We start from the raw sequence: 56,873 nt of genomic DNA, 5'->3' as shown, positions 1-56,873 counted from the left end.
AGACGTTGATGACCACGACGGTCGTCGGCAAGAAGGACACACCCAAGGCCGGCGATCCGGATGCCGACAAGGCGGGCACCTTCTCGAAGCAGGCCTTCTGGCCGGTCTCGATCGCCTACTATAACGACACGAGCGAAGGCGATGCGCTGCCGGTGTACCGCATGTCCTTCAAGCTTTACGAGAACGGCATCACCCGTGACCTGACCATGGACTATGGCGAGTTCGTGCTGACCGGCAAGCTTGCCAAGCTCGAGATGTTCAAGCAGCAGGAGTGCAGGTAAGCACCCCCTCGACCGTCTTTTTTGCTCGCTGCCCTTGATCTTCCGGGAAACTAGGGGTAAGGGGCAGCCATTCCACACGTAAGGCATGGGATCGTCCGGGAGAAATCCGGACCGTTCCGCCCGGTGGCATCCCTTGATGGGATGCTGTTCGCCTTGCGGAGGTTCAACCGGAAAAGGATAACAAGGCATGGCATTGCCCGATTTCTCTATGCGCCAGCTTCTGGAAGCTGGTATTCACTTCGGCCACCAGACCCACCGCTGGAACCCGAAGATGAAGCCGTACATCTTCGGCGATCGTAACAACGTTCACATCATCGACCTGGCACAGACCGTTCCGCTGCTCTCGCGCGCCCTTCAGGTCGTGTCCGACACGGTTGCCGGTGGCGGCCGCGTTCTGTTCGTCGGCACGAAGCGCCAGGCGTCCGACATCATTGCCGACGCTGCCAAGCGTTCCGCCCAGTACTACGTCAACGCCCGCTGGCTCGGCGGCATGCTGACGAACTGGAAGACCATCTCCAACTCGATCCAGCGTCTGCGCAAGCTCGACGAGATCCTCGCTTCGGAAGGCTCCGGCTATTCGAAGAAGGAGCGCCTGACCCTCGAGCGCGAACGCGAAAAGCTTGAAAAGGCTCTCGGCGGTATCCGCGACATGGGCGGCACGCCGGACCTGATGTTCATCATCGACACCAACAAGGAATCGATCGCCATCCAGGAAGCCAAGCGTCTCGGCATCCCGGTCGTCGCCATCATCGACTCCAACTGCGATCCGGACCCGATCGATTTCCCGATCCCCGGCAACGACGACGCCTCGCGCGCCATCGCTCTGTACTGCGACCTGATCGCACGCGCTGCCATCGACGGCATCGCACGCCAGCAGGGCGCATCGGGCCGCGATCTCGGCGCCTCCGCTGAAGTTCCGGTCGAGCCGGCGCTCGAAGCTGAAGCCGAAGCATAAGGCCAGGGCCGGAGCGAAGCACTCGCTCCTGCTTTTAAGATTCAACCGAGGCCAGAGAGACGATCCCTGGCCTCGGCTTGTTTGAAGACCTTGTCTGCCCACGGTCCGAAGGGCCGCAGTTGAGGCGACAGGTCGCGGTGATCTTCATCACCCTGTCATATTTCCGGGTACATTCGTTCCCAAAACCTTGAGTTCGCCGAGGTTTTCCGGCGGCACGCAACAACCGACAAGAGGCTCACAATGGCTGAAATCACCGCTGCACTGGTGAAGGAACTGCGCGAAAAGTCCGGCGCAGGCATGATGGACTGCAAGAGGGCGCTGACCGAAAACAACGGCGACATCGAAGCAGCGATCGACTGGCTGCGCGCCAAGGGCATCGCCAAGGCCGACAAGAAGTCCGGCCGCACAGCGGCTGAAGGCCTCATCGGCATTGCCAGCGCCGGCACCAAGGCCGTCGTCATCGAAATCAACTCCGAAACCGACTTCGTTGCCCGTAACGATGCCTTCCAGGACCTCGTTCGCGGCGTCGCTGGCGTGGCACTTGGCACCGACGGTTCCGTCGAGGCGATCTCGGCTGCCAACTACCCGGCAACCGGCAAGTCGGTTCATGAGACCATCACCGACGCGATCGCAACGATCGGCGAGAACATGAACCTGCGCCGCGCAACGCTGCTGTCGGTCGAAGACGGTGTCGTCGCGACCTACATCCACAATGCGGTTGCTGACGGCCTCGGCAAGCTCGGCGTTCTCGTCGCGCTGAAGTCGACCGGCGACAAGGAAGCGCTCAACACCATCGGCCGCCAGGTTGCCATGCACATTGCTGCCACCAACCCGCTCGCCATCCGTTCCGAAGAAGTCGATGCTGCCGTCGCCGAGCGCGAACGCAACGTCTTCATCGAGCAGTCGCGCGCTTCCGGCAAGCCGGACAACATCATCGAGAAGATGGTTGAAGGCCGCATGCGCAAGTTCTTCGAAGAAGTCGCCCTGCTGTCGCAGGCCTTCGTCATGAACCCCGAAGTGACCGTCGGCGCTGCTGTCAAGGAAGCTGAAAAGACCGTCGGCGCGCCGATCGAAGTCGTCGGCATGGCCCGTCTCCTGCTCGGCGAAGGCGTCGAAAAGGAAGTAACGGACTTCGCCGCCGAAGTCGCAGCCGTCGCCAAGGGCTGATTTCCACTTTCCCGCCTGGGAAAAGAATGGCCCGATTGGGAAAAGACTGTCCTGATTGGGAAAAGAACAGGGCGCCGCGTGACAACGCGGCGCCCTTCGTGTATCCGGCTTGCCGAAATGCCTGCCCCGAAATTTCTATGCGGCGAGGGCTGCCCTTTGCAGGACCGCCCACGGTTCTGCCCGGCTGCCGGATCGGGAGAGCAGGCCCACGAGTTCAGGAGCGACCATGACGGCCAAGCCAATCTACAAACGTGTTCTGCTGAAAGCCTCCGGCGAGGCGCTGATGGGATCGCAGGGCTTCGGCATCGATGTCGCGGTCGCTGATCGCATCGCCTCCGATATCGCGGAAGCCCGCGCGCTCGGCGTCGAGGTCGGTGTCGTCGTCGGTGGCGGCAACATCTTCCGCGGCGTCGCGGTTGCATCCAAGGGTGGCGATCGGGTGACCGGCGACCACATGGGCATGCTGGCGACCGTCATCAATGCGCTGGCGCTCGCAACCTCGCTGCGCAAGCTCGACATCGACACCGTTGTCCTCTCGGCGATCGCGATGCCGGAAATCTGTGAAAGCTTTTCGCAGCGCGCGACGCTCTACCACCTGTCGCTCGGCCGCGTGGTGATTTTTGCCGGCGGGACCGGCAACCCGTTCTTCACGACCGATTCGGCCGCAGCACTGCGCGCTGCCGAAATGGGCGCCGAGGCGATCTTCAAGGGCACGCAGGTCGATGGCATCTACTCCGCCGACCCCAAGAAGGACCCGCACGCCACCCGCTTCGACCGCCTGACGCACAGCGAAGTGCTGGAAAAGGGCCTCGCCGTGATGGACGTCGCCGCCGTTGCGCTGGCGCGCGAAAACCACATTCCGATCATCGTCTTCTCCATCCATGAAAAGAGCGGCTTTGCCGAAATATTGACCGGTGGCGGACGCGGTACCATCGTAACCGACAACTGATTCTCAGTCGGCGCACGCTGGATGCGTGCGGCCGCTTTATGAAAACGGGAGTATTCCGATGAGTGAAGGTATTGACCTTAAGGAACTGAAGCGTCGCATGGACGGCGCGATTTCCGCTTACAAGAACGACATCGCCTCGCTGCGCACCGGCCGCGCCTCGGCCAACGTGCTCGATCCGGTGCAGGTCGAAGCCTATGGTTCGCGCGTGCCGCTGAACCAGGTCGCCAATATCTCCGTTCCGGAGCCGCGCATGCTGTCGGTCTCCGTCTGGGACAAGGGCATGGTCGGCGCCGTCGAGCGCGGCATTCGCGAATCGAATCTCGGTCTCAACCCGATCATCGATGGCCAGAACCTGCGCATTCCGCTGCCGGAGCTCAACGAAGAGCGCCGCAAGTCGCTCGTCAAGGTCGCTCATGATTATGCCGAGAAGGCGAAGGTCGCGATCCGCCATGTGCGTCGCGACGGCATGGACGACCTTAAGAAAGCCGAAAAGGACGGCAGTATCGGCCAGGACCTGAGCCGCGCCCAATCCGAAAAGGTGCAGAAGATGACGGACGAGACGATTTCCGACGTCGATCGCTTGCTTGCCGAGAAGGAAAGGGAAATCATGCAGGTTTAGGCCGTTCGCCACCTGCATTCATTTCTCTTTTTCGGATTGCTCATGAACCAGCTTTCGCCCAGCACCGTACCTGCCCACGTCGCTATCATCATGGATGGCAACGGGCGCTGGGCGAATGCGCGGGGCCTGCCGCGCGCTATGGGTCATCGCAAGGGCGTCGAGGCCGTGCGCGAAGCCGTGCGGACGGCCACTGAGTGTGGTGTTTCCTACCTGACGCTCTTTGCCTTCTCGTCGGAAAACTGGAGCCGGCCGCAAAGCGAGATCTCCGACCTGATGGGTCTTCTGAAGACCTTCATCCGGCGTGACCTCGCGGTGCTGCACCGGCAGAACGTGCGCATCCGCATCATCGGCGACCGGACGAATCTCGCCAGCGACATTCTGCCGCTCCTGCTGGAGGCGGAAGACACGACCCGGGCGAATACCGGCACGACGCTGGTGATCGCCTTCAACTACGGTTCGCGTGACGAGATCGCCCGCGCCATGCAGGCACTCGCGGCAGACGTCGCCGCCGGGCGCCTCGATCCAAATGAGATCACGCCGGAACGCATTGGCGCATCGCTCGATACTGCCGGCATTCCCGACCCAGACCTCATCATCCGCACCAGCGGGGAGGAGCGGCTGTCAAACTTCCTGCTCTGGCAGGGCGCCTATGCCGAACTGATGTTCATTCCCGATTTCTGGCCGGATTTTTCGCGCGAGACCTTTCTGGATGCCCTGTCGCGCTATTCCGCGCGTGAGCGCCGATTTGGTGGCTTGCAGGCGACGAAGACCCTTGCGGTGGGTTCCTGATGCAGAGTGAACTGCGCCTGCGCATCCTTTCCGGCATCGTGCTGGCCATCATCGTGCTTGCCGCTACCTGGTTTGGCGGCTTTGCCTTCCGGCTGCTCGCTTCAGCCATCGGGCTTCTCGTCTATTATGAGTGGTCGACGATCACCCGCATGCCGGAGACGGATTTCCGCGCCAATGCCTTCGGCTGGTTTTCGGTCGGCATCATTGCACTGCTCGTCGTCTTCGGCATCGATGAATTTGCCTTGCCCGTGCTGATCGGCGCGACCTTGATCGGCATCGTCTATGCCTTGGCCCTCAAGGGCAGCGGCTGGCTTGCCGGCGGCATCGTTTACTCCGGCCTGACGGTCATCTCGCTTGCCGCGATTCGTGGCGATACGGCGAATGGCTTCGCGGCGATGATCTTCATCTTCGCGGTCGTCTGGGCGACGGACATTCTTGCCTATTTCGTCGGCCGCGCCATTGGCGGACCGAAACTCGCGCCACCGATTTCGCCGGGCAAGACCTGGTCCGGTGCCATCGGCGGGGCCATTTCGGCCGTTATCGCCGGCACGTTGGTCCATATGATCTTCTTCCCGCTGAACGGCCTGTGGATACCGATGATCGCGCTCGTGCTCTCGGTGTTCAGCCAGGTCGGCGACCTTTTCGAGTCGTTCATCAAGCGCCGATTCGGTGTGAAGGATTCGAGCCGCCTCATTCCGGGACATGGCGGCGTGATGGACCGGGTCGACGGCCTTGTTTTTGCCTGCTTCGCCGCGTTCCTCATTGCGCTAGGCGATGCGCTCGTGTCAGGTGCCGCAAACGCGCCAGCCGGCGTGTTTCTTTTCGGCCCGTAATCACGAAGACTTAAGGATTGGGATCATGGAAATGCTGGCTGGCTCCGTTGGCTTTGTGACGGGCTATATCATTCCCTTCCTGGTCGTGTTGACGCTCATCGTCTTCGTGCACGAGATGGGTCACTACCTGGCCGGCCGCTGGTCGGGAATCGGCATTACGGCCTTCTCGGTGGGCTTCGGTCCGGAGATCTTCGGCTTTAACGACCGGCATGGTACGCGCTGGAAGCTTTCCGCCATCCCGCTCGGCGGCTATGTGAAGTTCCTCGGCGACGACGATCCGGCCTCTATTCCGGATTATGATTCCCTTGCGGCGCTGCCTGAATCCGTACGCAAGCGCACGTTCCTCGGAGCCGCCCTGTGGAAAAGGGCGATAACCGTGGCCGCCGGCCCGATTGCCAATTTTGTGCTCGCCATCGCCATTTTTGCCGTGATGTTCTCGATCTATGGCCGACAGATCGCAGATCCGATCGTGGCGGAAGTCCGTCCCGGCAGTGCCGCCGAAGAAGCCGGCGTGCTCCCGGGTGACCTGCTCGTGGCACTCGACGGCCACCCAGTGGCAACGTTCGATGACGTACGCCGCTATGTCAGTGTTCGTCCCGAACTGAAGATCACGGTTACCGTCCGCCGCGATGGCGCAGACCTTGATCTCCCGGTGGTGCCGAAGCGTGCGGAAATCACCGATCAGTTCGGCAACAAGATCGAACTCGGCCAGATCGGTATTGTGACCAGCCAGGAGACCGGCAATTTCCGCGTCGTCGAATACGGTCCGATCGAGGCCGTGGGGCAGGGCGTGCTGCAAAGCTGGCATATCGTGACGGGCACGTTCGACTATCTATCGAATCTCGTGACGGGTCGCATGAAGGCCGATCAGCTCGGTGGTCCCATCCGTGTTGCGCAGGCTTCCGGCCAGATGGCGACGCTTGGTGTTGCCGCATTGCTGCAACTGGCCGCCGTCCTCTCTGTTTCCATTGGACTTTTGAACCTTATGCCGGTTCCGGTACTTGATGGCGGCCATCTGATGTTCTATGCGGTGGAGGCTATCCGGGGCAGGCCTGTCGGGCCCGGGGCGCAGGAGATAGCATTTCGCATCGGCATGGCGCTGGTGCTTATGCTGATGGTCTTCGCGACCTGGAACGACATATCCATGCTTCTTGGCTGAAAGTTTGCCGGCACGTCCGGCGGAGATTAAAGGGGAGCCGCAGTCCGACGGGCAGTCTTGCTAAGGCTCTGTTTACCGTAATGAAACGCATTTAGTGACCTTAGGGCCACTGTTTGAATTGAAGTAAACAGAAATTAACGCGTGACCTTGCTTGTATGGCAAAAGCGGTTAAAACGGCAAACGTGACCGGAGTCGGGTGTATGCCCGCCGGGACGTTGAAACGAAGGTAAGTAGTGAAGATGAAAGCTGGTTCAAACTTTTTGAACGCCGTGTCGGCCGTTGCATTGTCGGCCAGTATGGTTGTCACGGGCGGCTCTTTTGCCACGCTTGTCTCCGCGACTGCCGCTGAAGCGGCTGTCATCCGCAGCATTCAGGTGCGCGGCGCCGAACGTGTCAGCGCTGATACCGTAAAAGCCAACGTCACGATTACCCCCGGCAAGAATTTTTCGAATACGGACATCGACGCCTCCGTGCGCCGGCTGTTTGCGACCGGCTACTTCTCCGACGTGAAGATCACCGTTTCCGGCAGCACGCTCGTTGTCACCGTCAACGAGAACCAGCTGATCAACCAGGTCGTCGTCAACGGCAACCGCAAGATCAAGGACGACAAGCTTCTGCCGCAGCTCCGCTCGCAGTCGCTGGGTCCGTTCAGTCAATCCGCCATCGAGGCCGACATTCAGACGATCCGGGAGGCCTATGCTTCCATCGGCCGTAGCGACGCGACCGTCACCACGGAGACCTATCCGCTCGGCAATGGCCGTGTGAACCTTGCCTTCGTCGTCGACGAAGGGGATCGCACGAAGATTTCGCAGATCAACTTTGTTGGCAATCAGGCCTATAGCAACAGCCGCCTGCAGTCCGTCATCATCACCAAGAAGTCGAACTTCCTGTCGTTCCTGACCCGCAAGGATGTCTATAACGAAGACAAGCTACGCGCGGATGAAGAAACGCTGCGCCAGTTCTATTTCAACAACGGTTATGCCGACTTCCGCATCGTTTCGTCCGAGGCTGTCCTGGATGAAACGAGCAATGAGTATGTCATCACCTTCACGGTCGATGAAGGCCAGCGTTACGACTTCGGCCAGATGAATGTCGAATCGACCGTCGAAGGCATTGATTCCCAAGAGCTGCAGGGCTTGGTCGAATCCCGCCCGGGCAAGACGTACCGCGCCAAGGACGTCCAGAGCACGATGTCCGAGATTTCCCAGCGGGTCGCTGCGAAGGGGTATCCGTTCGCCCGTGTTACGCCACGCGGCAACCGCGATCCGGGTTCCAGCACGATTGCCGTGGACTATCTGGTTGACCAGGGCGAGCGCGCGTATGTTGAGCGCATCGAGATCCGCGGCAACACCCGCACGCGTGACTACGTCATTCGTCGCGAGTTCGATATCGGCGAAGGCGACGCCTTTAACCAGGATGTGATTTCGCGCGCAAAGCGTCGTCTCGAGGCACTCGGTTACTTCTCGTCCGTGAACATCTCGACGGCGCCGGGCAGTGAAGCTGACCGTGTTGTTGTTGTTGTCGATGTTCAGGACCAGTCGACCGGTTCCTTCGGTATCGGTGCCGGTTATGAAACCGGCGACAAGGGCGGCGTGAAGCTTGAGGCTTCGATCGAAGAGAGAAACTTCCTTGGTCGCGGCCAATATATTCGCGTTTCTGCCGGTGCTGGCTCGAATTCTCGCGACTACAACCTTTCGTTCACGGAGCCTTATTTCCTAGGCTACCGTCTCGCAGCTGGTTTCGATATTTTCAGCAATGAAGACCGGAGCGAAGACTTCTACGATCTGAACACGCGCGGCTTCAATCTCCGCGTGACGGCTCCGATCACGGAAGACTTGTCGACAACGCTGCGCTACAGCTACGCGCGGCTCGACTACAAGACTTCGCTAGACTTCGATGATCCGGATGACAGGGAAGAACTGTCCAGCCCGTACTGGGATGTGGTCAATAATGGTCCTTGGGTTCGTTCCGCTATCGCACATAGCATGACGTTCGATACGATCGATGATCGCACGCTCCCACGTGACGGCATTTTTGCCCAGGTCACGCAAGAGTTCGCAGGGCTGGGTGGTGATTCCGAGTTCTACAAGATTTCGGGTAAGGCGCGTTACTATCATACACTTCTGGAAGACGCGGATGTCATCGGCTCCATCGCCGTCAGCGGCGGTCACATGTGGGGCTTTGGCGACACCAGGGTCTATGACCAGTTTAACCTGTCAGGAAGCGACTTGCGCGGCTTTGAATCCAGCGGGATCGGCCCGCGGGCAACGTCGACGGGTGATGCACTCGGTGGTACGACGTTCTTCACAGCCTCTGCCGAAGCATCCTTCCCGCTGCCGTTCGTGCCGCGTGACGCTGGTTTTCGTGGTGCGTTCTTTGCCGATGCCGGTACGGTCTACGGCAACGACGTCAAGGTCAACCAGTTTGGCATTGACGACAAGGTCAAGGGCACGGACATGACACTGCGCGCCTCGGTCGGTGCCTCCATCATCTGGGCGTCGCCGTTCGGTCCGTTGCGTTTCGACTATGCGATCCCGGTCAAGAAGGAAGACTTCGACGAGACGCAGCGCTTCAAGTTCGGCATTGCGACCCAGTTCTAAGACGGGCAGTCCAGAACTGCGCAAAACGGACGTTCTGGAGTCATCGCGTGATGGAACACAATTGGTTTTTTCCGCCCCATGACGGTATGCGTCTGGGCGACCTGGCGGTGGTGCTTGGGGCGGAACTCGTGGATGGAGCGCATGCTGACCGCATCGTGCGGACTGTTTCGCCAGTAAACCGGGCGAAAAGCGGCGATCTCTGTTACATTCTCTCCCGTAAATTCCGCAATGAGCTCGCGACGAGCGAGGCAAGCGCGATCCTGTGTGACCGCGCGTTCGTTTCCCTCATCCCGCCGCACATCGCCATTCTCGTTTCCGCGCGTCCCCACACGGCGTTCGCACGTGCCGGTGAACTGTTGCACCCTGCGGCCATGCGACCGGAGGCGATGACATCTGCTCCGGCCGGTATTGCCGCCTGTGCCTATGTCGATCCCGAAGCGCGCCTCGAACCCGACGTTTCCGTCGAGCCCATGGCCGTCATCGGCAAGGGCGCCGAGATCGGTGAGGGCACGCGCATCGGCCCCGGGGCGATCATCGGCGCTGGCGTCAGGATCGGCCGTAACTGCACCATCGCTGCAGGTGCGACAGTACAATACGCGCTGATCGGCAATGATGTCATCATCCATCCGGGCGCCCGCATCGGCCAGGACGGGTTCGGCTATGCGCCGGGTCTCAAGCCAGGCATGATCAAGATCGTCCAGATCGGCCGCGTCATCATCCAGGACAATGTGGAAATCGGCGCCAACACGACGATCGACCGCGGCACGATGGACGATACGGTGATCGGCGAGGGGACCAAGATCGATAACCAGGTCCAGGTCGGGCACAATGTGCGCATCGGCCGCCATTGTGGCATTGTCAGCAAGGTCGGAATCGCCGGCAGCACCCGCATCGGTGATGGCGTCATGATCGGCGGTGCGTCGGGCATCAATGGTCACATCACCATTGGCGATGGCGTGCAGATTGCCGCCATGAGCGGTGTCGTGGCCGATATCCCGGCCGGCGAGAAATATGGCGGCGTTCCGGCGCGGCCCATGCGCGACTTCCTGCGCGATATGGCGGAAATCGCCATGCGTTCCAGTACCCGAGTCCAGAAAAAGGGGGGCAATGATGAGTGAAGAGACCAAGGCAACGCTCGGCGTGGCTGACCTGCGGGAAATCTTGACGCTGCTTCCCCATCGTTATCCCTTCCTCCTCGTCGACAAGATCATCGAGATCGACGGCGACGAATCGGCGATCGGCATCAAGAACGTCACGGTCAACGAGCCGCATTTCATGGGGCATTTCCCGGATCATCCGATCATGCCCGGCGTCCTCCTGATCGAAGGCATGGCGCAGACGGCGGGCGCGATCTGCGCGCGCAAATCGCGTGTCGGCACGAACCTCGTCTACTTCATGACGATCGACAATGCCCGCTTCCGCAAGCCTGTCGTGCCCGGCGATCGTGTCGAGTACCACGTCACGAAGCAGAAGCAGCGCGGCAATATCTGGAAGTTTCACTGCGACGCAAAAGTTGATGGGCAACTCGTCGCGGAAGCTGATATCGGCGCGATGATCGTGAAAAAGGAAGACGCCTGAAAATGATTGCTGCCAGCGCGAAGATCCACCCGCTTTCCGTCATAGAGGACGGCGCTGTCATCGGTGAGAATGTCGTCGTCGGGCCCTTCTGCCATGTCGGTCCCAAGGTCGTTCTCGGCGAAGATGTGGAGCTTCTGACGCATGCAGTCGTGACCGGGCGGACCGTCATTGGCCGCGGCACGCGCATTTTCGCCAATGCCGTCATCGGCGGCGATCCGCAGAGCGTGCATCACGACGGGGCGGAAACCACGCTTTCCGTCGGCGCCATGTGCGTTATCCGCGAAGGCGTGACGATGAACACCGGCACGACCGAAGGCGGCGGCAAGACGGTGGTGGGTGACAACAACCTGTTCCTCGCCAATTCGCATGTCGCGCATGACTGCCAACTTGGCAATCATATCATTCTGTCGAACAATGTCATGCTTGCCGGCCATGTCACGATCGAAGACCGGGTCATTCTCGGCGGTGGTTCTGCCGTCCACCAGTTCACGCGCATCGGTCGCCAGGCGTTCATCGGCGGTCTTTCGGGGGTGTCCTACGATGTGATCCCTTACGGCATGCTGAACGGCAATCCCGGCATTCTGGGCGGCCTCAACGTCGTCGGCATGAGCCGTGGCGGCATGGAAAAGGCGACGATCCATCAGGTCCGTCGCGCCTTCAAGCAGATTTTTGAGGGCGAAGGCTCCATCCGTGTCAATGCCGCGGCGATCCGCGACGAGTATGCGGACAGCGAACCGGTCATGCACATCCTTGACTTCATCGCCGCCGACAGCGACCGTGCGCTGTCCTCCCCGAACCGGGGTAACAAGGGCTGAGTGGCATGGCGGACGGCCGGTCCGAGCAACGCGACCGGCTGGCGATCATCGCCGGCGGAGGGCTCCTGCCACGCTATGTCGCCGACGCGGCGCGCGCCCGTCGCGAAAATCCCTATATTCTCGCGCTCACCGATGAGTCCGGAGAGGACTGGTCTGACTTCGACCACCAGGTGATCTCGATCGGCAACTATGCCGGTATCGGCGCGGCATTCCGCGCCAAGGGCATCGGCCGCGCGGTGCTGTCCGGCTCCGTCCGCCGCCGCCCCGAATGGCGCGATATCCATGCACCGTTCAAGGCACTGCTCGCGCTGCCATCGGTTGTTCGCACGCTGCTAAAGGGTGGCGACGATGCCGTGCTTAAGATGGTCATCCGCCTGATCGAAAGCGAAGGCGTGCATGTCGTCGGTGCCCATGACATCGTGCCGAACCTCCTGGGGAGCGAAGGCCCTCTTGGCGCCGTAAAACCGGATGCGGCAGCCGAAGCCGATATTGCCGCTGCTGCTGCTGCCGCGCTGGCGCTCGGTCGGCTGGATGTAGGGCAGGGTGCTGTGGCACTTGGCGGCCGCGTGGTCGCCCTGGAAGGGGCGGAGGGCACGGATGCGATGCTGGAGCGCGTGGCGCAGTTGCGCGCCCTGGGCCGCATCTCCGCACGTCGCAAGGGCGTGCTGGTCAAGCTCTGTAAGCCCGAGCAGGATCTCCGGGCCGACCTGCCGTCGATCGGTGTCGAGACGTTGCGGCGTGCCCGCGCGGCAGGCCTGGCCGGTATCGCCATCGAGGCGGGGCGGTCGCTCGTGCTGGAGCGTGAGGCGCTTGTCGCGGAAGCCGATTCACACGGTCTTTTCGTGACCGGCATCGTACCGGGAAGAACGGAGAGCCGGCGATGACGAAAGCTGCGCTGAAAGTTGGCGTGATTGCCGGCGAGGTATCGGGCGACCTGCTCGGCGGCGATCTGATCGCCGCCTTGCGCGAAGCCCATTTGGGTTCGATCGCGCTTGTCGGCGTCGGCGGCGAGGCGCTGGAACGGCAAGGGCTCACCTCCCTGTTCGACTTTTCCGAACTCTCCATCATGGGCATATCGCAGGTGCTGAAGCGCCTGCCATCGCTGCTGCGCCGCATTCGCCAGACGGCGGGCGCCATCATTGCGGCGCACCCGGACGTGCTTATCATCATCGACAGCCCGGATTTCACCCACCGCGTCGCGCGTCGCGTCCGCAAGGTGCTGCCGGACCTGCCGGTGGTCAATTACGTCTGCCCGAGCGTCTGGGCGTGGAAGGAAGAGCGCGCGCCACGCATGCGCGCCTATGTCGACCATGTCCTGGCGCTGCTGCCTTTCGAACCCGCTGTCATGGAGCGCCTCGGCGGCCCGGCAACGACCTATGTCGGTCACCGGCTGATCAGCGATCCCGATGTCCAGCGGGTCCGCGCAGCACGTCTGGCGCGGACGCAAGACGCTTCCGACGCACCCCTCTGCCTGCTGCTGCCTGGCTCCCGCGCTACCGAGATCACCCGCCTCCTGCCAGTCTTCGGCCAGGCAGCGCGCGAGATGACCGCCCGCAATCCCGCCACCCGGTTTGTACTGCCGACCGTGCCGCGCCAGGAAGCGCTTGTGCGCAAGTTGACGACGGACTGGCCGGTGAAGCCGCAGATCACCGTCTCGACTTCGGAAAAGTGGCAGGCTTTCGCCGAGGCCGATGCGGCGATCGCGGCATCAGGCACCGTCATTCTCGAACTGGCGCTGGCCCGCGTGCCCGTCGTTTCCACCTACCGCTTCGACTGGCTCGCCAACCTCTTCCTTCGCAAGATCAAGATCTGGACCGCAGCGATCCCCAACCTCATTGCGGATTACACCGTCGTGCCGGAATATCTCAATGAACAGGTGCGCCCGGGCAGCCTCGTACGCTGGTTTGAACGGCTTTCCGTCGATACGGCTGAACGCCGCGCGATGCTGGAAGGCTATGATCTTGTGCATGAACGCATGCGGACCATCCGCCCGCCTGGCGAGACCGGGGCGGCGGTCATCCTTGATCTGCTCGCAACAAAAAAGCCCGGTCAAAACTGACCGGGCTTTTTCTTTTCGGCGGCGCGCTGTCAGCGCTTGGAAACCGGCACGTAGTCGCGCTTCGGTTCGCCGACATAGAGCTGACGCGGACGGCCGATGCGCTGTTCCGGGTCCTCGATCATCTCGTTCCACTGGGCGATCCAGCCGACCGTGCGGGCGAGTGCGAAGAGCACGGTGAACATGGTGGTGGGGAAGCCAAGCGCCTTCAGCGTGATGCCGGAGTAGAAGTCGATGTTCGGATAGAGCTTCTTCTCGATGAAGTACTCGTCCGTCAGCGCAATGCGCTCGAGTTCCATCGCGACTTCCAGCATCGGGTCGTCCTTGATGCCGAGCTCGCTGAGAACCTCGTGCGTCGTCTTCTGCATGATGCGCGCGCGCGGATCGTAGTTCTTGTAGACGCGGTGGCCAAAGCCCATCAGGCGGAACGGGTCGTTCTTGTCCTTGGCGCGGGCGACATATTCCGGAATGCGATCGACCGAACCGATTTCGGCGAGCATGTTGAGGGCCGCTTCGTTGGCGCCTCCATGGGCAGGACCCCAGAGGCAGGCAATGCCGGCCGCGATACAGGCGAACGGGTTGGCGCCCGAGGAGCCGGCGAGGCGCACGGTGGAGGTCGATGCATTCTGCTCGTGATCGGCATGCAGGATGAAGATGCGGTCCATGGCGCGCGCCAGAACCGGGTTCGCCACATAGTCTTCGCACGGCACGGCAAAACACATGCGCAGGAAGTTCGACGCATAGTCGAGGTCGTTCTTCGGGTAAACGAAGGGCTGGCCGATATGGTATTTGTAGGCCATGGCGGCGATCGTCGGCATCTTGGCGATCATGCGCAGCGACGCAACCATGCGCTGGTGCGGATCAGTGATGTCCGTCGAGTCGTGATAGAAGGCCGACAGCGCGCCGACACAGCCGCACATGACGGCCATCGGATGCGCGTCGCGGCGGAAGCCGGTGAAGAAGCGCGACATCTGCTCGTGCACCATGGTGTGGTGCGTGACGCGGTAGTCGAAATCATCCTTCTGCGTCTTGGTCGGCAATTCGCCGTACAACAGCAGGTAGCAGGCTTCGAGGAAATCGCCGTGTTCGGCCAGCTGCTCGATCGGATACCCGCGGTGCAGCAGAACGCCTTCGTCGCCATCGATATAGGTGATCTTCGATTCGCACGAGGCAGTGGAGGTGAAACCGGGATCGTAGGTGAAGGTGCCGGTATTCTTGTACAGCGTGCCGATGTCGATCACATCGGGGCCGATCGTACCGGATCGCGTCGGCAAGTCCACCGTCTTGCCACCGACTGACACACCCGCGCTAGTTCCTGTCATAACGATCCTCCGTTGTTTCCAATGGTGGCACGAAGCTGTGCCGTATCCATGAACATGCTCGTTTTGCTAACCCATTTGTCCGATGCTGCCAAGCAATACGAAAGGCAAATTGTGCATTGCGAAAACAGGTTTTCCGGCAACGCAATATCTACCCTTTCCATGAAGTTGCAAGCAACTTTTGAGAGTGCTTTCCACGATGCGGAGGGCGCATCCATTATGTCTGACTTAGCACTTTCGGCATGTACTGCAGATTGAAGATTTCTCCATTCGATTGCACTATGCCAGTGGGAACGGGTGGGGCCGAGCCATGGGCAGGATCGACATCGCGGAACGACGGACGGCGTCCGAGGCTGATGCCTCGCACGGCGTGCCCGCCGACGCGTCCCGAGAGCTCGCGCCGCTCGACAAGCCGTACCGGCCGGCTTCTGTTCTTCTCCTGCGTGCCATCGGCCGCCTGCGCGAACGCCTTGCCGGACGGCAAACGGTGGCAGCCGCCTTTGCCGAGGAACGCGCACACGGCCATTTCCTCCTTTTCGTTCCCGTCTTCCTCGGCATAGGCGCCGCGCTCTGGTTTTCCGCAGCGTCGGATCCGTCGCCCTACGCATTGATCCTGCTTGCCTGTGCCGCGCTCTGGCCCGCCTTGCGGCTGCGGCATCGTGAAAGCCTCGTGGCGCTCGCCGCGGGGGCCGCATTCCTCGTTCCGCTCGGTATGCTGCTTGCGGCCGGAGAAACCGCCCGCCTTGGCACCGTCATCCTGGATGCGCCGGTGACGACGGAGGTGAGGGGACGCGTCCTGTCTCGCGAGAGCGACGATCGCGGTGCAATCCGCTATCGCATTGCACTCGAAACGACGCGCAAACCCACCCTGAACCGCATGCCCACTGTGGTGACACTGCTTGCCCGAAGCCGGCATGAGCCGATCGCCATCGGCGGCGGCATTGCGGGGCGCGCCCGCCTTGGCCCGCCCTCCGGTCCCGCATTGGCGGGGCTCAACGATTTCACCTTCGATGCCTACTTCGCGGGCACGGGCGCCGTCGGCTATTTTTACAGCGTGCCGACCGCCGCGACGACAAACGCGCCCGGCCTCTACGACAGAATACGGCAACGGATCGCCGCCTGGAGAAACAACCTCACCGAGCATATTCGGGGGCGCATCGGCGGGGATGCGGGGGCCATTGCCGCGGCCCTTGTCACTGCCGAGCAGCGAGCAATTGGCGACGACACGGTGGAAGCGCTGCGGCAGGCGGGCCTTGCCCATGTCCTTGCCATTTCCGGGCTGAACATGGTGCTCGCCGCCGGAACCTTCCTCGTCGGTGCGCGCATGCTGATGGCGCTGATTCCGGGTTTTGCCGAGCGCTACCCGGCGAAGAAATTCGCGGCCGTCGGCGCCCTGGTGATGGTGACGCTCTATATTCTCGTTTCGGGTGGCGCGATTTCGGCCATGCGCTCCTGGATCATGATCTGCGTGATGCTCGTCGCCGTGCTGTTCGGGCGCGCGGCCATCAGCCTGCGCAACGTGGCGATCTCGGCCATCCTCATCCTGCTGGTCACGCCGTCTGCCGTGACGAATCCCGGTTTTCAGATGTCCTATGCCGCAACGCTGGGCCTCGTGGCCGGCTACGCCGCGTGGCGCGAGCGTCCGGTCCAGCGCGAAAGCCGGGGAGGGCCGTTTGCGCTGTTCGGCGGAGCCGCCGGCCGCTTCTTCGGCGGGCTTATCCTCTCCTCGCTGATCGGCGGCTTTGCGACGCTGGTCTACTCCATTGGCCATTTTCACCGAATCCCAGCCTATGGGCTTGCCGGCAACCTGTTGGCCATGCCGGTGATCAGCACCATCGTCATGCCCTTCGGTCTGATCGCCGTGCTTTTGATGCCCTTTGGCCTCGATGCCATTCCCTTCGCGATCATGGGCAAAGGCATCGAGTGGATGATCACGCTGTCGACATGGGTAGCCGGCTGGAAGGGCGAGATCGTCACCGGCCGCATCCCTGCAACCGCCTTCTTGCTCATCGGCATCGGCAGCGGCCTCGTCTGCCTTCTGCGCACCCGACTGCGCCATGCCGGCACGCTTCTCGTCGTCGTCGGAATCCTTGCCGCCGGCTGGCCCGGTGGAGGCACAAGGCCGGAGATTCTCGTGTCGGAAGATGGCCGCCTGGTCGCCATTCTGCATGGCGAGAAAGCAGCGACCAACCGCACACGGCCACCGGATTTCATCTATGCGCAGTGGCGGCGCGCCCTTCGTCTTGAAACACTTCTGAAACCCGAGATTCGCAAGACGAGCGGCCTGACAGTCGACACCGAGAAGGAGGACCCCGCCACTACGGCCAGGCAGAAGCGACCCCGCCGCGAAGCCGACCGGCAGAAGGCCAAGGCCGCCATGGCCGCAGCATTCGATGCAGCCCGCACCCGCGACGGCTTCATCTGTGAGACAAAAGCCTTCTGCGCCGCCATTTCCCCTAGCGGCTGGCGCATCGTGGCGCTGGAAGACCTCGCCTTCCTCGGTACGGCCTGCGACGAGGCAGACCTCGTCATCGTGCCCGTCGCAATCCGTTTGGAAGCTTGCCGTTCAGGTGCACGCCTCATCACGGTTCGCCATTTGAGGCAAACCGGCGCCCTGGAAATCCTGCCGGCAGCCGATCACGCAAACTCCGCCCTCTCCGACGCCCTTTTTAACTCGGCCGTTGAAACGCTTCATCGCCCCTGGTCACGGCACCGTACCTATGATTGGCGTACGGGTACCTATGAAGCGAGCGGAGCGGATGACAGTGCGTCGTGATCTCTAAAGTTCACTCCCCACGCCTTGGCTTCTCAATGTTTTGCAGGACGTTATCGCTAAACCGCCGCACGCGTTTACGCGACACGCTTTAATGGTAGCGACGAATAAGCCCGACGAGCTTGCCCTGAATCTTGACGCGGTCCGGTCCGAAAATACGGGTTTCATAGGCCGGATTGGCGGCCTCAAGCGCGATGGATGCGCCCTTGCGGCGGAAGCGCTTCAACGTCGCTTCCTCGTCATCGACCAGCGCCACGACGATTTCACCGGGATTGGCAGTATTCGCATTGCGAATGATGACGGTGTCGCCGTCGAGGATGCCGGCCTCGATCATCGAATCGCCCTTGACCTCCAGCGCATAATGCTCCCCGCCGCCGATCATTTCAGCCGGCACGGTGATTTCATGGGTATTGTTCTGGATCGCCGAGATGGGCACACCCGCCGCGATGCGTCCCATGACCGGCACGGAAACGGAGGAGGGCATGTCTGCCTGGCTCGACGTTCGCTGGGGCGGAGCGGCCGGCACCGGCTGCTTGCCAAGGCTTCCCTCGATGACCGACGGAGAAAAACCGCGCCGCGGCTGAAGACTGGGCGAATAGGCCTCCGGAAGTTTGATGACCTCCAGCGCGCGCGCGCGGTTTGGCAGTCGCCGAATGAAGCCGCGCTCTTCGAGCGCCGTGATGAGCCGGTGAATACCCGATTTCGAGGCGAGATCCAGAGCATCCTTCATTTCGTCGAAGGACGGCGGTATGCCGGATTCCTTCATCCGTTCATGGATGAACAAGAGAAGTTCCTGTTGCTTACGTGTCAACATCGCCGTCCACCCCAGAATCGTGAAACAAATATAGAACATACACTATCTGTTCCATATGTGTTCTGCAAGGGCTTGCGCTTACAGAAGCTTTTCACACGGGCAGGAGTTGGTGTGGATTTTGCCTTTCCCGGCCGCCAGAATAGTCAAGGTTCTAATGCGCTGGAGGCGCGAACGCTAACCAGTGCTAGCTGCGGAAGTGGAGCTCCACTACTGCCATCATTGACGCCGCAGACCGCCGCATCCACATCCGTATGCATGGGCTTCGAGGCGCTACGCGTCACCAATATGGCGGAACAGTCAATATGTACCTGTATTCGATCCAGCGGGGTTCTTGCCGGTGGGCAGGCTGCGCATCTGTGGGTTTCGCCAACCACCCGCCCGGCCGGCAGCAGCGTTGGGCGTAGCGCCTAGCCGAATGAAACTGCAAAATCACATCGCGGGAAAGGCTGCGTCATTCACGCCGTGGCGACGAGGAAACGCGACACATGCCATGCACAGAAACTAACATTCATTTTTATATTTTAGGTCAGATACTCAAATGGTGAGCGCGCAGGGATTCGAACCCTGGACCTACTGATTAAAAGTCAGTTGCTCTACCGGCTGAGCTACACGCTCCCAGGCGGTGCGAAGACGCCCCGCGGAAGTGCGCGGAACATAGGCAGGAGGATTTGCCGGGTCAACCCGGAAAATGCGATGAAAAACAGCTTTTGCTGCATTTTGCCGCGTTCTCCAAAAGGTGATTGGCAGGAGAGGGCTTCGGCCGATACTAGGAAGCGCAAATGAAGGAGCGGACGGGGCGTTTTCGGGCCCGAACCGCTTTCCCGCCGTCGCGGAGTAGCCAGTGTCGATTGCCGATATTTCTCTTCTAAGTGCGCTGCTTGCCGGAGCGCTGTCGTTTCTGTCGCCCTGCGTGCTGCCGCTCGTGCCGCCCTATCTGTGTTATATGGCAGGCATTTCCGTGGATCAGTTCCGCGGCAACGATGCGGTCGCGGTCCGGCGGGACACGCGCGGGGCGGTGCTGCTGGCGGCGTTCTTCTTTACCCTGGGCTTTGCCACGGTTTTCGTGGCGCTGGGCGCCGGGGCATCGACGATCGGCATGGTGCTGCGCCGGCATCTCGACATCCTGGCGCAGATCGGCGGCGTCATTATCATCCTGATGGGACTGCATTTTCTCGGATTGCTGCGCATCGGGCTTTTTGCCCGCGAGGCGCGGTTTCAGGGCGGTGGCAAGCCGGCGACGGCATCGGGCGCCTATGTCATGGGGCTTGCCTTCGCCTTTGGCTGGACGCCTTGCATCGGCCCCGTCCTCGGGACGATCCTCGGCGTTGCGGCCGCGCGGGAAACGGTCAGCGACGGGGCGATGCTACTGGCCGTCTATTCGCTGGGCCTTGCCGTGCCGTTCTGGATCGCGGCCGGGTTTTCCGGCGCCTTCATGCGCTTCCTCCTGCGCTTTCGCCGGCATCTTGGCGCGGTGGAGAAGGTCATGGGCGTGCTGCTCGTCCTGACGGGCCTTGCCTTCATCTTCGGCTATATCAGCACGGTCGCCATCTGGTTCCAGCAAACGTTTCCCATTCTCTCGCAAATCGGCTAGAGCATTTCCAGCCGAAGCGGCACCGCTTCGGCCTCGGATAATGCGGCTAAAACAAATATCTAGAGCATTTCCGGTGAACCGGGGTTCTAGTCAGGGATATCATCCTCGGCAAGCGGGAGCGCGCCTCGGCCCATGGCGGACATCGTCGGACTCGTCCTGCCGTTCTTCGGCATGATCCTGCTGGGCTACGTGGTCGCCCGGATCACCAAGCAGCCGGTCGAAGCGCTTGGCTGGCTGAACACTTTCATCATCTATATCGCGCTGCCGGCGCTGTTCTTCAAACTGGTCGCAAAAACGCCGATCGAGCAGCTGACGCGCGTCGATTTCATCGTCGCCAACATCAGCGCGACCTATTTGGTTTTTGGACTGATCTTCGCCGTTGGCCTCTGGCTGCGCCGCGCGACGATCGGCGAGGCGACAATCCAGGGGCTCGCCGCCGCCTATGGCAATATAGGCTATATGGGGCCGGGGCTGGCGCTGCTCGCCTTTGGCGAACCGGCGGCCGTGCCGGTGGCGCTGGTCTTCTGCTTCGAGAACATGCTGCATTTCATGGTGGCGCCGGCGCTGATGGCCGTTGCGGGTGGCGAGAAACAGCCGGCGCTCCAGATTGCCGTCGGGGTGTTGCGCAAGATCGTCACGCACCCGTTCATCATCGCGACGGCTGCCGGGTTCGTTGCGGCCTTTGCCGGGCTCGAGGCGCCGGCGCCGCTGCAGCGGTTGATTGACTATCTCGCGCAGGCAGCAGCACCCTGCGCGCTCTTTGCCATGGGCGTCACGCTGGCGCTGCGGCCGCTGAAGCGCGTGCCGGTGGAAATCGGCTATATCGTGCCGGCGAAATTGCTGCTGCTGCCGGTAACAATGTACCTGGTGCTCGGCTTTGCCGGCAATTTCGATCCGGTCTGGGTGTTTACGGCGGTGCTTCTGGCAGCACTGCCGACAGCGACGAACGTCTTTGTTATCGGCCAGCAATATGGTGTTTGGCAGGAACGGGCGTCGGCGACCATTCTCATCACCACCGTGCTGTCTGTCGCCACGGTGACGATCCTGCTCTATCTCATCAAATCAGGCCTGCTTGTGGGCGACCCGTTCCCTTAGGTTTTCGCGAAACGTCTTCAGCGACCCGAGCGGTTCGATGCCCTCGCGCATGACGATGCTGCGCAACGGTCCAAGCGCTGAGAGCAGATGCAGGCCGGCGGAGCGCAGGAACTGCACGGGCAGGAAATCGGAAAGCAGCGAACGGTTCAGCAGGTCGACACTGACCGTGCGGGAGCGGATATCGGCCTGCCGTTTGCGGTCGAATCGATCACCCACGCCACCATAGTTTGCCGGCTCATCAATCCGGATAAGGTCTTTCAGCGCCATGATATCGCGCAGGCTGAGATTGAGGCCCTGGGCGCCAATCGGCGGAAAGGCGTGCGCAGCCTCGCCGACCAGCACGAAACGGCCCTTGCCGAAGTGATTGGCGGTCATGCCGGAAAGCGGAAAACTCTGGGCGCTGCCTTCCACCGTGACCTTGCCGAGCATGGATTGCATGCGCTCCTCGACGGCGCGGCTGAGATCGGCGACGGAGAGTTCGCGCAGGCGATTCGCCTCCTTCGGCGGCAGCACCCAGACCAGGCTGGAGCGGCGGCCGGGCAGGGGAACCTGCGTGAAGGGGCCGCTTTCCGTGTGGAATTCCGTCGAGACATTGCCGTGCGGGCGCTCATGCGCAAAATTGAGCACGAGGGCGGATTGCGGATAGGACCAGGCGCGCACGCTGATTCCGGCGCCGTCGCGGATGCGCGATTTCCTGCCATCCGCACCAACGACGAGGGCGGCGGTCACGCGTTCGCCGCTGTCGAGAGCCAGTTCGACGCCGGTTTCGAAGCTGTTGGCGGCGGTGACACCATCCTCCAGGCGCACGATATTGCCGTCGGCGGCGATGCGCGCATCGAGAATGTCGAGGAATGGCGCATTCGGAATGTTGTAGCCGAAAGCCGGCAGGTCGACCTCGCTGGCGCGGAAAGCGACCGGCGGGGCACGCAGGAGGCGCGCCGTGCCGTCAAGGATCTGCATGGTTTCGAGCGCGGCGGCATGGCGCGCGAGGTCATCCCAAAGACCGAGCGTCTTCAGGAAGGCGATGGACTGGTCCATGAGGGCTGTGGTGCGGCCGTCTTTGGTGCGCGTGGGCGGCGCGATCAGCGCGATGCTGCGGCCCGAATCGGAAAGCGCCAAAGCCGCCAGGCTGCCGGCCAGGCCGGCGCCGACAATCGCGATATCGAACTGTCTCATGACCGATCTCCGAAATATCAAAGTGTTACCCACAGATTTGCGGTGCTTGTACTTCGGGAAAGGTAGGCCGGCAAAGAGGCAATTTCCATGGGGTGAATCGGCGCAGGGCAGAAACTCGCCTGGAAAGCGCCGGTTTTTCACTGGCGATGACGGGCAATCAATGCATATTACCGGCAGTGACCGCGCAAGAGGGCGTGCTCGGCGAGTTGCGGCCGAAGAAAAGCCCCAAGGGATGGACTGCGAACGGCAATGAAGTTTTTCAACTACAAGCGCGTGCCCTATGCGGAAATTCGCGCCTTTTCCGTCCATATCCTGACGGCGTCGGGCTCGTTCCTGGCCTTTCTCGGCGTCGTCGCAGCCGCGGAACATCGCTTCGTCGATATGTTCTGGTGGCTTGGTCTGGCGCTGCTCGTCGATGGCATCGACGGGCCGATCGCTCGCAAGGTGCGCGTCAAGGAAGTGCTGCCGAACTGGTCCGGCGATACGCTGGACAATGTCATCGACTACGTGACCTATGTGCTGCTACCGGCCTTCGCGCTCTACCAGAGCGGCATGATCGGCGAGCCGTGGTCCTTCGTGGCGGCGGGTGCCATCGTGGTGTCGAGCGCGATCTACTATGCCGACATGGGCATGAAGACGGATGAATATTTCTTTTCCGGCTTCCCGGTCGTCTGGAACATGGTGGTGTTCACGCTCTTCGTCATCCAGGCGAGCGAACTGACGGCATCGATCATCGTCTTCGTTTCCGTCTTCCTCACCTTCATGCCGATCAACTTCCTGCACCCCGTGCGGGTCCAGCGGCTGCGGCCCATCAATCTCGCCGTCTTCTTCCTGTGGTCGCTGCTCAGCGGCTATGCGCTTCTCCTGCATTTCGACACGCCGGCCTGGGTCGTCTGGGGTGTCGTGGGCACGGGTCTTTACCTCTATGTCATCGGCGCCGTGCTGCAGGCGATTCCGAGCCTCGGCCGGTAACAGAACAATCGGGAGATAAGCATGACCAAGGCGATCGTCATCCGCAGTCTCGGCGGCCCCGACGTGCTGAAGCTCGAGGACGTTGCGCTCGATGCTCCAGGTCCGGGCGAAGTGCAGATCAGGCAGGCCGCGGTCGGGCTCAATTTCATCGACGTCTATTTCCGCACCGGCCTCTACAAGGCGGAGCCGCCGTTCATTCCGGGCAAGGAAGGTGCGGGCACGATCACTGCACTCGGCGAGGGTGTCACGGATTTTGCCATCGGCGACCGCGTGGCCTATGCCTCGGCGGACGGCGCCTATGCGGCCGAGCGGAACGTCGCGACGAAGCATCTGGTGAAGGTGCCGGACGGCATTTCGCTCGAAACGGCGGCGGCGATGATGCTGAAGGGCATGACGGCGCAATATCTGCTGCTTCAGACCTACCAGGTGAAGCCCGGCAGCGTGATCCTGTTTCATGCCGCAGCGGGCGGTGTCGGCCTCATTGCGGGGCAATGGGCGAAGGCGCTCGGCGCAACGGTGATCGGGACGGCCGGTTCGCAGGCCAAGATCGATCTGGCGCTCGCGCATGGCTACGACCATGTCATCAACTACGGCACGGAAGATTTTTCCGCGCGGGTGCGTGAGTTGACGGACGGCGCGGGTGTCGACGTCGTCTACGATTCCGTCGGCAAGGATACGTTCCCGAAATCGCTGGACTGCCTGAAGCCGCGCGGCCTGTTCGTCAGCTTCGGCAATTCCTCCGGGCCGGTCGATGCCTTCAACATGGGCTTGCTTGCGCAGAAGGGCTCGCTCTACGCGACGCGGCCGACACTCTTCGCTTACATTGCGACGCGCGCTGCACTCGATGCATGTGCAAACTCGCTCTTTGATATTGTGCAAAGCAACAAAGTGCGTATCAATATTCATCAGACTTATCCGTTGGCCGAGGCCGGCCGAGCGCACACGGATCTGGAAGCAAGAAAAACGAGTGGAACGACATTGCTCATTCCCTGACACGACCCGAACGGGCGGCAAGGGCTGAGATGGCAGGAAAGAGGGGCAGAGTGTCAGCCGTTGGAGCATCCGGGGGCAGGGGCAGCGCATTGCTGGCTGTCCGCAGCCTGACAAAGCTATTCGGTTCGTTTGCCGCGTGTAACGGCATCGACCTAGAGATTCAGCCCGGAGAAATCCACGCCCTTTTGGGCGAAAACGGTGCGGGCAAATCCACCCTCGTCAAGATGCTTTTTGGCGTGTTGGCGCCGACCAGCGGCGATATCCTGTGGAAGGGCGAACCCGTCCGCATACCAAGCCCCGGTGCTGCGCGCCGCCTCGGCATCGGCATGGTTTTCCAGCATTTTTCGCTGTTCGAGGCGCTAACGGTCGCGGAGAATATCGCGCTGTCTCTGAGCCCCGGCATTTCGCTGTCCAAGGTGGCGGAAGAGGCCTCGCGCCTGTCGCATCTCTACGGCCTGCCGCTCGATCCGAAGGCCCATGTCGCCGATCTCTCGGTCGGCGAGCGCCAGCGCATCGAGATCGTGCGGGCGCTGTTGCAGAACCCGGAACTGATCATCCTCGACGAGCCGACCTCCGTGCTGACGCCGCAGGAGGCCGACCGGCTGTTCGAAACGCTCGCCAAGCTGAAGGCCGAGGGGCGCTCGGTGCTTTATATCAGCCACCGGCTGGAAGAGGTGCAGCGCATCTGCGACCGTGCGACCGTGCTGCGCCACGGCAAGGTGACCGGCGCCTGTGATCCGCGCCAGGAAACTCCGGCCTCGCTGGCCCGCATGATGGTCGGCAGCGACGTCGCCTCGGTGACGGCGGCCGGTACCAACACCAAGGGCGAGGTTCTGCTCGAAGCCCGACATCTCAGCGTGCCGGCGCGCACGCCCTTCGCCGTTACGCTGAAGAATGTCTGTCTGAAGGTGCGGGGCGGCGAGGTTCTGGCCATCGCCGGCGTCGCCGGCAACGGCCAGGGCGAGCTTTTCGATACGCTTTCCGGCGAGTATCCGGCGGCGGACGCGTCGGCCGTCTTCATTCGCGGCAAGGCCGCCGGCAATCTCGGCATCACGGCGCGGCGTCTGATGGGTGCGGGGTTTGTGCCGGAGGAGCGCCATGGCCATGCGGCCGTTCCGGCGCTGCCACTCTCCGACAACCTCGTTCTGGCACGCAGCCAGTCGGACCGGAAAACCTTTCTGGCCGGCGGCCTGCTCGGCATCATCCGCCAGGCCGTCGTGCGCATCGCCTCGAAGCGCATTTCCGAAACGATGGACGTGCGCAAGAGCGGCGAAAACCCGGCAGCCGGCTCACTGTCGGGCGGCAACCTGCAAAAATACATTGTCGGCCGCGAACTCGACCGTCAACCGGCGGTGCTGATCGTCAACCAGCCGACCTGGGGCGTGGATGCCGGTGCTGCAAGCCGTATCCGTCAGGCGCTGGTCGATCTCGCCAAATCCGGCTCGGCGGTGCTGGTGATCAGCCAGGACCTCGACGAAATCTTTGAAGTCGCCACCGAAATCGCCGTCGTCAACGAGGGGCGGCTTTCCGATGCTTACCCGGCTCATGAACTGACGCGCGAAAAGATTGGCCTGCTCATGGGCGGCATGTACGGCAAGACGGAAGGCGAGGTGGCCCATGCACATTGAACTTGAAAAACGCGCCAATCCCTCGACGCTGTTCTCCCTCCTGTCGCCGTTCATCGCGCTGGCGCTGACCATAATTGCCGGCGGCATCATGTTCGCGCTTCTCGGCAAAAGCCCGACATCCGCGCTCTACAGCTTCTTCATCGAACCGCTGCTCGACGTCTGGTCGCTGCACGAGATCGCCATCAAGGCAGCGCCGCTGATCCTGATCGGCGCCGGCCTGTCGATCTGCTACCGTTCGAACAACTGGAATATCGGTGCCGAGGGCCAGTTCATCGCCGGCGCCATTGCCGGCGCCATCGTGCCCGTCGTTTTTCATGAATGGCATTCGTCGCTCGTCCTGCCCCTGATGCTGATCTTCGGCATGATCGGCGGCGCGCTTTATGCCGGCATTCCCGCCTTCCTCAAGGCGCATATGAACACCAACGAGATCCTGACGAGCCTGATGCTGGTCTATATCGCCCAGCTCTTCCTCGACTGGCTGGTGCGTGGACCCTGGCGCAGCCCGGATGCCTATAATTTCCCGGTAACGCGGGATTTCGCGCCGGAAGCGATCCTGCCGGAAATGATCGCGTCGGGCCGCGCCAATCTTGGCTTCGCCTTTGCCATCATCGCCGCCATCGGGCTGTGGATCATGATGCGCTACACACTGAAGGGTTTTGAGATCACCGTGCTCGGCCAATCGGAGCGGGCAGGGCGTTTTGCCGGCTTCTCCTCCAAGCGCATGATCTGGTTCTCGATGCTGCTCTCCGGCGCTTTCGCTGGCCTTGCCGGCATTTCGGAGGTCAGCGGCACCATCGGCAAGCTGCAACCGATCATCTCGCCCGGCTATGGCTTCACCGCGATCATCGTTGCCTTTCTTGGCCGCCTCAATCCGCTCGGCATCGTCGCCGCCGGCCTGTTCCTGGCGCTGACCTATGTGGGTGGTGAGGCGGTGCAGCTGACGCTGAGCGTTTCCGACAAGGTCACGCGGGTCTTCCAGGGCTTGCTGCTGTTCTTCGTGCTCTCCTGCGACACGCTGATCCAGTACAAGATCCGGCTGGTCTTCTCCCGCTTCCGCCAATCCAGCGAAGGAGCGCACTGATGGGTATCATCGAAGCGATCCTGCTCACCGTCATCACCGCGGCGACGCCGCTGGTGCTGGCCTCGCTCGGCGAGCTCGTTGCCGAACGCTCGGGCGTGCTCAATCTCGGCGTCGAGGGCATGATGGTGATGGGGGCGGTGCTCGCCTTCGCCGCAACGCAGGCGACGGGCTCGCCCTATATCGGCATCCTTGCCGGCATTGCCTGCGGCGCGCTGTTCTCGCTGCTGTTCGGCTTCCTGACGCTGACGCTCGTCGCCAACCAGGTGGCGACGGGTCTGGCGCTCACCATTCTCGGTCTGGGCGTATCCGGCCAGATCGGCGAGCCCTATGTCGGCATGTCCGGCATCAAGCTGCAGCCGATCGTCATTCCGCTGCTGTCCGATATCCCGTTCCTGGGACCGCTGCTGTTCAAGCAGGATCTGGTCTTCTACCTGTCGATCGCGCTGGTCTTCGGCGTGAATTGGTTCCTGTTCAAGAGCCGCGCCGGCCTGAAGCTGCGCGCCATCGGCGACAGCCATGGTTCGGCCCATGCGCTCGGCATCCATGTCATCCGCACGCGCTATCTCGCCGTGATGTTCGGTGGCGCCTGTGCCGGCCTTGCCGGTGCGCAGCTGTCGCTCGTCTACACGCCGCAGTGGGTGGAAAACATGTCGGCCGGGCGCGGCTGGATCGCGCTGGCGCTCGTCGTCTTCGCCTCGTGGCGGCCCTGGCGGCTGCTGGCGGGCGGTTATCTCTTCGGCGCGGTGTCGATCAGCCAGTTGCACGCTCAGGCGCTCGGCATCGGCATCCCGTCGCAGTTCCTGTCGGCTCTTCCCTATCTCGCCACGGTTATCGTACTAATCCTGATATCACACAATCGGCGCATGACGCTGATCAACACGCCTGCCTCTCTCGGCAAGCCGTTTGTGCCCGATCGGTGAGAAGAACAAGAAGAAACAACCACTCCTAACCTACAGAGGATAAAATGAAGAAAATCATTCTCGCTCTCGCCTCGTCGGCCGCCGTTCTCGGCTTTGCCGCCGCAGCCAGCGCCCAGGATACAACAAAGATCTGCTTTATCTATGTCGGCTCCAAGACCGATGGCGGCTGGACCCAGGCGCACGATATCGGCCGCCAGGCGCTCCAGGCGGAGTTCGGCGACAAGATCGAAACGCCGTTCCTCGAAAACGTGCCGGAAGGCCCGGATGCCGAGCGCGCGATCGAGCGCATGGCCCGCTCCGGCTGCGCGCTTGTCTTCACCACCTCGTTCGGCTTCATGGACGCCACGATCAAGGTCGCGGAAAAATTCCCGGACGTGAAGTTCGAGCATGCGACGGGCTTCAAGTCGGCCGCCAATGTCGGCACCTACAATGCGCGCTTCTATGAAGGCCGCTACATTCAGGGCGTGATTGCCGCGAAGATGTCCCAAAAGGGTGTTGCCGGCTATATCGCCTCGTTCCCGATCCCGGAAGTCGTGATGGGCATCAACTCCTTCGTTCACGGCGCCCAGTCGATCAACCCGGACTTCAAGGTCAAGGTCATCTGGGCCAACACCTGGTTCGACCCCGGCAAGGAAGCCGACGCGGCCAAGGCGTTGATCGACCAGGGCGTCGACATCCTGACGCAGCACACCGACACCACCGCGCCGATGCAGGTCGCGGCTGAGCGCGGCATCAAGGCCTTCGGCCAGGCATCGGACATGATCAAGGCAGGCCCGGAAACGCAGCTGACGGCGATCGTCGACACCTGGGGCGCCTACTACATCAAGCGCACCAAAGCCGTTCTCGACGGCACCTGGAAGCCGGAACCGGTCTGGGACGGCCTGAAGGACGGCATTCTCACCATGGCGCCCTACACCAACATGCCGGATGACGTGAAGAAGCTGGCGGAAGAGGCGGAAGCCAAGATCCGCTCGGGCGAACTGCACCCCTTCACCGGCCCGATCAAGAAGCAGGACGGCTCGGACTGGCTGGCTGCCGGCGCCGTCTCCGACGACGGCACGCTGCTCGGCATGAACTTCTACATCGCCGGCGTGGACGATCAGCTGCCGAAGTAAGCGGCAACGCACGGATCATAAGAAAGGCGCCCCGTTCGGGGCGCCTTTTGTTTGTGGCAAGAGAATTCCTGTCAAAGCTGCTGCGGGGACGAGAGGACGGCTAGTGGAAGATGCCGCTCTGTTCCTTCCAGCGATAATGCCCTTCTTCGCCATCCATCAAGGCGCGAACTTGCGGATGACGGATCGGCTTGTCGCTGTCGTCGGCAACGAGATTCTGCTCGGAGACATAGGCGACATATTCCGAATCGTCGTTTTCCGCGAAGAGATGGTAGAAGGGCTGATCCTTCGAGGGCCGGATTTCGGCCGGAATGGCGTTCCACCACTCTTCGGTGTTGGAGAATTCCGGATCGACATCGAAGATCACGCCACGGAAGGGAAAAACCTTGTGGCGGACCACGTCGCCGATTGCAAATTTTGCGTCACGCATCTTCATGGCGTACCTACCTTTCCCTGCATATTTGGGTAATTGCGCAAAAACATCAATAGTTCCGCCTCTTCATACGTTCTTCATGCAGAGGTTTGCGGTGCTTGCGCGCCCATGCGTTTCGGCGTACCTCGAAGGGCAACGTCTCAGGCGGGTTGGATGGCATGAACGATCAATGGGGCAGGAGCGGTAGCGGGCGGCCGGCAAGCGGCGGTGGTATTGGCGGCATCCTGTTTGCCTCCGTGGTCAGCCTGGCGCTGGGGGCGGCGGGCGGCTATGGCGCGTTTCGCATGATGGATGGCGCCGTTCCCACCAACGAAATCGAAGCGCGCGACCAGCGCATTGCCGACCTTGCCAAGGAGCTCGATGCGCGCGTGGCTCAGGTCGAGGAAAACACCCAGAAAGCCCAGGCCCTGAGCGAGGAGAACGGCGCGCTGCAGCGCCAGCTCGACGCCCTGCGCAAGAATGCCGGAACCGGCGATGCCGCCGTGGCGCTGGCCGAAAACGCCCGGCTGACCGAGACGGTGGTACCGGAACTCAGGAACGAACTGGAACTGGCAAAGCAGCTCGTGGCCGACGCCGAGGCGCTGAAGACGCGGGCCGAGGAAGCGGTTCGCGATCGTGACCGGCAGCTCTCGCTGCGGGCCGACGAAATCGCCCGGCTGGAAAAAGCCCTGACCGCTGCCCGCAATCAGCAGACCAGCTCGCAAAGCGCCGAGAAGGACCGCCAGGCGGCAGAGGATGCCTTGCGGCGCGAACTCGAGGAGGCGCAGCGCGCCCAGGACACGATCCGCACGACGGATCTGCCGGCGCTCCGCGACGAGATTGCCCGCAAGGACAAGGAGATCGCCGAACTCAAGACGCGCAACGTATCGCTGACGGCGCGCATCAGCGCGCTTGAGAGTGCTGCGCGCGCCGCCACCGTGCGGGGCGAACCGGAGGGCGGCGGCAACAAGCCGGTGGTGATCGACAATCAAAAGCCCGGCCAGGCGCGCAACCCGCGCAGCGCGGTGCTGGTGGCACTGGCGATCGACAACACGCCCGGCCTCGACCGATTGAGCAGTGCGCAACGCGCCCAACTTGAACAAACGCTGGTCTCCGGGGAATGTGTGACCAAGGCGCTCAGCGGCGCGTTGCGGCGCGTACCGGTTCTGGCGCTGCGCAACCTGATGCGCGACCTCGACAGCGACTGCTAGTTTCTCGGCGGTTCGGCCGCCGCCTCTGGGAAGGAGATTTTGATGAAGCGATCTGTTCTTTCGGCCGCACTTGGCCTTGCGCTGTCCGCGAGCGGGGTTTTGGCGCAGGAATTCGACCGCAACATCATGACCGGCGGTCCGCAGGGCACCTATATCAAGATCGGCCGCGACCTTGCCACGCTGGGCGCCGAGTGCGGGCTGAAGCTCAACGTCGTCGAAAGTGCCGGCTCGCTGGAGAACTTCGTCGGCGTGCGCAACCGGCGCAACACGCAGTTCGGCATCGTGCAGAGCGATGTGCTGGAATACCTGAAGACCTTCGAGGCCAACGACCCGGAGGTGCAGAAGGCCGTGAAGGGCGTGCGCATCATGTTCCCGCTCTACAACGAGGAAATCCACGTCCTGGCGCGCAAGGACATCAACAGCATGAAGGACCTTGCCGGAAAGAAGATCGCCGTCGGCAAGAAGGATTCGGGCACGTTTCTGACCGCGACGCTCATCATGGACATCCTTCAGGTGAAGGCCGGCGCGCGCATGGACATCAACCCCGACGAGGCGCTGCCGAAACTGCTGTCCGGCGAGATCGACGCCTTCTTCTACGTCGCGGGCGCCCCTGCCGCGCTGTTTTCCGGCGACACGATCGACAAGACGAAGTTCCACCTCGTGCCGATCACCGAGGCGCCGCTGCTGGCGACCTACACGCCGTCGCGCATCGAGGCCGGTACCTATTCTTTCCAGGACCAGCCGGTTGATCTCATTGCCGTCAAGGCCGTGATGATGACCTATGACTACGACGTCAAGCGCAACGCCTATCACCGCGACAGCTGCAAGACCGTCTCCGATTTCTCCAGCCTCATCCTCAGTGGCCTCGACAAACTCAGGACAACCGGCCACCCGAAGTGGAAGACCGTGGACCTGACGGCGCTGCCGCCAGGCTGGCAGGTCGGGGTCTGCGTGAAGGCCGGCATGGCGATGGACTACAAGCCCGCCTGCAAGCCGGCCGCCGGCAACGCCACCGACGGCGCTGCGGATGATTCCAACGAGGAATACCTGAACCTCCTGAAGCAGCGGCTCCAGCAATAACATCCTGAAAAGTGACAACAAAAAACCCGGCCATTGGCCGGGTTTTTCGTCTGAAGGTCCTCCCGTCCGAAGACGGGAGCGCCGATCAGGCGGAGTAGTACATGTCGAACTCGACCGGGTGCGGGGTCATTTCGTAACGCATGACTTCCACCATCTTCAGCTCGATGTAGGAATCGATCTGGTCGTCGTCGAACACGCCGCCGGCGGTCAGGAACTTGCGATCCTTGTCGAGGCTTTCGAGGGCTTCGCGCAACGAGCCGCAGACGGTCGGGATCTTCTTGAGTTCCTTCGGCGGCAGGTCGTAGAGATCCTTGTCCATGGCCTTGCCCGGATGGATCTTGTTCTTGATGCCGTCGAGGCCAGCCATCAGCATGGATGCAAAGCCGAGATAGGGGTTGCCGAGCGGGTCAGGGAAGCGGATTTCGACGCGCTTGGACTTCGGGCCCGTGCCGAACGGAATGCGGCACGATGCCGAGCGGTTGCGGGCCGAATAGGCCAGTAGAACCGGTGCTTCATAACCCGGGACGAGACGCTTGTAGGAGTTCGTCGTCGGGTTGGTGAAGGCGTTGATCGACTTGGCGTGCTTGATGATGCCGCCGATGAAGTAGAGGCAGCTTTCCGACAGGCCGGCATATTCGTCGCCGGCGAAGGTCGGCTTCGAGTCCTTCCAGATCGACAGGTGGACGTGCATGCCCGAGCCGTTGTCGCCGAAAATCGGCTTCGGCATGAAGGTTGCCGTCTTGCCATAGGCATTGGCGACCTGGTGCACGACGTACTTGTAGATCTGCACCTTGTCGGCGCTGCGCACCAGCGTGTCGAACTTGACGCCGAGTTCGTGCTGGGCGGCCGCCACTTCGTGGTGCTGCTTTTCGACGGTGACGCCCATCTCGGTCAGCACGGTCAGCATTTCCGAGCGCATGTCCTGGCACGAGTCGACCGGCGGAACCGGGAAGTAGCCGCCCTTGACGCGCGGACGATGGCCGAGGTTGCCGGTCTCGTAGTCGGTGTCGTCGTTGGACGGCAGTTCGGACGAGTCGAGCTTGAAGCCCGTGTTGTACGGGTCGGCCTTGTACTTGACGTCGTCGAAGACGAAGAATTCCGGCTCTGGGCCGGCATAGACCGTGTCGCCGATACCGGATGCCTTGAGGTAGGCTTCGGCCTTCTTGGCGGTGCCGCGCGGGTCGCGGTTGTAGGATTCGCCCGAGACCGGGTCGAGAATGTCGCACATGATGACGAGCGTCGACTGCGCGAAGAACGGATCGACGTGGACCGTCGCCGGATCGGGCATCAGCACCATGTCGGACTCGTTGATCGCCTTCCAGCCGCCGATCGAGGAACCGTCGAACATGACGCCATCCGCGAACATGTCTTCATCGACGATGCCGACGTCCATCGTGACGTGGTGCATCTTGCCGCGCGGGTCGGTGAAGCGCAGATCGACGAACTTTACATCATCTTCCTTGATTTGCTTGAGGATATCATTGGCAGTCGTCATGTTTTGCAGTCCCTGTGTGAGATGACGAGGTGGAAGCCTCGGCCGAACGGCCGGGCGGATTAGATGGCGTCGACGCCGGTTTCACCGGTGCGGATGCGGATGACTTCTTCGACGTTGGAGACAAAGATCTTGCCATCGCCGATGCGGCCGGTCTGGGCCGCGTTGCGGATCGCCTCGATGACGGCCTCCGCGTTCTCGTCCGCCAGCACGACCTCGACCTTCACCTTGGGCAGAAAGTCGACAACGTATTCGGCACCACGGTAAAGCTCCGTGTGCCCCTTCTGGCGTCCAAATCCCTTCGCCTCGGTGACCGTGATACCCTGCAGGCCAACTTCCTGAAGAGCCTCCTTCACCTCATCGAGCTTGAAGGGCTTGATGATCGCTTCGATCTTTTTCATGAGAAAATGTCTCTCCGCTTCTCCCGTTTGCGCAGGATTTCGCCCGCTGCTCACTTCAAATGCACATAACATGCCAAGTCTAGGCGTTATCTGTTCCAGATCAGGGAAAACCCCTCTCTTTCACCATAACGTTCGTCCTCACGCCGGGGATGATGGGGCTTTCCCGAAAAAAGGGCCAGCGGAATCTGCCTAAAAATTGTCACTTTCTGCGCCCGCGGACCGCCGCACCGGATTGCCGTGCCGAAGGGTGGCGCCAAAAGCTGCAAATCCGAGCATGCCGATTATGCAAATGCATAAAAAGAAGGCTAATTCCTTCACCGTCGGCATTGCGCTTGTCTGTCCCATGGCTTTGCGGGCATGGTGGGGCATGCACAGAGAAATCGATACGCTGATCCTCACGCCCGACGACATGGGCCGCATCGACCGCGACGCCGCCGCGTCGGGCCTTTCGAGCTACGGTCTGATGGAGCGGGCAGGGCAGGCGGTTGCCGCCGCCGCGCTTCGCCGCTTTCCGGGCGTCTTGCGCTTTGCCGTGCTGTGCGGGCCGGGCAACAATGGCGGCGATGGCTATGTCGCTGCGCGCGCCCTGCAGGAAGCCGGAGCCGCCATCGCCGTCTACGCTTTCGGCGATCCGGCGGCGCTGAATGGCGATGCGGCAGAAGCCTTTGTCCGTTTCAACGCTGCGGTCCTTCCCCTTGCCGATTACACACCCCTAGCTGGCGATGTCGTCATCGATGCGCTGTTCGGCGCGGGCCTGTCGCGCGATCTGCCCGACGCGGTCATCCGCACCATCGAGGCCGTGCGCAAAAACGTCCTGCCCGTCCTCGCCGTGGACCTGCCCTCCGGCATCGACGGCCGCACCGGCCAGGTGCGGGGGCAGGCCTTCGAGGCGGTGGCGACCGTCACCTTCATGTGCCGCAAGCCCGGCCATGTGTTGCTGCCCGGCCGGACGCTGGCCGGCGAGGTGGTGGTCTTCGATATCGGCATTCCCGGCCGCGTCCTCGCCCGGCATGCCGGCCACAGCCGGGTGAACACGCCCGCCCTCTGGCGGGTAGCCTTTCCCACCGAGACGGGCGCAACCCACAAATATGTGCGCGGCCATCTCGCTGTGTTCTCCGGCGGGGCGACAGCCACGGGGGCTGCACGGCTCTCCGCCATGGCCGGCCTGCGCGCCGGTGCCGGCCTCGTTACGCTGCTGTCGCCAAGCGACGCGCTCGCCACCAACGCGGCCCAGGTGACGAGCGTCATGCTCAAGCCGCTCGATAGCGAGAATGACCTTGCGGCCTTGCTGGCGGACGAGCGGCTGAAAACCTTCGTGCTTGGCCCAGGCTTCGGGGATATGGAAAAGGCAAGGCGCTATGTCCGCCGTCTCGCCGAAAGCGGTCGCCACCTCGTTCTGGACGCTGATGGCATCACCGCGTTTCGCGACGATCCTGTTTCGCTCTTCCGTCTCTTCGCCGCCTCCGGCACACGGCTGGTCTTGACACCGCATGACGGCGAGTTCGCACGACTTTTCCCCGATCTTGCCGCCGACAGAAGCCTTTCGAAGATCGAGCGCGCTCAGAAGGCCGCCGCCCGCAGCAATGCCGCCGTCGTCCTCAAGGGGGCTGATACGGTGATCGCCGCACCGGACGGCCGCGCCCTCGTCAACGAGAATGCGCCGCCCTGGTTGGCGACCGCCGGCTCCGGCGACGTGCTCGCCGGCATCGTCGGCGCCCACCTGACCCAGGGCATGCCCGCCTTCGAAGCCGCCGCCAGCGCCGTCTGGTGTCATGGTGAGGCCGGGCGAACAGCCGGCGAAGGGCTGACGGCCGAGGATCTCGTCAGCGCTCTGGGTGGCCTAAGCCAAATCTAGACATTGCATTGACGTCAAGTGAAGCGGCCTGCAGGCCTCAGGCACGCGTATCAACGCTCTGAATAGCTTCGATCAAATCTAATGACTTTGAGCGCCGGGCATTCCCCGTTAAGCAAATTCAGTAGAGGCGCGAGCGCGATCCGAAACGCTCTTGCCCCACAGCCCCGAAGCGGAAGACTGTCCCATGACTTTGATCGATATCGCGCTGCTCGTGCTCGTCGCCATTGTCTGGGGCTTCAATTTCGTTGTCATCAAAGTCGGCATCGAAAATTTCCCGCCGATCCTGTTTTCCGCACTGCGCTTCCTCTTTGCCGCCGTGCCGCTGGTGTTCTTCCTGCACCGTCCGGCAGTGTCCTGGCGGATCATCCTCGGCATCGGCCTTGTGCTGGGCGTGGTGAAATTCAGCCTGCTGTTCATCGGCATGGATGTCGGCGTGTCTGCCGGCCTTGCCTCGCTGCTCCTGCAATCACAAGCCTTCTTCACCGTCGCGCTCGCTGCCGTGTTCTACGGCACCCGCCCACGCCCGGCGCAGATCACCGGCATCCTCATCGCCTTTGCCGGCATGGCCGTGATCGCCACGACGGTGGACGGAAGCTTCACCTATCTCGGCCTCGCCCTGGTGATTGCTGCCGGCCTTGCCTGGGCCTTCTCGAACATGCTGACGCGCAAGGCCGGCAATGTCGACATGCTGGCGCTGATGGTCTGGGTGAGCCTCGTGCCGCCGATCCCGCTGGCGATCATCTCGCTGGCGACGGAAGGGCTGGACAGGGACATCGCCGCCCTCCAGGCACTCACCTGGCAGGGCGTCGGCGCGGTGGCCTATATCGCCTACATTGCCACGATCTTCGGATTCGGCGTCTGGGGCCTGATGATCCGAAAACACGGCGTCGCCACCGTCGCCCCGTTCTCGCTGCTCGTGCCGGTGTTCGGCATGAGCTTTTCGGCCCTGGCGCTCGGCGAGAGTTTTGGGCCTCAACGTCTCGCCGGCGCGGTCCTCGTCGTCTGCGGCCTCATCCTGACGGTGCTCGGCCCGCGACTGCTCGATCGCTTGCGCGCGTCGCCGTCGCCGCACAAGGCCGGATAGTCAGGCCCGTGGCTGGGTGCGCTTCTGCAACTCTCGCGCACCGTTCGGCGCATTCACCTTGCCGGAGGTGATGAAGAACGCAAAAACGTCGCGCGCTTTCTGGGCCGGTTTGGTGTCAGGGTCGTTCTTCGGCAGGTCCGATGGTTCGCCGCCGCTCGCCCAGTCCTTCAGCCGTGCCGCCCATTCGTCCAGCGCCTTTGGCGGATAGCAGGTCTCGATGTCGTCGGATCCCTTCTGCAGGCGCGCATAGACGAAATCCGCCGTCACGTCGGCGATCTCGGGATAATCTTCATGCTGCGCGTAGACGATCGCGGCCTTGTGCTTGCGGGCAAGGGCCGCGAATTCCGGCACGAGGAACGTATCGTTGCGCACTTCCAGCGCATGTTTCAGCGTCAGGCCATCCAGCTTTTCCGGCAGGAGTTTCAGAAAGCCCTCGAAATCCTCCGGCTCGAACTTCTTGGTCGGCGGGAACTGCCAGAGGATCGGCCCGAGGTGATCGCCGAGTTCGGTCAAACCCTGCGTCAGGAATTTTTCGACCGACTCGCCGCCATCGGCCAGAACCTTGCGGTTGGTCGTGAAACGGCTGGCCTTCAGCGAGAAGATAAACCCGTCCGGCACTTCGGAGGCCCATTTGGCGAAGGTCTCCGGCTTCTGTGAGCCGTAATAGGTGCCGTTGACCTCGATTGCCGTCAGTTCGCGGCTGGCGAATTCGAGCTGCCGCTTCTTCGTCAGTTTCTCCGGGTAGAACGTGCCTTCCCACGGATCGAAGGTCCAGCCGCCGATGCCGGTGCGAATGGTGCCGGATGTGCTCATGTCTTGCTCTCCTCGACAGACAGGATGGCGGCGCGGTTCACGCCGGCGCGATGAAAGGTTGCGAAATCTCCTGGAACACCGGCAGGGCCTCCATGCCGGTGCAGTGCGCGGCGAGCGCCGGATAGGCCGCTGGGTCGATAAGGCCCGGATGGGCCTCGCTGATATGCCGCCAGGCGCAGGCAACCGCAATGTCCGCATGGGTGATCCGGCCGAACCAGAACTGTCCGGGCCGCACGGCGCGCTCCGCATTGAGCGCGGTCAGCACCGTGCCAATCTGCGAACGGCAGCGTTCGGCGAAGTAGTCCGAGGGCGTTTGATGCAGATGCAGTTCGTAGAACAGGCTGACGCCCTTGTCGGCGAAGCCGGTGGCAAAGGTCATGACCTTCAGCGCCTGCCGCCGTTCCGGCTCGGCCTGCGGCAGCAGGCGCGTGTCTGCCGGAACAAGGCCGTCCACGTAGTCGAGGATCGAATTGCTGTCGGCCACGACGTCACCATCATCCAGCACCAGCGTCGGCACCCGCATCAGCGGATTGATCGCCTGCACCTTCTCGCCCTCGCTGAACACCGACCAGGGCCGATGCTCGAACGGCAGGCCGTAGAGCCGCATGGCAATCGCCACACGGCGTACATAGGACGAGTCGTACTGGCCGATCAGGATCATCAAAACCTACTCCGCCGCCACCCGTTTCATCGGACGGCGCTCCAGCAGTTCCTTCAGGAAATGGCCGGTATAGGAGCGTTCCACCTTCACGATGTCCTCCGGCGTGCCCTCCGCGATCACTTCGCCACCGCCGTCACCGCCTTCGGGGCCGAAGTCGATGACCCAGTCGGCCGTCTTGATGACCTCGAGATTGTGCTCGATGACCACGACGGAGTTGCCCTGGTTGACGAGTTCGTGCAGCACTTCGAGCAGCTTTGCCACGTCATGGAAATGCAGGCCGGTGGTCGGCTCGTCGAGGATATAGAGCGTGCGGCCGGTCGAGCGCTTGGAAAGCTCCTTGGCGAGCTTGACGCGCTGCGCCTCGCCACCCGACAGCGTGTTTGCCTGCTGGCCGACCTTGATGTAGCCGAGGCCAACCTGGTTGAGCGTCACCAGCTTGTCGCGCACCGCCGGCACGGCAGCGAAGAACTCGACACCTTCCTCCACCGTCATGTCCAGCACGTCGGCGATCGACTTGCCCTTGAAGGTGACGTCGAGCGTTTCGCGGTTGTAGCGCTTGCCGTGGCAGACGTCGCAGGTGACGTAGACGTCGGGCAGGAAGTGCATCTCGATCTTGATGACGCCGTCGCCCTGACAGGCCTCGCAGCGTCCGCCCTTGACGTTGAACGAGAAGCGGCCCGGCTGGTAGCCGCGCGCCTTCGCCTCCGGCAGGCCGGAAAACCAGTCGCGGATCGGCGTGAAGGCGCCGGTATAGGTTGCGGGGTTGGAACGCGGCGTGCGGCCGATCGGCGACTGGTCGATGTCGATGACCTTGTCGATATATTCGAAGCCGTCGATGCGCTCGTGCTCGGCCGGAATTTCGCGCGCGCCCATGATGCGCCGCGCCGCCGACTTGTAGAGCGTCTCGATCAGGAAGGTCGACTTGCCGCCGCCGGACACGCCGGTGACCGCGGTGAAGACGCCGAGTGGGATGGCGGCCGTGACATTCTTGAGGTTGTTGGCTTTCGCGCCGACGACCTTGATTTCCTTCTTCTTTTTCGGCTTGCGACGTTCCGCGGGCACCGCGACGGCAAGCTCGCCCGACAGATACTTGCCAGTGAGCGAGGCCGGATTGGCGATCACCTGCTGTGGCGAGCCCTGCGCGATGACTTCACCGCCGTGAATGCCGGCGGCGGGGCCAATGTCGACGACATAGTCCGCTGTCAGGATGGCGTCTTCGTCATGCTCGACCACGATCACCGTGTTGCCGATGTCGCGCAGATGCCGCAGCGTGTCGAGCAGGCGGGCATTGTCGCGCTGGTGTAGGCCGATGGAGGGCTCGTCGAGCACGTATAGCACGCCCGTGAGGCCCGAGCCGATCTGCGAGGCGAGACGAATGCGCTGGCTTTCGCCACCCGACAGCGTGCCGGAATTGCGCGACAGCGAGAGATATTCGAGGCCGACATCGTTCAGGAAGCGCAGGCGCTCGCGGATCTCCTTGAGGATGCGCACCGCGATTTCGTTCTGCTTGGTGTTGAGGTTCTCCGGCAGCACATCGAACCAGTCGCGCGCGACGCGGATCGACATGGCCGTCACTTCGCCGATATGCAGTTTGTTGATTTTTACCGCCAGTGCCTCGGGCTTCAGGCGAAAGCCGTTGCAGGCCGGGCAGGGCGCGGCAGACATGTAGCGCTCGATCTCTTCACGCGACCAGGCGGAGTCCGTTTCCTTCCAGCGGCGCTCGAGGTTCGGCACGATACCTTCGAAGGTTTTCACCGTCTTGTAGGAGCGTGCGCCGTCCTTGTAGTTGAACTCGATCTTTTCCTTGGTGCCGTTCAGGATGGCGCTCTGCGCCGCTTCCGTCAGTTCCGACCAACGGCTGGAAAGTTTAAACCCATAGGCGGCGCCCAGCGCCTCCAGCGTCTGGTTATAGTAGGGTGAGGACGATTTTGCCCAGGGCGCGATGGCGCCGTCGCGCAATGTGCGTTCGGTTTCCGGAACGATGAGTTCCGGGTCGATCTTCTGCTGGCTGCCGAGGCCGTCACAGGTCGGGCAGGCGCCGAAGGGGTTGTTGAACGAAAAGAGCCGCGGCTCGATTTCCGAGATCGTGAAGCCGGAGACCGGGCAGGCGAATTTTTCGGAAAACAGCACGCGCTCATGCGTCTCGTTCAGCGACTTGTTGGCCGAGCCACCGGCGGAGGTTTCCTCGACCGGCAGCGGCTTGTCGGCGAACTCCGCGATCGCCAGGCCCTCGGCGAGCTTGAGGCAGGTTTCAAGGCTGTCCGCCAGGCGCGAGGCGAGATCCGACCGCACGACGACGCGGTCGACCACCACGTCGATGTCGTGTTTGTACTTCTTGTCGAGCGCAGGCACATCGGCGATCTCGTAGAACTGGCCGTCGACCTTGACGCGCTGAAAGCCCTTCTTCATCAGCTCGGCGAGTTCCTTCTTGTACTCGCCCTTGCGGCCGCGCACGATGGGCGCGAGGATGTAGAGGCGCGTACCTTCGCCGAAATCGATGACGCGATCGACCATCTGGCTGACCGTCTGGCTCTCGATCGGCAGGCCCGTTGCCGGCGAATAGGGCACGCCGACGCGCGCAAACAGCAGGCGCATATAGTCGTAGATCTCGGTGACCGTGCCGACGGTCGAGCGCGGGTTCTTCGAGGTCGTCTTCTGCTCGATGGAGATGGCCGGCGACAGCCCGTCGATCTGGTCGACATCCGGTTTCTGCATCATTTCGAGGAACTGGCGCGCATAGGCCGAGAGGCTCTCGACATAGCGGCGCTGGCCCTCGGCATAGATCGTGTCGAAGGCAAGCGACGATTTGCCGGAGCCTGACAGCCCGGTCATGACGATCAGCTTGTTGCGGGGCAGGTCGAGATCGATGCCCTTGAGATTGTGTTCGCGGGCGCCGCGAATGGAAATTGTCTTGAGTTCGCTCATGATATCCAGCGTCAGAAGTTCTTGCGCATTCGATTTAGGGGTTGCCCCTATGTAGGAACCGGTTGGGGCGTGTCCATGCGCGGTCGAAGGAATCCGTGCCCGTTTCCGATTCGGTTGACAAGAGTGTAGGGAATTATTAGAACAAAAAAAGAACGAATTTTTGCAATTGATCTGTGGATTATAGTCACGCGGGGCGGCGCTGGCGCACGGCAGCCGATAAGATGCCGCATTCATGGTGTGAAATGATGTCGGGCGCCAAAGCCCGACGCGACAACGGGAAGTATGGGTATGGCTGGAAGCGTCAACAAGGTGATCTTGGTCGGGAATGTCGGTGCGGACCCGGAAATCCGTCGGACGCAGGACGGCCGGCCGATCGCCAACCTGCGGATCGCGACCTCTGAGACCTGGCGCGACCGCAACAGCGGCGAACGCAAAGAAAAGACGGAATGGCACAATGTCGTCGTCTTCAACGAAGGCCTGTGCAAGGTCGTCGAACAATATGTGAAGAAGGGCGCCAAGCTCTACATCGAAGGCGCGCTGCAGACCCGCAAGTGGCAGGACCAGACCGGTAACGACCGCTATTCGACGGAAATCGTGCTGCAGGGCTTCAACTCGACGCTGACCATGCTCGACGGTCGCGGTGAAGGCGGCGGCGAGCGGCGCGGCGGCAGCGATTTCGGCGGCGGCGCACCGAGCTACGACGACTACGGTTCGCGCCCGTCTTCGGGCGGCGGAAGCAGCGGCGGCGCCGGTGGCGGCAGCCGTTCGGGCGGTTCGCCGCTCTCGCGCGATATGGATGACGACATCCCGTTCTGAGAACGACGGACATGACCGGCGTTCACGCCGGCTGATGTTCGACGCGCCTCCGGCGGGGTCATGCTGGCGGAGGCGTGTTATGAGCGATGAGAAGACGGCCGCAGATGTGCTTTTCCTGCGGCCGGGCGAGGGGCGAACCTATCCACTCGGCGCCATGACGGCGGTTTTCAAGGCGGATCACGGCGAAACCGGCAGCGCCTACAGCGTTTCCGAATGGTGGCTTGAGCCGAATACGACGGGTCCTGGCGCCCACTTCCATGCCGACAATGTCGAACTGTTCTATGTGATCGCCGGTGTCGCCAGCATCCTGGCCGGCGATAAATGGTTCGATGCGCCTTCCGGCAGTTTCGTGCGTATTCCGGCCACCATCATGCATGATTTCGAGAATCGCACGGACGAGCGCGTCGGCCTGCTCAACGTTTTCCTGCCGGGCGGGTTCGAGGAAAACATGCCGGCGATCACCAAATGGTTCGCCGACAATCCCTGACGGCGCGGGCTCATCACCGTTTCAGTGTCCCGAAAAGACCCATAACTCAGCCGGTTAACCGGAAGCGGCGCTACAACTTTTCCCGACTTGTTGCTGACGCATTCCGGGCCTAAAATTCCCGCACACCCGAAAGCAATATCGCCGGCTGGATGTGAAAAGGGGAGGTCGCAATGGACGTGCTTCGAGACCCCACGCATATCGGCATGTTCGAACCGCAGGATCTGGATGTTCTGCAGGGCGTTTTCACACGATTGACGGCAACCAGGAGCCCTGCCTTCGACGAGGCCCGGGCCCGTTCGCTCGCGCGATCGATCATCACGCTGTATCGGCATGGCGTGCGTGACCCCGAGCAGATTTTCGACGTGCTGCAAGTGCCGTCGTCCTGACGCCGCAATCGCTATCCCAATTTCCAATGAGCGCTCGCCCGGCTACGGCGGGCGCTTAACCATATGGAAACCATAAATCAAACAAGCTCTTTCCCAGCTTTGCATCCATTCGCAATTTTGCCATCTTATTGGCATGATTAACGTACTGTTATTTACTGAGTGGCATTGACGGCCGGCTTGCAGGGGCAAGACAGGTTGGCTGGCACACCGTCGGGGACAATAGCGGCGTGGGACATAAAACTTTCGAGAAAAATGCGATCCGGTTCGGCAAGAGCTTGAGATTGCTGGCTATTCCTCTGATCTGCGCGAGCCTAGCTGCCTGCGCGACGACGACGACGCCCGCGCCGAAGAAGAAGGTGCGCAGCAAGGAATTCTTTTCTGAATCCGAGTATGGCGTGAAGGCAAGTCCGCGCGTCGTGGAAGAAGGCCAGGCCGTGCCAAAGGGTGGCGGCCGCTACCAGGTTGGCAAGGCCTATCAGGTTCGCGGCAAGTGGTACCAGCCGAAGGAAGAGCCTGGTTACAACAAGACAGGTCTCGCGTCGTGGTACGGTTCAGCCTTCCACGGCCGCAAGACGGCGAATGGCGAAGTCTACGACAAGTACCATCTCTCCGCCGCGCACCCGACGTTCCCGTTGCCGAGCTATGCGCGCGTCACCAACATGGAAAACGGAACCTCCGTCATCGTGCGTGTCAACGACCGCGGCCCTTACCATGAGGGCCGGGTGATCGACGTTTCGTCGAAGACAGCGGATCTGCTCGACATGAAGCGCACCGGCACGGCAAAGGTGCGCGTGCAATATGTCGGCAAGGCCCGCCTTGACGGCCACGACATGCCGTATCTCATGGCCTCCTACATTCCGAAGGGATCACGCGTGCCGGCAGTCGATCCGGGCGGCCAGATCGCAACGGGCGTCATGGTGGCTTCCGCCGACAACCGCTCGCTGCCTGGCGTCGGCACGGAAGAAAACGTGCTGACCGTGCCCGACAAGAGCACGATGACGGCGCTCGCCAAGACGGCCCCGACAGCCGAGGCCTTCCAGGTGATGGAACAGTTCGTCATGCTGCCGGAGATCGGCCCGCTGCCGATCGAACGACCGAATTTCGTGCCCCAGCTTTCCGCTGAGCCAAGCTATGCGGCGGCCTATGCGGACGAGCGCGTGCGCGACGCTGCCGGCGCCTTCGATGCCATCCTGACGATGGACGGCCAGTTGACGCCGCTTTCCGCATTTGCCGACAACGCGGGCTGATCGCCCGCGTTCCCAAAGCCGTTTGCGCAATGCGGTCGGCTGTGGGAGTGTGACGACATCCGGAGTCGCCATGCATCGCCGTCTTTTCGTCGTCCTCATTGTCCTTCTGTCCTTTTCCAGCATTGCGCACGCGCAGTCTGCCGCGCCGCAGGCGGGCTTCGACGTCAAGGCGAAGCAGGTCTACCTCATCGAGGCGGAGACCGGCACGGTGCTGTTTGCCCGCGCCGAGGACGAGACCGTTCCCGCCGCCTCGCTTGCCAAGCTGATGACCATGGCAACGGTCTTCAAGACGCTGGCCGGCGGCGAAATCACGCTCGACACGCAATTTCCCGTCACCGAACATGCCTGGCGCACGGGCGGCGCGCCATCGCGCACTTCCACCATGTTTGCCGCCCTGAAATCGAACGTGCGCGTCGAGGACCTGGTCCGCGGCGTCATCATTCAGTTTGCCAATGACGCCTGCATCATTCTCGGCGAGGGCATCGCCGGTTCGGAGACTGCCTTCGCCGAAAGGATGACGCAGGGGGCGAGGGCGCTGGGGCTGCAGAAATCCGGCTTCGCCAATGCCACCGGCCTGCCCGACCCGGCAAACAAGGTGACGATGCGCGAAATGGTGCAGCTCGCCCGGCACCTGCAGACGACCTATCCGGACTACATGCGCTACTATCTCGAGCCGGAATTCGAGTGGAACAAGATCAAGCAGCGCAACCGCAATCCGCTTCTGACGCTCAATATCGGCGTGACGGGTTTCGTGACCGGCTTTTCGGAGGAGGGCGGCTATTCCATCGTCGCGGCGGTCAACCGCGACGGCAAGCACCTGGTGCTCGCCATGGGCGGCATGGAAAACGACAAGGTCCGCATCGAGGAAACCCGCCGCATCATCGAATGGGCGCTCTCCTCCTTCGAGCGCCGCACGCTCTTCAAGGAGGGTGAGGCGATCGCCGATGCCAGCGTCTATGGCGGCGATGCATCCAGCGTGCCGCTGGTGGCCGGCGAGCAGGTGGATGTCTTTCTGCCGAAGGACAATTCGCAAAAGCTCGTCGCACGCGTGGTCTATACGTGGCCGGTGCGGGCACCGGTCGAGCCCGGCCAGGCGATCGGCACCCTGAAGATCTGGAACGACAAACAATTGTTGCGCGAAGTACCGGTGGAAACGGCGGGCTCGGTCGGCGTCGGCGCTCTGCGCTCCCGGGCGCTGGATGCGCTGATCGAGTTGTTCTTCTTCTGGATTTGACGGGGCGGGCGAGGGCGAAAAGCGTTTCGCCGGCCGGAAACATCGGTTAGTAGTGGTCCGACTCGTCCCGGCCCCGCCGGGTAACGCCGCGCTCGCGGCCATTGGTAACGGAAACAGGATTTGTCGGCCGCACCCGGTTTGTTTGTCACGTTCGAAGGCGGCGAGGGCGCCGGAAAGTCGACGCAGATCCGGCTTCTGGCAGAGGCATTGCGCGCGCGCGGCCTGACCGTGCTGATGACGCGCGAGCCCGGCGGCTCGAAGGGCGCGGAAGCCGTGCGACACGTTCTCCTGTCCGGCGCCGCCGAGCCCTACGGTATTCGCATGGAAGCCATCCTGTTTGCCGCCGCGCGCAACGATCATGTCGAGCAGGTCATCCGTCCGGCGCTCTCGGCGGGCACCGTCGTGCTGTGCGATCGCTTCATGGATTCGTCGCGCGTCTACCAGGGCATTACCGGCAACCTGGAACAGACGTTCATCGCAGCGCTGGAGCGCGTCGCCGTCAACGGCGTCGTGCCGGACTGTACCGTCATCTTCGACCTGCCGGCCGCCATCGGCCTGGAGCGCGCCCGCAAGCGCAGCGCCGGGCCGGACGAACAACCGGACCGCTTCGAGAAAGAAGAGCTGGAAACGCACGAGAAGCGTCGCGAGGCCTTTCTCGATATTGCCGAACGCGAACCGCTGCGCTGCCGCGTGGTCGACGCGACACAGACGCAGGAGGTGATCGCTATCCAGGTGCTCGCCATCGCCGAGCCGCTGCTGCCGATCAACGCGCATGACCGGCACGATCCGGAGCCTATCTCGTGAGCGACGATCGTCCCGGCATCCTCGACGGTGCGGTGCATCCTGCCGAGCAGACAAGGCTTTTCGGCCATGCCGCAGCGGAACATTTCCTGGCGCGCTCCTACAGGTCCGGCAAGGGCCACCACGCCATCCTGATCGAAGGGCCGGAAGGCATCGGCAAGGCGACGCTCGCCTTCCGCTTCGCCAACCACGTGCTGCACCATCCGGAACCAGCCGACGCGCCGGAAACGATGGCCGACCCGTCTCCCGGTTCACCGATTACCCGCCAGCTCGTGGCCGGCGCCTCGCACAATCTGCTGCACCTCACCCGGCCGGTCGACGAGAAGACCGGCAAGGTGAAATCGGCGATCACCGTCGACGAGGTGCGCAAAGCCGGAAAATTCCTGGCGCAGACCTCTGGCACGGGCAATTGGCGCATCGTCATCATCGATCCCGCCGACGATCTCAACCGCAATGCCGCCAACGCCATCCTGAAAATCCTCGAAGAGCCGCCGAAGCGCTCGCTCTTCCTCGTCCTGACCCATGCTCCGGGAAAACTGCTGCCGACCATTCGCTCGCGCTGCCTGCCGCTAGCACTGTCGCCGCTGTCGGAAGCCGATCTTGCCGCCGCCCTCGACAGCCTCGGCGCAGCACCGTCCGGCCCGCGTGCGGCAGACGTTCTCTCGGCAGCCCATGGCAGCGTCTCGGAAGCGCTGAAGCTGGTGAACTACGGCGGCTTCGATATTGTCGAAGCCTTCCGCACCATCGTCGAAGCCACGGCGGAGCCACCACGCCGCGACGTGCACAAGCTCGCCGACGTGCTTTCGGCCAAGGACAGCGACACGGTCTTTTCGTTCTTCTGCCAGCACGTCACGGATTTCGTGACCGACAGCGCCCGCACCGCCGCGCTTTCCGGCGACATCGCCCGCGCCGATCGTCTCGCCCACCTTTCCTCGCAGCTTGGCGAACGCATCACCGTCGCACAAGCCTACAATCTCGACCGCAAGCAGACGATCATCAGCGTGCTCGACGATATCCGGGCTTCGCTGTAGTAGCGAGCAATCCCACCCACGCCACAGTTCCGGCTCAGTCGGCTGCGACCCTTTCCGATGATTCCGGGGGATGTTGATGCCAGCAACGTGGTTCCGCTGCGCCGTATTTGCATTGGCGCTTTCTGTCACGGCAGCTGCCGCCGACAGCAGAAGCGGCGCTTCGTTTTCCGTCGAGGCCGCCATCGTGCTGGAAAACGGTGAGCCGATTGCCGGCGCCGCCATGTGCACCATCGGTGAGGAATGCCAGATTTTCACGCGGGAGCAGCATACGTTTGGCCTCTCGCTTAAGGTGCACGTAGGTAGTTCCCGATGCCTATCGAGCGAGTTGTCCCTGCGCTGCGCGTCGGGAGAGTGTTCTTTTAGCAACGGCCGCTCCGGCGTGATGTTTGGTGGCGAGCGAAGGTTTGACGTCTACGAGGGTAGCGATGGCTATGAGCTCGTCCTCAGAAGAAGATCAAAGATCGGCAGTGTCCTCCTGAGCATTCCTGACTTCGACCCACCGTGCACGCCGTCAAAAAACGCCATCTAGGGGTAGACCGATCGTGTTCCGGGTGCAGAGATAGGGCGCGAACAGGAAGAGACGGAAACTTGCTGTTTCCCTCCACGCCCGCATGGTCTAATACCTTGCGGCATTGCACAACCGAAGACAGATACGCCCCATGACCGACACATCCCGCTTCTACATCACGACCGCCATTTCCTACCCGAACGGCAAGCCGCATATCGGCCATGCCTACGAGCTGATCGCGACGGATGCCATGGCGCGCTACCAGCGGCTCGACGGGCGCGACGTCTTCTTCTTGACGGGCACGGACGAACACGGCCAGAAGATGCAGCAGACGGCGCGCAAGGAAGGCATTTCTCCGCGCGAACTGGCTGATCGAAATTCGAAAGAATTCAAGGATATGGCCGTTCTTCTTAATGCGTCGAACGATGATTTCATCCGCACGACCGAGGATCGGCACTACGAGGCCTGCGCCGAAATCTGGCGCCGCATGGTCGCCAATGGCGACATCTACAAGGGTGGCTATGCCGGCTGGTACTCCGTGCGCGACGAGGCCTACTACCAGGAAAACGAGACCGAGAAGCGCGACGACGGCGTGCGCTACGGACCGCAGGGCACGCCCGTCGAATGGGTGGAAGAGGAGAGCTATTTCTTCCGCCTGTCCGACTATCAGGACAAGCTGCTGAAGCACTACGAGGACAATCCGGACTTCATCGGCCCGGCCGAGCGCCGCAACGAGGTGATCTCCTTCGTCAAGTCCGGTCTCAAGGACCTGTCGGTCTCGCGCACCACCTTCGACTGGGGCATTCCTGTCCCGGACGATCCTGCACATGTCATGTATGTCTGGGTCGATGCGCTCACCAACTACGTCACCGCGACCGGTTACCTCACCGATCCGGAAGGCCCGCGGGCAAAGTACTGGCCAGCAAACATCCACATCATCGGCAAGGACATCATCCGCTTCCACGCCGTCTACTGGCCGGCCTTCCTGATGTCGGCCGGCGTGCCGCTGCCGGAGCGCGTCTTCGCCCATGGCTTCCTGCTCAACAAGGGCGAGAAGATGTCGAAATCGCTCGGCAACGTCGTCGATCCGGTCAACCTGGTGAATCATTTCGGCCTCGACCCGATCCGCTACTTCTTCCTGCGCGAAGTCTCCTTCGGCCAGGACGGCAGCTACAGCGAGGAGGGGATCGCGACCCGCATCAACTCCGACCTCGCCAACGGCATCGGCAACCTCGCCAGCCGCTCGCTGTCGATGATCGTCAAGAATTGCGACGGCAAGGTGCCGGAGTGCGGCGCGCTTTCCGATGCCGACAGCGCGATGCTCGAATCCGTCGATGCGCTGCATGCGCTGACGCGCGAGGAGATGGGCAAGCAGCAGATCCACAAGGCGCTGGCGGCGATCATCGCCGTCGTGTCGGAGGCCGACCGCTACTTCGCCGGCGAGGCGCCCTGGGCGCTGAAGAAGACCGATCCGGTCCGCATGGGCACCGTGCTCTACGTGACGGCGGAAGTCGTGCGCCAGATCGCGATCCTGCTTCAGCCCTTCATGCCGAAATCCGGCCGCAAGCTGCTCGACCTCGTCGCGTCGCCCGTCGACAAGCGTGATTTTGCAGCACTTGGCGAGGCTGGTCGTCTCGTCAGCGGCACGCCGCTGGAAGCGCCGACGCCGGTCTTCCCGCGCTACGTCGCACCCGAGGCGTGACGCGGCAATGCTGATCGACACCCACTGCCATCTGGATTTTCCCGACTTCGAAGCGGAGCGCGACGATATCGTCGCGCGGGCGCACGCGGCCGGGGTGAAGCAGATGATCACCATTTCGACGCGGGTGAAGAAGTTTCCGACGATCCTGGCGATTGCCGAAAAATACCCGTCGGTCTTCTGTTCGGTCGGCACGCATCCGCACAATGCGGATGAGGAGCTGGATGTTACGGTCTCGGAACTGGTCGCGCTATCGAACCATCCGCGCGTCGTGGCGATCGGCGAGGCGGGCCTCGACTATTTTTACGACAATGCGCCGCGCGACGCCCAGCGGATCGGCCTCACCAACCACATCGCGGCCGCGCGCGAAACCGGCCTGCCGCTGGTCATTCACAGCCGCTCGGCGGATGAGGACATGGCGGCGATCCTGACCGAGGAAACGGGGAAGGGAGCCTTCCCCTTCCTGCTGCATTGCTTCTCCTCCGGTCCGGAGCTTGCGTGTATCGGCGTCGAACTCGGCGGCTATGTCTCCTTCTCCGGCATCCTGACCTTCCCGAAGTCGGAAGAGCTGCGCGAGATTGCGAAAACCGTGCCGCTGGAGCGCATGCTGGTCGAGACCGACGCGCCCTACCTTGCGCCAAAACCGTTCCGCGGCAAGCGCAACGAGCCGGCCTATGTGGCGCACACGGCTGCGGTGCTTGCCGAGACGGTCGGCGTCAGCGTCGAGGAGATCGCCCGCATCACCACGGAAAACGCCTTCCGCATCTTCTCGAAGATGCCGCGGGTGTAGGCGTGGCCACCGTCCGGCGCTTCACCATTCTCGGCTGCGGCTCATCACCCGGCGTGCCGCGCATTACCGGCGACTGGGGTGCCTGCGACCCGGCCAATCCGAAGAACCGCCGCACCCGCGCCGCCTTTCTCATCGAGCAGTTCGGACCGGACGGCACGACGACGGTCGTCATCGATACCGGCCCGGATTTCCGCGTTCAGATGATCGCCGCGGGCGTCCAGAACATCGACGCGGTACTGTTTTCCCATCCTCACGCCGACCATATTCACGGTATCGACGATATCCGCGGTTTCGTGCTGCACAATCACAAGCAGATCCCGATCTGGGCCGATGTGGCGACCATGGAGCGTATCCGCGAAGGGTTCGGCTACTGCCTGAAGACGCCGCCCGGCAGCATGTATCCGCCGATCGTGACGGAGAACCTGATCGAGCCGATGGACGCGCCGGTGACGATCAAAGGGGCAGGGGGATCCATTACCTTCCAACCCCTCCTCCAGGTGCACGGCTCGATCCATTCGCTGGGCTTCCGCATCGGCGACGTGGCCTATTGCAGCGATATCAGTGACTTCCCCGACGAGACGGTTCCGCGTCTTGCCGGCCTCGACATGCTGATCATCGACGCGCTGCAATACCGTTACCATTCGAGCCATCTGTCGCTCAGCCAGGCACTGGAATGGATCGACCGGTTGAAGCCGGCGCGCGCGATCCTGACGCATATGCACGTACCGCTCGACTACGACACCGTGCAAAAGGAAACGCCGGCCCATGTGGAGCCGGCGTATGATGGTCTGAGCTTCGAGATGACGCTGTAAGGCGATCAGGCGAAGTAAGGCGCCAGGTTCTTGCGGATGCGGTCCAGGACCGTATCGCCGGAAAGGTCCGGCACAAACGTCTTTCCGGTAATCTGTTCAAAGGCCTGGATGTAGACCTTCGACGTCTGCTCGACGAGATCGCGCGGGATTTCCGGGATCGGGTCCTTGTAGGGGTCGCAGCGCTCGGTAACCCAGGCGCGCACGAAATCCTTGTCAAAGCTCGCCGGGCGGCCGCCCTTGGCAAAGCTGTCCTCATAGCTGTCGGCGATCCAGTAGCGGCTGGAATCCGGCGTGTGGATCTCGTCGGCGAGCACGATGCGGCCGTCCTTGTCCGTGCCGAATTCGTATTTGGTGTCAACGAGAATCAGCCCGCGTTCGGCCGCCCGGGCCTGTCCGCGCGCAAAAAGCGACAGTGCATAACGCGATACGGTTTCCCATTGCTCGGCCGTCAGCAGGCCCTGGGCAAGGATTTCCTCGCCGGAGAGCGGCTCGTCATGACCGCCGTCGAACGCCTTGCTGGTGGGCGTGATGATCGGCTCGGGTAGTTTTTCGTTGTCCTTGAGGCCATCCGGCAGCGTGATGCCGTACATCTGGCGCTCACCCTTGCGGTACTTCGTCAGGATCGACGTGCTGGTCGTGCCGGCAAGATAGCCTCGCACGACGATCTCGACCGGCAGGATATCGAGCCGCGTGCCGATGACGACGTTCGGGTCCGGATAGGACAGAACATGGTTCGGGCAGATATCGGCGGTTTCCTCGAACCAGTAGCGCGCCGTCTGCGTCAGCACCTGACCCTTGAAGGGAATCGCGGTCAGGATGACATCGAAAGCACTCAGCCGATCCGTCGCGATGATGATACGGCTGCCATCCGGTAGGTCGTAATTCTCACGGACCTTGCCGTTGTAGCGGTTCGGCAGTTCCGGGATATGGGCGTCGGAGAGAATGCGCAACTCGCTCATCGGTGCAGGCTTTCGCTGTTGGTTCCGTCTGCCGTTTCGCTTAAGGCCGCGAGTGGTGCAGGGTCAAGGAAGAAACCCGATTTCCAGCACTTTCAGCGTTGCCGGCAGATCATTTAGTTCCATAATCTATCTTATGTGATCGTCGTTGCGGCCGTAAGAAAGCTGGAATGTCACTCTCCCCGGGCTTTGGTGACGTTGATTCCCCCGACAAAGATCGAAAGTCTGTGGGCAAGCTCCAGCGACACGTTGAACCCATGAACCGAACGCCACAGGATCAGTTGATCAAGGAACGGATGATCGGACGTAGGGAGACGACGCGTTGAGGATTCAAGCGATTGTTGCTGTCATCTGTCTCGCCATCGTGGGACTGACTCTCTCGGGCTGCGCCGGCCGCTCCTGCCGCGATTGGCCCGGGACATGCATCATTCAGTGATGCCAGATCCTGCGCGAGAGATTCATCACCGACGAAGAATATCTACCTTCTAAGCAGAATGTCGCAGGTTCAAGCACAACGTTAAGGGGCGGCTGATGCGGTGATTTTGCAGGTTGAACACCGCCCACCCTGTCTTCCCGGCGAAAACACACCCTAAGCATTTGAAAAGATTGGCGACCCCTGCAGGGCTCGAACCTGCGACATTCTGCTTAGAAGGCAGATGCTCTATCCAGCTGAGCTAAGGGGCCGGAACTGGCAAGGCCAGAAAAACCTCAGTGGGTCCAGGGTTGCGTGCGGCTGAAGCGGAAGTTGTCCGGATAGGCAACGCGCTTGCGGGTCGCTTCCTTGGGCTCGATCACGCGGTATTCGATGCCGTTGCGCGTGGCGTAGGCGACCGCCTCTTCGCTGGTTTCGAAGGTCAGCTTGACCTGCTGGTACATGTCGCCGGAGCTGGTATAGCCCATGATCGGGTCGATCGTCCGCGGCTTTTCGGCATCGAACTCCAGAACCCAGAGGTTGGTCTTGGCCTTGCCGGACTGCATGGCGGTCTTGGCGGGACGATAGATCTTCGCGGTCATCGAAGCGGCTCCAGAATTCTCGCATAAAGGCGCACCGTTGTGCCGGCGCGCGTCCGAGAATGCATAACCCAGATTCCGTAAAGGGGGAATGACCGGAAGAGCATTTGGCATCGAAACGCCCGCCGATGGTCGGAGTGGAGAGATTCGAACTCCCGACCCTCTGGTCCCAAACCAGATGCGCTACCAGACTGCGCTACACTCCGTCCGTCCCGGCGATGGGGAGATACACGCATCTGCCCTGAGCCGCAACAGCAAAAGGCAGCTTTCTGACGGTTGTTAGAGAGAAACTGCTTCCAAGCGGAAAGGCGTCGCGAATGCCCTACTTCGCCTTGCGCTGGGATTCGATGAGTTCGCTCTGCACGCGGTTGCCGGCGCGGATTCCGAGACGCTTCACGATGCCGCCGTTGAGTTCCAGCACGTAATCGATCGGCCCCTGCGAATCTATGATCGATTCGGAGAGCGGCTCGGCATTTTCCTTGATGGCGCGCACCTTGCCGTCCTTGGCGATGAACAGCATGTCGAGCGGCAGATAGGTGTTCTTCATCCACATGAAGACCTGGCGCGTCTCGCCGAAGGCGAAGAGCATGCCGTGGTCCGCGGCCATGTCGCGGCGGTTCATCAGCCCCTGCTCCCGCTGGCGCGGCGTCACGGCGAGTTCCACCGTAAAGGCGTGGCTCTTGCCATCCTTGGTTATGATCGCCAGTGGCTGCTTGTCGAAGGTCTCGGCCGCGAACGCCGCGGGGAGCAGGCACAAAAACAGTGCCAGCAGAGCGCCCGTCAGGCGCGCCAAACCAAAAGCGCGCACAGAACCTGCCATCAGTGTGCCATGTTGCCGGGAGCCGGATTGTCGGGGTGAATTTCGGCAGCCATCAGGCCCTTGTCACCGTCACCGAAGCGCACCAGAACCACCTGCCCCGGCCGCAGCTCGGTCAGACCGAATCGGCGCAGCGTCTCCATATGGATGAAGATGTCCTCGGTGCCCTCGCCCCGGGTCAGGAAGCCGAATCCCTTGGTGCGGTTGAACCATTTCACCAGCACGCGCTCCAGCCCGCTCGACGGCGTGACCTGCACATGCGTCTTGACCGGCGGCATCTGCGAGGGATGCACGGCCGTCGACTGGTCCATGGAAAGAATGCGGAAGGCCTGGTAGCCGCGGTCGCGCTTCTGGATCAGCGCCACGACGCGCGTGCCTTCCAGAACCGTCTGGTAGCCATCGCGCCGCAGGCAAGTGACATGCACCAGCACGTCCTGCATGCCGTTGTCCGGCACGATGAAGCCAAACCCCTTGGCGACGTCGAACCACTTGATGACGCCGGTGATCTCGATCAGATCGACAGCGTCATTGCTCTGGTCATCACGGCCCGTGATTTCCTTTGACGACACTCTGTCCACCATGACCTGCCAGCCTCTCGTTTACGCGTCACATGAGTTTACGGTTAACTGATTCTTGATAACCAGAATAACATTGTCCCGATGCGAATGCGCAAGCCCCTTTGAAAGTTTTGCCGGTCGCATTGGTAGGCCACGAGGCTTGCCTCAGGCTGACAAAACCCTAATCTTCCGGGCGATTCCACATTCTAAGGATATTCCAATGCGTTATCTCCATACGATGGTCCGCGTAAAAGACGTCGATCAGTCCCTGCATTTCTACTGCACCCTGTTCGGCCTCGTGGAAGTGCGCCGCTATGAGAATGAAAAGGGCCGGTTCACCCTGATCTTCCTGGCCGCGCCCGAGGATGCCGATGCGGCGCGGGCAAACGCCGCCCCCTGCCTCGAACTCACCTACAACTGGGACACCGAGGACTATGCAGGCGGACGCAATTTCGGCCACCTCGCCTACGAGGTCGACGATATCTATGCGATCTGCCAGAAGCTGATGGACAACGGCATCACGATCAACCGCCCGCCCCGCGACGGCCACATGGCCTTCGTGCGCTCGCCGGACGGCATTTCCATCGAAATCCTGCAGAAGGGCGACAATCTGGCCCCCGCCGAGCCCTGGGCCTCGATGGGCAATACCGGCGCCTGGTAAGCCCGAACGGGACGCAAGCTCCGGGCAAAGCTTGCGTCCTATTGTATGACGAGACCATTGTTTCGCCGTATTTGACCGGGACTTTCTTGCCGTTCCGGTCGATCGCCAGTGAGAGGGGTGCTTTGGCCGATTGCGAGCCGGATACCTTCTGTTCTGCGTTTTTACGGCTTCACACGTTCGGCCTTTACACACCCGGCCGAAACGCTAACATCGCGGCAACCGCAGCCTGGCCCACCCGGCTTTTCTCGATTGCGGTTGCGACTGTTTGAAGACATGGCCCGATCGGCGGCAAGACCGAGGGCACGAACGTCGAATGCGGGGGAAAGCCTTTGCACGATTTGCAGGGAAAGTGGTCAGGCCTGAAGGCGCTGCGGTATGGATTGCTGCTGGCCGTTTCGGTTGCCACGCTTTCGGGCTGCGTTTCCGCGGCTTCCACGGATATGCGCGCCGATAACAAGGCCGCGCAGGAAAGCGAAGATTCCGTCGCCGAAGGCAGCACGGAAGAGACCACCACGCCGGTCGTTACCGCTGGTGCGGCTGGCGGGACGGCGCAGGATGCATCCGTCACGGCCGATGCCGGAACGACAGGGCAGCAGACAACGGGCGAAGCCGGCAGCGACATGGCAGGCCTCGTCATGCAGCCGACGTCGCTCAATGCCGGCAAGGTCAGCATCTATTCCAATGGCAACCAGGCGACGCCTACAAGCAACGCCTATGCGACGCAAACGTCCGGCACGAGTGGCGCCGTCAACAGCCTCTATGCCAATTCGGGTGCGGCGCAGACTACCGATCAATCCGGGCGATTGCCGGTAGAAGACATGCCGACGGTCGATTCGACGACACAGCAGCCGGTCGCCACCCTCGGTGATGAAAAGGCCGAAGTCGTGCTGCCGGAAACCGTGCCGATCCCGAAGACGGCGCGTACGGCGCTCGTCGCTGAAGCTGCGAGCGGCAATGCGGCAGACCTCGCGCTTGCAGCCCCGGCGGACGATGGCGCTGTCGCCGCCCTGCCGGAAGCGGAGACGCAGACCAAGGACCAGCCGCGCAAGACCGTGACGCTCGCCTCCCTGTTTGCCAACAAGCGTGAAGCCAAGGAGCAGTTCGACGGCGAACGTTTCGCCGTGCAGCCGCGCCGCGTGATCAGCCGCGACAGCGCGAACGCCACGCAGAAGGCCTCGCTCGGCACGCTTCCGGGCGTTACCACCGCCCATGCCTTATTCTCGACGGATCACTCGGAATCCGAAGAGGTCGAGGATGACGCACCGCAGTTCAAGGAAGTGGCCTCGCTTGCCGGCCTTGCGCGCCTCGCGCCGAATGGCCTGTGGCTGCAGACCGAAAAGGTACAGACCGGCTGTTTCAAGCCGGAACTGCTGCAGGTGCTGAAGACGATCGAAAAGCATTACGACAAGCCGATCATCGTCACCTCCGGCCTGCGCGACCTGAAGCGCAACCGGGCCAAGCAGTCGCTGCACACCCGGTGCGAGGCGGCGGATATCCAGATCGCCGGCGTCAGCAAGTGGGAGCTCGCGGAATATCTGCGCACCATGCCCGGACGTGGCGGCGTCGGCACTTATTGCCATACCGAATCCGTGCATATCGACATCGGCACGGAACGCGACTGGAATTGGCGCTGCCGCCGGCGCAAATAGATTTTGCGGCCTAAGCGCCTGCAATATCTGCGTTTACACCCATTCAAGGCCGCCCTCCGGGCGGCTTTTCATTTTTTTGTCACAACGGCTTTTTCCCGCTTGCGGAAGGCAAAACCTCCTTCTATAAGACGCCCACCGCACGCGCCCTTCGTCTATCGGTTAGGACGTCAGATTTTCATTCTGAAAAGAGGGGTTCGACTCC

53 protein-coding genes and 3 tRNA genes (1 of these 56 cut by a window edge) are annotated in these 56,873 nt (G+C 62.1%); 40 read left to right on the top strand and 16 right to left on the bottom strand.

The genetic code is table 11. From position 1 onward, the window contains the following. From AC1RT2_RS20790 to lpxB, 14 genes are all read left to right on the top strand, one after another. Positions 1-281, top strand: the final stretch of a protein-coding gene (locus AC1RT2_RS20790; protein WP_493104931.1) for a cell envelope integrity EipB family protein. 547 nt of this gene lie to the left of the window's left edge; the window shows 281 of its 828 coding nt (coding positions 548-828); its start codon lies off the left edge, out of view; its stop codon occupies positions 279-281. A 187-nt stretch (positions 282-468) separates the two neighbouring features. Beyond that, the gene (rpsB, locus tag AC1RT2_RS20785) at positions 469-1,236 is read left to right on the top strand and encodes a 30S ribosomal protein S2 (RefSeq protein WP_069058823.1); all 768 of its coding nucleotides are present in this window, start codon (positions 469-471) and stop codon (positions 1,234-1,236) included. Positions 1,237-1,476: 240 nt separating this feature from the next. Next, positions 1,477-2,403 (top strand): translation elongation factor Ts, encoded by a 927-nt coding sequence (tsf, locus tag AC1RT2_RS20780; protein WP_069058825.1) that lies wholly within the window; start codon positions 1,477-1,479, stop codon positions 2,401-2,403. Between the two features lie 226 nt (positions 2,404-2,629). Then, the gene (pyrH, locus tag AC1RT2_RS20775) at positions 2,630-3,352 is read left to right on the top strand and encodes a UMP kinase (RefSeq protein WP_069058826.1); all 723 of its coding nucleotides are present in this window, start codon (positions 2,630-2,632) and stop codon (positions 3,350-3,352) included. A 58-nt stretch (positions 3,353-3,410) separates the two neighbouring features. After that, positions 3,411-3,971 carry a ribosome recycling factor gene (gene frr / locus AC1RT2_RS20770; protein ID WP_069058827.1) on the top strand — a complete coding sequence of 187 codons (561 nt, stop codon included), beginning with the start codon at positions 3,411-3,413 and terminating at the stop codon, positions 3,969-3,971. A 42-nt stretch (positions 3,972-4,013) separates the two neighbouring features. After that, the gene (locus AC1RT2_RS20765) at positions 4,014-4,760 is read left to right on the top strand and encodes an isoprenyl transferase (RefSeq protein WP_069058828.1); all 747 of its coding nucleotides are present in this window, start codon (positions 4,014-4,016) and stop codon (positions 4,758-4,760) included. Next, a complete protein-coding gene (locus AC1RT2_RS20760) occupies positions 4,760-5,593 on the top strand; it encodes a phosphatidate cytidylyltransferase (protein ID WP_493104927.1) in 834 nt (277 codons plus the stop codon). Before AC1RT2_RS20765 ends, AC1RT2_RS20760 begins: the two co-directional genes overlap by 1 nt. Before the next feature lie 25 nt (positions 5,594-5,618). Further along, positions 5,619-6,752 carry an RIP metalloprotease RseP gene (gene rseP / locus AC1RT2_RS20755; protein ID WP_493104925.1) on the top strand — a complete coding sequence of 378 codons (1,134 nt, stop codon included), beginning with the start codon at positions 5,619-5,621 and terminating at the stop codon, positions 6,750-6,752. Positions 6,753-6,991: 239 nt separating this feature from the next. Beyond that, positions 6,992-9,352: an outer membrane protein assembly factor BamA gene (bamA, locus tag AC1RT2_RS20750; RefSeq protein ID WP_493104923.1), complete on the top strand. Its 2,361-nt coding sequence runs from the start codon at positions 6,992-6,994 to the stop codon at positions 9,350-9,352. Between the two features lie 50 nt (positions 9,353-9,402). After that, positions 9,403-10,470 carry a UDP-3-O-(3-hydroxymyristoyl)glucosamine N-acyltransferase gene (gene lpxD, locus AC1RT2_RS20745; RefSeq protein ID WP_493104978.1) on the top strand — a complete coding sequence of 356 codons (1,068 nt, stop codon included), beginning with the start codon at positions 9,403-9,405 and terminating at the stop codon, positions 10,468-10,470. After that, complete coding sequence (fabZ, locus tag AC1RT2_RS20740) at positions 10,463-10,930, top strand: 3-hydroxyacyl-ACP dehydratase FabZ (RefSeq protein WP_069061401.1); 468 nt, start codon at positions 10,463-10,465, stop codon at positions 10,928-10,930. Before lpxD ends, fabZ begins: the two co-directional genes overlap by 8 nt. Continuing rightward, positions 10,927-11,745: an acyl-ACP--UDP-N-acetylglucosamine O-acyltransferase gene (lpxA, locus tag AC1RT2_RS20735; protein ID WP_493104976.1), complete on the top strand. Its 819-nt coding sequence runs from the start codon at positions 10,927-10,929 to the stop codon at positions 11,743-11,745. Before fabZ ends, lpxA begins: the two co-directional genes overlap by 4 nt. Positions 11,746-11,750: 5 nt before the next feature. After that, on the top strand, positions 11,751-12,629 hold the full coding sequence (locus tag AC1RT2_RS20730; RefSeq protein WP_493104921.1) for an LpxI family protein: 879 nt from the start codon (positions 11,751-11,753) through the stop codon (positions 12,627-12,629). After that, positions 12,626-13,804: a lipid-A-disaccharide synthase gene (lpxB, locus tag AC1RT2_RS20725; protein WP_493104919.1), complete on the top strand. Its 1,179-nt coding sequence runs from the start codon at positions 12,626-12,628 to the stop codon at positions 13,802-13,804. Before AC1RT2_RS20730 ends, lpxB begins: the two co-directional genes overlap by 4 nt. A 29-nt stretch (positions 13,805-13,833) precedes the next feature. Here the strand turns inward: lpxB and gltA are convergent, their stop codons facing one another. Beyond that, positions 13,834-15,123 (bottom strand): citrate synthase, encoded by a 1,290-nt coding sequence (gltA, locus tag AC1RT2_RS20720; protein WP_069058836.1) that lies wholly within the window; start codon positions 15,121-15,123, stop codon positions 13,834-13,836. A 307-nt stretch (positions 15,124-15,430) separates the two neighbouring features. Here gltA and AC1RT2_RS20715 point away from each other — a divergent pair, with 307 nt between their 5' ends. Further along, a complete protein-coding gene (locus AC1RT2_RS20715) occupies positions 15,431-17,896 on the top strand; it encodes a ComEC/Rec2 family competence protein (protein ID WP_493104917.1) in 2,466 nt (821 codons plus the stop codon). Positions 17,897-17,984: 88 nt separating this feature from the next. Here the strand turns inward: AC1RT2_RS20715 and lexA are convergent, their stop codons facing one another. After that, complete coding sequence (gene lexA, locus AC1RT2_RS20710; protein WP_069061403.1) at positions 17,985-18,707, bottom strand: transcriptional repressor LexA; 723 nt, start codon at positions 18,705-18,707, stop codon at positions 17,985-17,987. A 539-nt stretch (positions 18,708-19,246) separates the two neighbouring features. Next, a tRNA-Lys gene (locus AC1RT2_RS20705) sits at positions 19,247-19,322 on the bottom strand. Between the two features lie 226 nt (positions 19,323-19,548). Here AC1RT2_RS20705 and AC1RT2_RS20700 point away from each other — a divergent pair. Together AC1RT2_RS20700 and AC1RT2_RS20695 are read left to right on the top strand one after the other, a co-directional pair. Then, complete coding sequence (locus AC1RT2_RS20700; RefSeq protein ID WP_069058837.1) at positions 19,549-20,298, top strand: cytochrome c biogenesis CcdA family protein; 750 nt, start codon at positions 19,549-19,551, stop codon at positions 20,296-20,298. 132 nt (positions 20,299-20,430) lie between these two features. Then, positions 20,431-21,393 (top strand): AEC family transporter, encoded by a 963-nt coding sequence (locus AC1RT2_RS20695; RefSeq protein WP_493104914.1) that lies wholly within the window; start codon positions 20,431-20,433, stop codon positions 21,391-21,393. Here AC1RT2_RS20695 and AC1RT2_RS20690 read toward each other — a convergent pair. Then, positions 21,361-22,569, bottom strand: a complete 1,209-nt coding sequence (locus AC1RT2_RS20690) for a UbiH/UbiF family hydroxylase (RefSeq protein ID WP_493104911.1) — start codon at positions 22,567-22,569, stop codon at positions 21,361-21,363. The genes AC1RT2_RS20695 and AC1RT2_RS20690 overlap by 33 nt on opposite strands. A 249-nt stretch (positions 22,570-22,818) precedes the next feature. Here AC1RT2_RS20690 and pcsA point away from each other — a divergent pair, with 249 nt between their 5' ends. From pcsA to AC1RT2_RS20660, 6 genes are read left to right on the top strand one after another with little or no spacing between them, the layout of a single operon-like run. Next, a complete protein-coding gene (pcsA, locus tag AC1RT2_RS20685; RefSeq protein WP_493104909.1) occupies positions 22,819-23,541 on the top strand; it encodes a phosphatidylcholine synthase in 723 nt (240 codons plus the stop codon). Positions 23,542-23,562: 21 nt separating this feature from the next. Beyond that, positions 23,563-24,534, top strand: coding sequence for a quinone oxidoreductase family protein (locus tag AC1RT2_RS20680; RefSeq protein WP_493104907.1), 972 nt, complete (start codon positions 23,563-23,565; stop codon positions 24,532-24,534). Positions 24,535-24,563: 29 nt separating this feature from the next. Next, positions 24,564-26,162, top strand: a complete 1,599-nt coding sequence (locus tag AC1RT2_RS20675) for an ABC transporter ATP-binding protein (protein ID WP_493104905.1) — start codon at positions 24,564-24,566, stop codon at positions 26,160-26,162. Further along, positions 26,152-27,243 carry an ABC transporter permease gene (locus tag AC1RT2_RS20670; protein WP_493104903.1) on the top strand — a complete coding sequence of 364 codons (1,092 nt, stop codon included), beginning with the start codon at positions 26,152-26,154 and terminating at the stop codon, positions 27,241-27,243. Before AC1RT2_RS20675 ends, AC1RT2_RS20670 begins: the two co-directional genes overlap by 11 nt. Beyond that, complete coding sequence (locus tag AC1RT2_RS20665) at positions 27,243-28,163, top strand: ABC transporter permease (protein WP_493104900.1); 921 nt, start codon at positions 27,243-27,245, stop codon at positions 28,161-28,163. The genes AC1RT2_RS20670 and AC1RT2_RS20665 overlap by 1 nt, the downstream gene beginning before the upstream one ends. Positions 28,164-28,207: 44 nt before the next feature. Continuing rightward, positions 28,208-29,278 carry a BMP family ABC transporter substrate-binding protein gene (locus tag AC1RT2_RS20660; RefSeq protein ID WP_493104898.1) on the top strand — a complete coding sequence of 357 codons (1,071 nt, stop codon included), beginning with the start codon at positions 28,208-28,210 and terminating at the stop codon, positions 29,276-29,278. 100 nt (positions 29,279-29,378) lie between these two features. Here AC1RT2_RS20660 and hspQ read toward each other — a convergent pair whose 3' ends face one another. Then, the gene (hspQ, locus tag AC1RT2_RS20655; RefSeq protein WP_069058846.1) at positions 29,379-29,711 is read right to left on the bottom strand and encodes a heat shock protein HspQ; all 333 of its coding nucleotides are present in this window, start codon (positions 29,709-29,711) and stop codon (positions 29,379-29,381) included. A 155-nt stretch (positions 29,712-29,866) separates the two neighbouring features. Here hspQ and AC1RT2_RS20650 point away from each other — a divergent pair, with 155 nt between their 5' ends. Beyond that, positions 29,867-30,898, top strand: coding sequence for a hypothetical protein (locus AC1RT2_RS20650; RefSeq protein ID WP_493104896.1), 1,032 nt, complete (start codon positions 29,867-29,869; stop codon positions 30,896-30,898). Positions 30,899-30,940: 42 nt separating this feature from the next. Continuing rightward, on the top strand, positions 30,941-31,978 hold the full coding sequence (locus tag AC1RT2_RS20645) for a TAXI family TRAP transporter solute-binding subunit (protein ID WP_493104893.1): 1,038 nt from the start codon (positions 30,941-30,943) through the stop codon (positions 31,976-31,978). A gap of 85 nt (positions 31,979-32,063) precedes the next feature. Here the strand turns inward: AC1RT2_RS20645 and glnA are convergent, their stop codons facing one another. Together glnA and AC1RT2_RS20635 are read right to left on the bottom strand one after the other, a co-directional pair. Next, positions 32,064-33,473 carry a type I glutamate--ammonia ligase gene (gene glnA / locus AC1RT2_RS20640; protein WP_069058849.1) on the bottom strand — a complete coding sequence of 470 codons (1,410 nt, stop codon included), beginning with the start codon at positions 33,471-33,473 and terminating at the stop codon, positions 32,064-32,066. Between the two features lie 59 nt (positions 33,474-33,532). Next, entirely contained in the window at positions 33,533-33,871 is a 339-nt protein-coding gene (locus tag AC1RT2_RS20635) for a P-II family nitrogen regulator (RefSeq protein WP_003515720.1), read from the bottom strand. Positions 33,872-34,238: 367 nt separating this feature from the next. Between AC1RT2_RS20635 and AC1RT2_RS20630 the strand changes: the two genes are divergently transcribed. Further along, the gene (locus AC1RT2_RS20630; protein WP_493104973.1) at positions 34,239-35,726 is read left to right on the top strand and encodes an NAD(P)H-hydrate dehydratase; all 1,488 of its coding nucleotides are present in this window, start codon (positions 34,239-34,241) and stop codon (positions 35,724-35,726) included. A gap of 184 nt (positions 35,727-35,910) precedes the next feature. Continuing rightward, the gene (locus AC1RT2_RS20625) at positions 35,911-36,810 is read left to right on the top strand and encodes an EamA family transporter (protein ID WP_493104890.1); all 900 of its coding nucleotides are present in this window, start codon (positions 35,911-35,913) and stop codon (positions 36,808-36,810) included. Here the strand turns inward: AC1RT2_RS20625 and AC1RT2_RS20620 are convergent, their stop codons facing one another. Genes AC1RT2_RS20620 through uvrA form a run of 3 tightly spaced genes read right to left on the bottom strand, consistent with a single transcriptional unit; the run spans position 36,811 to position 41,209 of the window. Beyond that, entirely contained in the window at positions 36,811-37,623 is an 813-nt protein-coding gene (locus AC1RT2_RS20620) for a DUF72 domain-containing protein (RefSeq protein ID WP_493104888.1), read from the bottom strand. It lies immediately after the preceding gene. A 37-nt stretch (positions 37,624-37,660) separates the two neighbouring features. After that, a complete protein-coding gene (locus AC1RT2_RS20615) occupies positions 37,661-38,284 on the bottom strand; it encodes a glutathione S-transferase family protein (protein ID WP_493104886.1) in 624 nt (207 codons plus the stop codon). A gap of 6 nt (positions 38,285-38,290) precedes the next feature. Beyond that, a complete protein-coding gene (uvrA, locus tag AC1RT2_RS20610) occupies positions 38,291-41,209 on the bottom strand; it encodes an excinuclease ABC subunit UvrA (protein WP_493104884.1) in 2,919 nt (972 codons plus the stop codon). A 288-nt stretch (positions 41,210-41,497) separates the two neighbouring features. On the opposite strand from uvrA, the gene AC1RT2_RS20605 reads away from it, so the two are divergent. The 11 genes from AC1RT2_RS20605 to AC1RT2_RS20555 all read left to right on the top strand — a co-directional run bounded on the left by AC1RT2_RS20605 (position 41,498) and on the right by AC1RT2_RS20555 (position 51,020). Then, a complete protein-coding gene (locus tag AC1RT2_RS20605; protein ID WP_069058854.1) occupies positions 41,498-42,025 on the top strand; it encodes a single-stranded DNA-binding protein in 528 nt (175 codons plus the stop codon). Between the two features lie 79 nt (positions 42,026-42,104). Further along, positions 42,105-42,512 carry a cupin domain-containing protein gene (locus tag AC1RT2_RS20600; protein ID WP_493104882.1) on the top strand — a complete coding sequence of 136 codons (408 nt, stop codon included), beginning with the start codon at positions 42,105-42,107 and terminating at the stop codon, positions 42,510-42,512. 170 nt (positions 42,513-42,682) lie between these two features. Continuing rightward, entirely contained in the window at positions 42,683-42,898 is a 216-nt protein-coding gene (locus AC1RT2_RS20595; protein ID WP_069058856.1) for a hypothetical protein, read from the top strand. Positions 42,899-43,125: 227 nt separating this feature from the next. Continuing rightward, positions 43,126-44,145 (top strand): septal ring lytic transglycosylase RlpA family protein, encoded by a 1,020-nt coding sequence (locus AC1RT2_RS20590; RefSeq protein WP_493104879.1) that lies wholly within the window; start codon positions 43,126-43,128, stop codon positions 44,143-44,145. A gap of 70 nt (positions 44,146-44,215) precedes the next feature. Continuing rightward, positions 44,216-45,379: a D-alanyl-D-alanine carboxypeptidase family protein gene (locus tag AC1RT2_RS20585; RefSeq protein WP_493104877.1), complete on the top strand. Its 1,164-nt coding sequence runs from the start codon at positions 44,216-44,218 to the stop codon at positions 45,377-45,379. Positions 45,380-45,499: 120 nt separating this feature from the next. Continuing rightward, a complete protein-coding gene (gene tmk, locus AC1RT2_RS20580) occupies positions 45,500-46,183 on the top strand; it encodes a dTMP kinase (RefSeq protein WP_493104875.1) in 684 nt (227 codons plus the stop codon). Continuing rightward, on the top strand, positions 46,180-47,211 hold the full coding sequence (locus AC1RT2_RS20575) for a DNA polymerase III subunit delta' (protein WP_493104873.1): 1,032 nt from the start codon (positions 46,180-46,182) through the stop codon (positions 47,209-47,211). The genes tmk and AC1RT2_RS20575 overlap by 4 nt, the downstream gene beginning before the upstream one ends. A gap of 76 nt (positions 47,212-47,287) precedes the next feature. Continuing rightward, positions 47,288-47,740, top strand: a complete 453-nt coding sequence (locus AC1RT2_RS20570) for a hypothetical protein (protein WP_493104871.1) — start codon at positions 47,288-47,290, stop codon at positions 47,738-47,740. A 130-nt stretch (positions 47,741-47,870) separates the two neighbouring features. Continuing rightward, the gene (gene metG, locus AC1RT2_RS20565) at positions 47,871-49,421 is read left to right on the top strand and encodes a methionine--tRNA ligase (protein WP_069058861.1); all 1,551 of its coding nucleotides are present in this window, start codon (positions 47,871-47,873) and stop codon (positions 49,419-49,421) included. Positions 49,422-49,428: 7 nt separating this feature from the next. After that, entirely contained in the window at positions 49,429-50,208 is a 780-nt protein-coding gene (locus AC1RT2_RS20560) for a TatD family hydrolase (RefSeq protein WP_069058862.1), read from the top strand. Positions 50,209-50,210: 2 nt separating this feature from the next. Continuing rightward, positions 50,211-51,020: an MBL fold metallo-hydrolase gene (locus AC1RT2_RS20555; protein WP_493104868.1), complete on the top strand. Its 810-nt coding sequence runs from the start codon at positions 50,211-50,213 to the stop codon at positions 51,018-51,020. A 5-nt stretch (positions 51,021-51,025) separates the two neighbouring features. Here AC1RT2_RS20555 and AC1RT2_RS20550 read toward each other — a convergent pair whose 3' ends face one another. From AC1RT2_RS20550 to AC1RT2_RS20525, 6 genes are all read right to left on the bottom strand, one after another. Continuing rightward, on the bottom strand, positions 51,026-51,970 hold the full coding sequence (locus AC1RT2_RS20550) for a phosphoribosylaminoimidazolesuccinocarboxamide synthase (RefSeq protein WP_493104970.1): 945 nt from the start codon (positions 51,968-51,970) through the stop codon (positions 51,026-51,028). A gap of 613 nt (positions 51,971-52,583) precedes the next feature. Beyond that, a tRNA-Arg gene (locus AC1RT2_RS20545) sits at positions 52,584-52,660 on the bottom strand. A 24-nt stretch (positions 52,661-52,684) separates the two neighbouring features. Beyond that, positions 52,685-52,990 (bottom strand): ETC complex I subunit, encoded by a 306-nt coding sequence (locus AC1RT2_RS20540; protein ID WP_069058865.1) that lies wholly within the window; start codon positions 52,988-52,990, stop codon positions 52,685-52,687. A 126-nt stretch (positions 52,991-53,116) separates the two neighbouring features. Beyond that, positions 53,117-53,193, bottom strand: a tRNA-Pro gene (locus tag AC1RT2_RS20535). A 116-nt stretch (positions 53,194-53,309) separates the two neighbouring features. Further along, a complete protein-coding gene (locus tag AC1RT2_RS20530) occupies positions 53,310-53,807 on the bottom strand; it encodes a DUF192 domain-containing protein (protein WP_493104865.1) in 498 nt (165 codons plus the stop codon). Next, on the bottom strand, positions 53,807-54,385 hold the full coding sequence (locus AC1RT2_RS20525; RefSeq protein WP_069058867.1) for a cold-shock protein: 579 nt from the start codon (positions 54,383-54,385) through the stop codon (positions 53,807-53,809). The genes AC1RT2_RS20530 and AC1RT2_RS20525 overlap by 1 nt, the downstream gene beginning before the upstream one ends. A gap of 196 nt (positions 54,386-54,581) precedes the next feature. Here AC1RT2_RS20525 and AC1RT2_RS20520 point away from each other — a divergent pair, with 196 nt between their 5' ends. Together AC1RT2_RS20520 and AC1RT2_RS20515 are read left to right on the top strand one after the other, a co-directional pair. Next, positions 54,582-55,022, top strand: coding sequence for a VOC family protein (locus AC1RT2_RS20520; RefSeq protein WP_493104862.1), 441 nt, complete (start codon positions 54,582-54,584; stop codon positions 55,020-55,022). Positions 55,023-55,351: 329 nt separating this feature from the next. Beyond that, the gene (locus AC1RT2_RS20515; protein ID WP_493104860.1) at positions 55,352-56,671 is read left to right on the top strand and encodes a YcbK family protein; all 1,320 of its coding nucleotides are present in this window, start codon (positions 55,352-55,354) and stop codon (positions 56,669-56,671) included. Positions 56,672-56,873 lie beyond the last annotated feature (202 nt).

The sequence above is a fragment of the Shinella sp. GW821-FHT11G07 genome (assembly GCF_058808115.1).
The sequence above is the reverse complement of the archived record's forward strand: the minus strand, read 5'-3'. Positions and strand labels throughout refer to the sequence as shown.

Bases quoted from the DNA above. Each gene is read 5' to 3' on its own strand.
- AC1RT2_RS20525 (WP_069058867.1), bottom strand. From the start codon at position 54,385: ATGGTGGACAGAGTGTCGTCAAAGGAAATCACGGGCCGTGATGACCAG.
- AC1RT2_RS20595 (WP_069058856.1), top strand. From the start codon at position 42,683: ATGGACGTGCTTCGAGACCCCACGCATATCGGCATGTTCGAACCGCAG.
- lpxB (WP_493104919.1), top strand. From the start codon at position 12,626: ATGACGAAAGCTGCGCTGAAAGTTGGCGTGATTGCCGGCGAGGTATCG.
- AC1RT2_RS20560 (WP_069058862.1), top strand. From the start codon at position 49,429: ATGCTGATCGACACCCACTGCCATCTGGATTTTCCCGACTTCGAAGCG.
- AC1RT2_RS20690 (WP_493104911.1), bottom strand. From the start codon at position 22,569: ATGAGACAGTTCGATATCGCGATTGTCGGCGCCGGCCTGGCCGGCAGC.
- rseP (WP_493104925.1), top strand. From the start codon at position 5,619: ATGGAAATGCTGGCTGGCTCCGTTGGCTTTGTGACGGGCTATATCATT.
- AC1RT2_RS20600 (WP_493104882.1), top strand. From the start codon at position 42,105: ATGAGCGATGAGAAGACGGCCGCAGATGTGCTTTTCCTGCGGCCGGGC.
- AC1RT2_RS20650 (WP_493104896.1), top strand. From the start codon at position 29,867: ATGAACGATCAATGGGGCAGGAGCGGTAGCGGGCGGCCGGCAAGCGGC.
- AC1RT2_RS20670 (WP_493104903.1), top strand. From the start codon at position 26,152: ATGCACATTGAACTTGAAAAACGCGCCAATCCCTCGACGCTGTTCTCC.
- metG (WP_069058861.1), top strand. From the start codon at position 47,871: ATGACCGACACATCCCGCTTCTACATCACGACCGCCATTTCCTACCCG.
- uvrA (WP_493104884.1), bottom strand. From the start codon at position 41,209: ATGAGCGAACTCAAGACAATTTCCATTCGCGGCGCCCGCGAACACAAT.
- AC1RT2_RS20570 (WP_493104871.1), top strand. From the start codon at position 47,288: ATGCCAGCAACGTGGTTCCGCTGCGCCGTATTTGCATTGGCGCTTTCT.
- fabZ (WP_069061401.1), top strand. From the start codon at position 10,463: ATGAGTGAAGAGACCAAGGCAACGCTCGGCGTGGCTGACCTGCGGGAA.
- AC1RT2_RS20605 (WP_069058854.1), top strand. From the start codon at position 41,498: ATGGCTGGAAGCGTCAACAAGGTGATCTTGGTCGGGAATGTCGGTGCG.
- gltA (WP_069058836.1), bottom strand. From the start codon at position 15,123: ATGACAGGAACTAGCGCGGGTGTGTCAGTCGGTGGCAAGACGGTGGAC.
- AC1RT2_RS20680 (WP_493104907.1), top strand. From the start codon at position 23,563: ATGACCAAGGCGATCGTCATCCGCAGTCTCGGCGGCCCCGACGTGCTG.
- bamA (WP_493104923.1), top strand. From the start codon at position 6,992: ATGAAAGCTGGTTCAAACTTTTTGAACGCCGTGTCGGCCGTTGCATTG.
- AC1RT2_RS20645 (WP_493104893.1), top strand. From the start codon at position 30,941: ATGAAGCGATCTGTTCTTTCGGCCGCACTTGGCCTTGCGCTGTCCGCG.
- glnA (WP_069058849.1), bottom strand. From the start codon at position 33,473: ATGACGACTGCCAATGATATCCTCAAGCAAATCAAGGAAGATGATGTA.
- pyrH (WP_069058826.1), top strand. From the start codon at position 2,630: ATGACGGCCAAGCCAATCTACAAACGTGTTCTGCTGAAAGCCTCCGGC.
- tsf (WP_069058825.1), top strand. From the start codon at position 1,477: ATGGCTGAAATCACCGCTGCACTGGTGAAGGAACTGCGCGAAAAGTCC.
- AC1RT2_RS20620 (WP_493104888.1), bottom strand. From the start codon at position 37,623: ATGAGCACATCCGGCACCATTCGCACCGGCATCGGCGGCTGGACCTTC.
- AC1RT2_RS20585 (WP_493104877.1), top strand. From the start codon at position 44,216: ATGCATCGCCGTCTTTTCGTCGTCCTCATTGTCCTTCTGTCCTTTTCC.
- AC1RT2_RS20665 (WP_493104900.1), top strand. From the start codon at position 27,243: ATGGGTATCATCGAAGCGATCCTGCTCACCGTCATCACCGCGGCGACG.
- AC1RT2_RS20715 (WP_493104917.1), top strand. From the start codon at position 15,431: ATGGGCAGGATCGACATCGCGGAACGACGGACGGCGTCCGAGGCTGAT.
- AC1RT2_RS20635 (WP_003515720.1), bottom strand. From the start codon at position 33,871: ATGAAAAAGATCGAAGCGATCATCAAGCCCTTCAAGCTCGATGAGGTG.
- AC1RT2_RS20765 (WP_069058828.1), top strand. From the start codon at position 4,014: ATGAACCAGCTTTCGCCCAGCACCGTACCTGCCCACGTCGCTATCATC.
- AC1RT2_RS20660 (WP_493104898.1), top strand. From the start codon at position 28,208: ATGAAGAAAATCATTCTCGCTCTCGCCTCGTCGGCCGCCGTTCTCGGC.
- lexA (WP_069061403.1), bottom strand. From the start codon at position 18,707: ATGTTGACACGTAAGCAACAGGAACTTCTCTTGTTCATCCATGAACGG.
- hspQ (WP_069058846.1), bottom strand. From the start codon at position 29,711: ATGAAGATGCGTGACGCAAAATTTGCAATCGGCGACGTGGTCCGCCAC.
- pcsA (WP_493104909.1), top strand. From the start codon at position 22,819: ATGAAGTTTTTCAACTACAAGCGCGTGCCCTATGCGGAAATTCGCGCC.
- AC1RT2_RS20530 (WP_493104865.1), bottom strand. From the start codon at position 53,807: ATGGCAGGTTCTGTGCGCGCTTTTGGTTTGGCGCGCCTGACGGGCGCT.
- rpsB (WP_069058823.1), top strand. From the start codon at position 469: ATGGCATTGCCCGATTTCTCTATGCGCCAGCTTCTGGAAGCTGGTATT.
- AC1RT2_RS20520 (WP_493104862.1), top strand. From the start codon at position 54,582: ATGCGTTATCTCCATACGATGGTCCGCGTAAAAGACGTCGATCAGTCC.
- AC1RT2_RS20730 (WP_493104921.1), top strand. From the start codon at position 11,751: ATGGCGGACGGCCGGTCCGAGCAACGCGACCGGCTGGCGATCATCGCC.
- lpxD (WP_493104978.1), top strand. From the start codon at position 9,403: ATGGAACACAATTGGTTTTTTCCGCCCCATGACGGTATGCGTCTGGGC.
- AC1RT2_RS20695 (WP_493104914.1), top strand. From the start codon at position 20,431: ATGGCGGACATCGTCGGACTCGTCCTGCCGTTCTTCGGCATGATCCTG.
- AC1RT2_RS20760 (WP_493104927.1), top strand. From the start codon at position 4,760: ATGCAGAGTGAACTGCGCCTGCGCATCCTTTCCGGCATCGTGCTGGCC.
- AC1RT2_RS20630 (WP_493104973.1), top strand. From the start codon at position 34,239: ATGCACAGAGAAATCGATACGCTGATCCTCACGCCCGACGACATGGGC.
- frr (WP_069058827.1), top strand. From the start codon at position 3,411: ATGAGTGAAGGTATTGACCTTAAGGAACTGAAGCGTCGCATGGACGGC.
- AC1RT2_RS20615 (WP_493104886.1), bottom strand. From the start codon at position 38,284: ATGATCCTGATCGGCCAGTACGACTCGTCCTATGTACGCCGTGTGGCG.
- AC1RT2_RS20625 (WP_493104890.1), top strand. From the start codon at position 35,911: ATGACTTTGATCGATATCGCGCTGCTCGTGCTCGTCGCCATTGTCTGG.
- AC1RT2_RS20540 (WP_069058865.1), bottom strand. From the start codon at position 52,990: ATGACCGCGAAGATCTATCGTCCCGCCAAGACCGCCATGCAGTCCGGC.
- AC1RT2_RS20675 (WP_493104905.1), top strand. From the start codon at position 24,564: ATGGCAGGAAAGAGGGGCAGAGTGTCAGCCGTTGGAGCATCCGGGGGC.